Annotated in this window: 58 protein-coding genes and 1 pseudogene (1 of these 59 running past the window's edge); 33 read left to right on the top strand and 26 right to left on the bottom strand. The window is 51.7% G+C overall.

Annotated features, from left to right (window positions below; genetic code table 11):
- The 4 genes from uvrA to BGK46_RS07670 form a co-directional block, all read right to left on the bottom strand.
- On the bottom strand, positions 1-2,188 hold the 5' portion of the coding sequence (uvrA, locus tag BGK46_RS07685) for an excinuclease ABC subunit UvrA (RefSeq protein WP_069588194.1). It extends 638 nt beyond the left edge of the window; only the first 2,188 of its 2,826 coding nucleotides appear in the window; it begins with the start codon at positions 2,186-2,188; its stop codon lies off the left edge, out of view.
- Positions 2,189-2,340: 152 nt separating this feature from the next.
- The gene (gene galU / locus BGK46_RS07680) at positions 2,341-3,201 is read right to left on the bottom strand and encodes a UTP--glucose-1-phosphate uridylyltransferase GalU (protein WP_069588192.1); all 861 of its coding nucleotides are present in this window, start codon (positions 3,199-3,201) and stop codon (positions 2,341-2,343) included.
- Positions 3,202-3,463: 262 nt separating this feature from the next.
- The gene (locus tag BGK46_RS07675) at positions 3,464-4,417 is read right to left on the bottom strand and encodes an acetyltransferase (protein WP_069588189.1); all 954 of its coding nucleotides are present in this window, start codon (positions 4,415-4,417) and stop codon (positions 3,464-3,466) included.
- A gap of 65 nt (positions 4,418-4,482) precedes the next feature.
- Entirely contained in the window at positions 4,483-5,184 is a 702-nt protein-coding gene (locus tag BGK46_RS07670) for a LuxR C-terminal-related transcriptional regulator (RefSeq protein ID WP_069588187.1), read from the bottom strand.
- A 285-nt stretch (positions 5,185-5,469) separates the two neighbouring features.
- Here BGK46_RS07670 and BGK46_RS07665 point away from each other — a divergent pair, with 285 nt between their 5' ends.
- The gene (locus BGK46_RS07665) at positions 5,470-6,012 is read left to right on the top strand and encodes a single-stranded DNA-binding protein (protein WP_069588185.1); all 543 of its coding nucleotides are present in this window, start codon (positions 5,470-5,472) and stop codon (positions 6,010-6,012) included.
- Positions 6,013-6,075: 63 nt separating this feature from the next.
- Here the strand turns inward: BGK46_RS07665 and BGK46_RS07660 are convergent, their stop codons facing one another.
- Together BGK46_RS07660 and BGK46_RS07655 are read right to left on the bottom strand one after the other, a co-directional pair.
- Complete coding sequence (locus tag BGK46_RS07660) at positions 6,076-7,233, bottom strand: alpha-hydroxy acid oxidase (protein ID WP_069588183.1); 1,158 nt, start codon at positions 7,231-7,233, stop codon at positions 6,076-6,078.
- Positions 7,234-7,380: 147 nt separating this feature from the next.
- Positions 7,381-8,268 (bottom strand): LysR family transcriptional regulator, encoded by an 888-nt coding sequence (locus BGK46_RS07655; RefSeq protein ID WP_069588182.1) that lies wholly within the window; start codon positions 8,266-8,268, stop codon positions 7,381-7,383.
- Between the two features lie 121 nt (positions 8,269-8,389).
- Between BGK46_RS07655 and csrD the strand changes: the two genes are divergently transcribed.
- From csrD to tldD, 10 genes are all read left to right on the top strand, one after another.
- Positions 8,390-10,369, top strand: a complete 1,980-nt coding sequence (gene csrD / locus BGK46_RS07650) for an RNase E specificity factor CsrD (RefSeq protein WP_069588180.1) — start codon at positions 8,390-8,392, stop codon at positions 10,367-10,369.
- A 17-nt stretch (positions 10,370-10,386) separates the two neighbouring features.
- Positions 10,387-10,875, top strand: a complete 489-nt coding sequence (locus tag BGK46_RS07645; protein WP_136588387.1) for a hypothetical protein — start codon at positions 10,387-10,389, stop codon at positions 10,873-10,875.
- Between the two features lie 184 nt (positions 10,876-11,059).
- A complete protein-coding gene (locus BGK46_RS07640; protein ID WP_069588176.1) occupies positions 11,060-12,103 on the top strand; it encodes a rod shape-determining protein in 1,044 nt (347 codons plus the stop codon).
- 33 nt (positions 12,104-12,136) lie between these two features.
- The gene (gene mreC / locus BGK46_RS07635; RefSeq protein WP_069588174.1) at positions 12,137-13,045 is read left to right on the top strand and encodes a rod shape-determining protein MreC; all 909 of its coding nucleotides are present in this window, start codon (positions 12,137-12,139) and stop codon (positions 13,043-13,045) included.
- Positions 13,045-13,533 (top strand): rod shape-determining protein MreD, encoded by a 489-nt coding sequence (mreD, locus tag BGK46_RS07630; protein ID WP_069588172.1) that lies wholly within the window; start codon positions 13,045-13,047, stop codon positions 13,531-13,533. The genes mreC and mreD overlap by 1 nt, the downstream gene beginning before the upstream one ends.
- 9 nt (positions 13,534-13,542) lie before the next feature.
- Complete coding sequence (locus tag BGK46_RS07625) at positions 13,543-14,109, top strand: Maf family protein (RefSeq protein WP_069588170.1); 567 nt, start codon at positions 13,543-13,545, stop codon at positions 14,107-14,109.
- Between the two features lie 38 nt (positions 14,110-14,147).
- Positions 14,148-15,617 (top strand): ribonuclease G, encoded by a 1,470-nt coding sequence (gene rng, locus BGK46_RS07620; protein WP_069588168.1) that lies wholly within the window; start codon positions 14,148-14,150, stop codon positions 15,615-15,617.
- Positions 15,618-15,620: 3 nt separating this feature from the next.
- Complete coding sequence (locus BGK46_RS07615; RefSeq protein ID WP_069588166.1) at positions 15,621-19,478, top strand: YhdP family protein; 3,858 nt, start codon at positions 15,621-15,623, stop codon at positions 19,476-19,478.
- A gap of 2 nt (positions 19,479-19,480) precedes the next feature.
- The gene (locus tag BGK46_RS07610) at positions 19,481-20,299 is read left to right on the top strand and encodes a carbon-nitrogen hydrolase family protein (RefSeq protein ID WP_069588162.1); all 819 of its coding nucleotides are present in this window, start codon (positions 19,481-19,483) and stop codon (positions 20,297-20,299) included.
- A 66-nt stretch (positions 20,300-20,365) separates the two neighbouring features.
- Complete coding sequence (tldD, locus tag BGK46_RS07605) at positions 20,366-21,814, top strand: metalloprotease TldD (RefSeq protein ID WP_069588160.1); 1,449 nt, start codon at positions 20,366-20,368, stop codon at positions 21,812-21,814.
- A 35-nt stretch (positions 21,815-21,849) separates the two neighbouring features.
- On the opposite strand, the gene yjgA is transcribed toward tldD, so the two are convergent.
- Positions 21,850-22,377 carry a ribosome biogenesis factor YjgA gene (yjgA, locus tag BGK46_RS07600; protein ID WP_069588156.1) on the bottom strand — a complete coding sequence of 176 codons (528 nt, stop codon included), beginning with the start codon at positions 22,375-22,377 and terminating at the stop codon, positions 21,850-21,852.
- Between the two features lie 128 nt (positions 22,378-22,505).
- Between yjgA and pmbA the strand changes: the two genes are divergently transcribed.
- Both pmbA and BGK46_RS07590 read left to right on the top strand, forming a co-directional pair.
- On the top strand, positions 22,506-23,846 hold the full coding sequence (gene pmbA / locus BGK46_RS07595) for a metalloprotease PmbA (RefSeq protein WP_069588153.1): 1,341 nt from the start codon (positions 22,506-22,508) through the stop codon (positions 23,844-23,846).
- 94 nt (positions 23,847-23,940) lie between these two features.
- A complete protein-coding gene (locus BGK46_RS07590) occupies positions 23,941-24,774 on the top strand; it encodes a hypothetical protein (protein WP_069588152.1) in 834 nt (277 codons plus the stop codon).
- A gap of 6 nt (positions 24,775-24,780) precedes the next feature.
- Here the strand turns inward: BGK46_RS07590 and BGK46_RS07585 are convergent, their stop codons facing one another.
- The 3 genes from BGK46_RS07585 to folB are packed head-to-tail and all read right to left on the bottom strand — an operon-like array spanning position 24,781 to position 26,434.
- Positions 24,781-25,581, bottom strand: a complete 801-nt coding sequence (locus BGK46_RS07585) for an undecaprenyl-diphosphate phosphatase (RefSeq protein WP_069588150.1) — start codon at positions 25,579-25,581, stop codon at positions 24,781-24,783.
- 8 nt (positions 25,582-25,589) lie between these two features.
- The gene (folK, locus tag BGK46_RS07580) at positions 25,590-26,084 is read right to left on the bottom strand and encodes a 2-amino-4-hydroxy-6-hydroxymethyldihydropteridine diphosphokinase (protein ID WP_069588149.1); all 495 of its coding nucleotides are present in this window, start codon (positions 26,082-26,084) and stop codon (positions 25,590-25,592) included.
- A complete protein-coding gene (gene folB / locus BGK46_RS07575) occupies positions 26,081-26,434 on the bottom strand; it encodes a dihydroneopterin aldolase (RefSeq protein WP_069588147.1) in 354 nt (117 codons plus the stop codon). The genes folK and folB overlap by 4 nt, the downstream gene beginning before the upstream one ends.
- 170 nt (positions 26,435-26,604) lie before the next feature.
- On the opposite strand from folB, the gene plsY reads away from it, so the two are divergent.
- Positions 26,605-27,204 (top strand): glycerol-3-phosphate 1-O-acyltransferase PlsY, encoded by a 600-nt coding sequence (plsY, locus tag BGK46_RS07570; RefSeq protein ID WP_069588145.1) that lies wholly within the window; start codon positions 26,605-26,607, stop codon positions 27,202-27,204.
- 38 nt (positions 27,205-27,242) lie between these two features.
- Here plsY and tsaD read toward each other — a convergent pair whose 3' ends face one another.
- Complete coding sequence (gene tsaD / locus BGK46_RS07565; RefSeq protein ID WP_069588143.1) at positions 27,243-28,262, bottom strand: tRNA (adenosine(37)-N6)-threonylcarbamoyltransferase complex transferase subunit TsaD; 1,020 nt, start codon at positions 28,260-28,262, stop codon at positions 27,243-27,245.
- Positions 28,263-28,511: 249 nt separating this feature from the next.
- Here tsaD and rpsU point away from each other — a divergent pair, with 249 nt between their 5' ends.
- The 4 genes and pseudogenes from rpsU to rpoD all read left to right on the top strand — a co-directional run.
- Entirely contained in the window at positions 28,512-28,727 is a 216-nt protein-coding gene (rpsU, locus tag BGK46_RS07560; protein ID WP_069588141.1) for a 30S ribosomal protein S21, read from the top strand.
- 23 nt (positions 28,728-28,750) lie between these two features.
- Complete coding sequence (locus BGK46_RS07555; RefSeq protein WP_069588140.1) at positions 28,751-29,194, top strand: GatB/YqeY domain-containing protein; 444 nt, start codon at positions 28,751-28,753, stop codon at positions 29,192-29,194.
- A gap of 83 nt (positions 29,195-29,277) precedes the next feature.
- The gene (gene dnaG, locus BGK46_RS07550; RefSeq protein ID WP_069588138.1) at positions 29,278-31,029 is read left to right on the top strand and encodes a DNA primase; all 1,752 of its coding nucleotides are present in this window, start codon (positions 29,278-29,280) and stop codon (positions 31,027-31,029) included.
- Positions 31,030-31,110: 81 nt separating this feature from the next.
- Positions 31,111-32,970 (top strand): annotated as a pseudogene (gene rpoD, locus BGK46_RS07545) (RNA polymerase sigma factor RpoD); the annotation flags it as partial.
- A 69-nt stretch (positions 32,971-33,039) separates the two neighbouring features.
- On the opposite strand, the gene mgtE reads toward rpoD, so the two are convergent.
- The 12 genes from mgtE to BGK46_RS07485 form a co-directional block, all read right to left on the bottom strand.
- Entirely contained in the window at positions 33,040-34,407 is a 1,368-nt protein-coding gene (gene mgtE / locus BGK46_RS07540; RefSeq protein ID WP_069588135.1) for a magnesium transporter, read from the bottom strand.
- A gap of 121 nt (positions 34,408-34,528) precedes the next feature.
- Positions 34,529-34,804, bottom strand: a complete 276-nt coding sequence (locus tag BGK46_RS07535; protein ID WP_069588134.1) for an HPr family phosphocarrier protein — start codon at positions 34,802-34,804, stop codon at positions 34,529-34,531.
- Complete coding sequence (gene rapZ, locus BGK46_RS07530; RefSeq protein ID WP_069588131.1) at positions 34,801-35,652, bottom strand: RNase adapter RapZ; 852 nt, start codon at positions 35,650-35,652, stop codon at positions 34,801-34,803. Before rapZ ends, BGK46_RS07535 begins: the two co-directional genes overlap by 4 nt.
- 26 nt (positions 35,653-35,678) lie before the next feature.
- The gene (gene ptsN / locus BGK46_RS07525; RefSeq protein WP_069588129.1) at positions 35,679-36,122 is read right to left on the bottom strand and encodes a PTS IIA-like nitrogen regulatory protein PtsN; all 444 of its coding nucleotides are present in this window, start codon (positions 36,120-36,122) and stop codon (positions 35,679-35,681) included.
- Between the two features lie 3 nt (positions 36,123-36,125).
- Complete coding sequence (gene hpf, locus BGK46_RS07520) at positions 36,126-36,413, bottom strand: ribosome hibernation promoting factor (RefSeq protein ID WP_069588127.1); 288 nt, start codon at positions 36,411-36,413, stop codon at positions 36,126-36,128.
- A 25-nt stretch (positions 36,414-36,438) separates the two neighbouring features.
- On the bottom strand, positions 36,439-37,896 hold the full coding sequence (locus BGK46_RS07515; protein WP_069588125.1) for an RNA polymerase factor sigma-54: 1,458 nt from the start codon (positions 37,894-37,896) through the stop codon (positions 36,439-36,441).
- Between the two features lie 125 nt (positions 37,897-38,021).
- Positions 38,022-38,747: an LPS export ABC transporter ATP-binding protein gene (gene lptB / locus BGK46_RS07510; RefSeq protein ID WP_069588123.1), complete on the bottom strand. Its 726-nt coding sequence runs from the start codon at positions 38,745-38,747 to the stop codon at positions 38,022-38,024.
- Positions 38,748-38,755: 8 nt separating this feature from the next.
- Complete coding sequence (gene lptA / locus BGK46_RS07505; RefSeq protein ID WP_069588205.1) at positions 38,756-39,274, bottom strand: lipopolysaccharide transport periplasmic protein LptA; 519 nt, start codon at positions 39,272-39,274, stop codon at positions 38,756-38,758.
- Positions 39,255-39,818, bottom strand: a complete 564-nt coding sequence (gene lptC / locus BGK46_RS07500; protein WP_069588121.1) for an LPS export ABC transporter periplasmic protein LptC — start codon at positions 39,816-39,818, stop codon at positions 39,255-39,257. The genes lptA and lptC overlap by 20 nt, the downstream gene beginning before the upstream one ends.
- Positions 39,815-40,375, bottom strand: a complete 561-nt coding sequence (gene kdsC, locus BGK46_RS07495) for a 3-deoxy-manno-octulosonate-8-phosphatase KdsC (RefSeq protein ID WP_069588119.1) — start codon at positions 40,373-40,375, stop codon at positions 39,815-39,817. The genes lptC and kdsC overlap by 4 nt, the downstream gene beginning before the upstream one ends.
- The gene (locus BGK46_RS07490; RefSeq protein ID WP_069588204.1) at positions 40,375-41,343 is read right to left on the bottom strand and encodes a KpsF/GutQ family sugar-phosphate isomerase; all 969 of its coding nucleotides are present in this window, start codon (positions 41,341-41,343) and stop codon (positions 40,375-40,377) included. Before BGK46_RS07490 ends, kdsC begins: the two co-directional genes overlap by 1 nt.
- A gap of 11 nt (positions 41,344-41,354) precedes the next feature.
- Entirely contained in the window at positions 41,355-42,317 is a 963-nt protein-coding gene (locus BGK46_RS07485) for a calcium/sodium antiporter (protein WP_069588117.1), read from the bottom strand.
- 315 nt (positions 42,318-42,632) lie between these two features.
- On the opposite strand from BGK46_RS07485, the gene mlaF reads away from it, so the two are divergent.
- Genes mlaF through murA form a run of 7 tightly spaced genes read left to right on the top strand, consistent with a single transcriptional unit; the run spans position 42,633 to position 47,207 of the window.
- A complete protein-coding gene (gene mlaF, locus BGK46_RS07480) occupies positions 42,633-43,430 on the top strand; it encodes a phospholipid ABC transporter ATP-binding protein MlaF (protein ID WP_069588116.1) in 798 nt (265 codons plus the stop codon).
- Positions 43,430-44,209: a lipid asymmetry maintenance ABC transporter permease subunit MlaE gene (mlaE, locus tag BGK46_RS07475; RefSeq protein WP_175418646.1), complete on the top strand. Its 780-nt coding sequence runs from the start codon at positions 43,430-43,432 to the stop codon at positions 44,207-44,209. Before mlaF ends, mlaE begins: the two co-directional genes overlap by 1 nt.
- A 2-nt stretch (positions 44,210-44,211) precedes the next feature.
- Positions 44,212-44,691 (top strand): outer membrane lipid asymmetry maintenance protein MlaD, encoded by a 480-nt coding sequence (gene mlaD, locus BGK46_RS07470; RefSeq protein ID WP_069588113.1) that lies wholly within the window; start codon positions 44,212-44,214, stop codon positions 44,689-44,691.
- 4 nt (positions 44,692-44,695) lie between these two features.
- Positions 44,696-45,370 carry a phospholipid-binding protein MlaC gene (mlaC, locus tag BGK46_RS07465; protein ID WP_069588111.1) on the top strand — a complete coding sequence of 225 codons (675 nt, stop codon included), beginning with the start codon at positions 44,696-44,698 and terminating at the stop codon, positions 45,368-45,370.
- Positions 45,367-45,681, top strand: a complete 315-nt coding sequence (locus BGK46_RS07460; RefSeq protein ID WP_069588109.1) for an STAS domain-containing protein — start codon at positions 45,367-45,369, stop codon at positions 45,679-45,681. The genes mlaC and BGK46_RS07460 overlap by 4 nt, the downstream gene beginning before the upstream one ends.
- Before the next feature lie 2 nt (positions 45,682-45,683).
- On the top strand, positions 45,684-45,938 hold the full coding sequence (ibaG, locus tag BGK46_RS07455; protein ID WP_069588108.1) for a BolA family iron metabolism protein IbaG: 255 nt from the start codon (positions 45,684-45,686) through the stop codon (positions 45,936-45,938).
- Between the two features lie 9 nt (positions 45,939-45,947).
- Positions 45,948-47,207, top strand: coding sequence for a UDP-N-acetylglucosamine 1-carboxyvinyltransferase (gene murA, locus BGK46_RS07450; RefSeq protein ID WP_069588106.1), 1,260 nt, complete (start codon positions 45,948-45,950; stop codon positions 47,205-47,207).
- A 102-nt stretch (positions 47,208-47,309) separates the two neighbouring features.
- Here murA and degS read toward each other — a convergent pair whose 3' ends face one another.
- The 3 genes from degS to zapG form a co-directional block, all read right to left on the bottom strand.
- The gene (gene degS / locus BGK46_RS07445; protein ID WP_069588104.1) at positions 47,310-48,383 is read right to left on the bottom strand and encodes an outer membrane-stress sensor serine endopeptidase DegS; all 1,074 of its coding nucleotides are present in this window, start codon (positions 48,381-48,383) and stop codon (positions 47,310-47,312) included.
- A gap of 141 nt (positions 48,384-48,524) precedes the next feature.
- Positions 48,525-49,889, bottom strand: a complete 1,365-nt coding sequence (locus tag BGK46_RS07440; RefSeq protein ID WP_096630720.1) for a Do family serine endopeptidase — start codon at positions 49,887-49,889, stop codon at positions 48,525-48,527.
- Positions 49,890-49,957: 68 nt separating this feature from the next.
- The gene (zapG, locus tag BGK46_RS07435) at positions 49,958-50,365 is read right to left on the bottom strand and encodes a Z-ring associated protein ZapG (RefSeq protein WP_069588100.1); all 408 of its coding nucleotides are present in this window, start codon (positions 50,363-50,365) and stop codon (positions 49,958-49,960) included.
- Between the two features lie 200 nt (positions 50,366-50,565).
- Between zapG and zapE the strand changes: the two genes are divergently transcribed.
- From zapE to sspB, 8 genes are all read left to right on the top strand, one after another.
- Complete coding sequence (gene zapE, locus BGK46_RS07430; RefSeq protein WP_069588098.1) at positions 50,566-51,672, top strand: cell division protein ZapE; 1,107 nt, start codon at positions 50,566-50,568, stop codon at positions 51,670-51,672.
- 251 nt (positions 51,673-51,923) lie between these two features.
- Complete coding sequence (rplM, locus tag BGK46_RS07425) at positions 51,924-52,352, top strand: 50S ribosomal protein L13 (protein ID WP_069588096.1); 429 nt, start codon at positions 51,924-51,926, stop codon at positions 52,350-52,352.
- Between the two features lie 13 nt (positions 52,353-52,365).
- Positions 52,366-52,755, top strand: coding sequence for a 30S ribosomal protein S9 (gene rpsI / locus BGK46_RS07420; protein WP_069588094.1), 390 nt, complete (start codon positions 52,366-52,368; stop codon positions 52,753-52,755).
- 365 nt (positions 52,756-53,120) lie between these two features.
- The gene (gene petA, locus BGK46_RS07415) at positions 53,121-53,711 is read left to right on the top strand and encodes a ubiquinol-cytochrome c reductase iron-sulfur subunit (protein ID WP_069588092.1); all 591 of its coding nucleotides are present in this window, start codon (positions 53,121-53,123) and stop codon (positions 53,709-53,711) included.
- Positions 53,711-54,976 (top strand): cytochrome b, encoded by a 1,266-nt coding sequence (locus BGK46_RS07410; RefSeq protein ID WP_069588091.1) that lies wholly within the window; start codon positions 53,711-53,713, stop codon positions 54,974-54,976. The genes petA and BGK46_RS07410 overlap by 1 nt, the downstream gene beginning before the upstream one ends.
- Positions 54,973-55,710, top strand: a complete 738-nt coding sequence (locus BGK46_RS07405; protein WP_069588090.1) for a cytochrome c1 — start codon at positions 54,973-54,975, stop codon at positions 55,708-55,710. Before BGK46_RS07410 ends, BGK46_RS07405 begins: the two co-directional genes overlap by 4 nt.
- Positions 55,711-55,797: 87 nt before the next feature.
- The gene (sspA, locus tag BGK46_RS07400; RefSeq protein ID WP_069588088.1) at positions 55,798-56,436 is read left to right on the top strand and encodes a stringent starvation protein SspA; all 639 of its coding nucleotides are present in this window, start codon (positions 55,798-55,800) and stop codon (positions 56,434-56,436) included.
- Positions 56,436-56,957 carry a ClpXP protease specificity-enhancing factor gene (gene sspB, locus BGK46_RS07395; protein WP_069588087.1) on the top strand — a complete coding sequence of 174 codons (522 nt, stop codon included), beginning with the start codon at positions 56,436-56,438 and terminating at the stop codon, positions 56,955-56,957. Before sspA ends, sspB begins: the two co-directional genes overlap by 1 nt.
- Positions 56,958-57,170 lie beyond the last annotated feature (213 nt).

The raw sequence follows: 57,170 nt of genomic DNA, 5'->3' as shown, positions 1-57,170 counted from the left end.
AGCGACCCACTTTATACCCGCGTGCCCGAGCCTCTTGCGTGCCGGCGAAGAGCTCACGTATCGGCGTAAAGATCCCCGTATAAGTGGCTGGGTTTGAACGTGGAGTACGCCCAATGGGGCTTTGATCAATATCGATCACTTTGTCGAAATGTCCTAACCCGTCAATAGACTCGTAAGGCGCGGGTTCGGCGGTGGTGGCACCATTGAGTTGCTGGTGGGCCACTTTAAAGAAGGTATCGTTAATTAACGTCGACTTTCCTGACCCAGATACGCCGGTGACACAGGTGAATAAGCCTACGGGCAAGTGTAAATCGACATGTTTTAAGTTGTTCCCTGTTGCGCCTTTAAGCACCAACATTTTGTCGGGATCTCGAGGGCGACGGGTCTCTGGAACGGCAATCGCCTGCTTGCCGCTGAGGTATTGTCCGGTTAGCGAGTTGTCATTGTTGAGAATATCGTCGAGGCTGCCCTCGGCCACGATTTGTCCGCCGTGAGCACCAGCGCCTGGACCAATATCAATCACATAGTCGGCGGCGCGAATGGCGTCTTCATCATGCTCGACCACAAGCACGGTGTTTCCGAGATCGCGTAAATGCTCCAGCGTATCGAGTAAGCGTGCGTTATCTCGTTGATGCAAACCAATAGAGGGTTCATCAAGCACGTACATTACTCCGACCAGGCCAGCCCCGATTTGACTCGCCAAGCGGATACGCTGTGCTTCCCCGCCAGAAAGCGTATCGGCGCTTCGTGACAAGTTAAGATAATTAAGCCCGACATTGACCAAAAAGCGTAATCTGTCATGGATCTCCTTCATGACTTTTTCGGCAATTTTGGCACGTTGACCCGATAAGGTTAGTTGTTCAAAAAAGTCGAGGGCTTGTTGAATGCTCAGCTCGCAAATTTCAGGTAAGTTGCGGCCATCAATAAATACATGGCGTGCTTCCTGACGCAATCGTGACCCGCCACAGCTTGCACACGGTTTAGTCGCAATGTACTTAGCCAGCTCGTCACGTACCGCATTAGATTCGGTATCACGGTAGCGACGCTCCATATTGTTGAGGATCCCCTCAAAGGGATGTTTGCGCACACGAATATCGCCCCGATCGTTGACGTATTTAAACTCGATCTCTTTCGGGCCTGAACCGTAAAGCAGAATGTCTTGAATGGTGCCAGACAGATCTTGCCAGGGTAGCTCGAGATCAAAGTCGTAGTGATCAGCGAGTGAGCGTAGCATCTGAAAGTAGTAGAAATTGCGTCGATCCCAGCCTCGAATAGCCCCACCGGCGAGGCTGACCGCAGGGTTCTGAATAATCCGTTTAGGATCGAAGTACTGTTGTACGCCTAAGCCATCACAGGTGCCGCAAGCGCCAGCCGGATTATTAAAGGAAAACAGGCGTGGCTCTAACTCTTGCATGCTGTAACCGCAGTGCGGGCAGGCAAAATTGGCAGAGAAGATCAGCTCTTCGCCGTCGCCATCCATCCAGCTGATCACCGCGCTGCCGCCGGTGAGCTCGAGAGCAGTTTCAAATGATTCCGCTAAGCGTTGCTGTTGATCTTCACGGACTTTAAAGCGATCCACCACCACTTCAATGGTGTGTTTTTTATGTAGTTCGAGTGTCGGTGGATCGGACAGATCGCAGACTTCGCCATTAATACGTGCGCGAATAAAGCCCTGTGCGGCAAGGTTTTCGAGAGTTTTAACGTGCTCGCCTTTGCGGTTTTTGATAATCGGGGCGAGCAACATCAGTTTGCTGCCCTCTGGTAGGGCAAGCACTTTATCGACCATTTGGCTAATCGTCTGAGCGGCCAAGGTCACATCATGGGTCGGACAGCGAGGCTCGCCGACACGCGCATACAGCAAGCGTAAGTAATCGTACACTTCGGTGATGGTACCCACGGTTGAGCGCGGGTTATGCGAAGTTGATTTTTGCTCAATGGAGATAGCGGGGGACAAGCCTTCAATATGATCAACGTCGGGCTTTTCCATCAAAGAGAGGAACTGGCGCGCATAAGCCGACAAAGACTCAACATAGCGACGTTGTCCTTCTGCATACAAGGTATCAAAGGCTAAAGATGATTTTCCGGATCCAGAGAGCCCGGTGATGACAATCAACTTATCGCGGGGAATAGTTAGATTGATGTTTTTGAGGTTGTGCGTACGCGCGCCTCTGACGTCGATATTATCCATTGTTATCCTACTTCTCAGTCAGCTCACTTATTGGTCACCGGTGCCCAGTATCGCACAGACGGCGCTGTGACCAAACAAAAAAGGCTGTATATTTACACAGCCTTTTGCCAAGGTGGAAAGTCCTTACGTCGAGACGCAACGCAGAGCGGGGGTTACGGGTTTTTAACCGTGGCTTCGTCTTTGTTTTTGCCGCCTAAGTAGAGGTTTTGATAGCAGTGATTAGTGGCTTCGATAAAGCCTTCCACGCTACCACAGTCAAAGCGCTCCCCTTTAAATTTATAGGCCAACACACATCCGGCTTGCGCTTGCTTGAGCAAGGCGTCAGTGATTTGCACTTCACCGTTTTTGCCCGGTGGTGTGTTTTCGAGCAGTTCAAAAATATCAGGGGTTAAAATATAACGGCCGATAATGGCTAAATTGCTCGGCGCTGTACCCGGGTCAGGTTTTTCCACCATGTTGTCTACGCGGAAAAGGTCATCTTTGATCTCTTGCCCGGAAATAACCCCGTATTTATGGGTCTCGTCTTCGGGTACTTCTTCCACCGCGACGATAGAACAGCGAAATTGTTTGTATAGCGCCACCATTTGTTTAAGCACGCCATGCCCCGGGTTGATACACAGGTCATCCGCCAGCACGACCGCAAATGCTTCATCACCCACCAGTTCACGCCCGGTTAAAATGGCGTGTCCTAAGCCACGCATTTCATGTTGGCGAATATAGGTAAACGAGGCTTTTTCGATGGTGTTACGGATATCATCCAACAGCACTTCTTTGTTGGTGCCGCTGATCTGATGCTCCAGCTCATAGTTCTTATCGAAATGATCCATGATCGCATGCTTACCGCGACCCGTTACAATGCACATGCCGTGGATGTCCGCTTCAAGTGCTTCATCAACACCATACTCAATCAATGGTTTATTGACGACAGGCATCATCTCTTTGGGCATGGACTTGGTCGCGGGTAGAAAGCGCGTACCATAACCGGCGGCGGGGAACAGACATTTGTTAATCATCTTGGATCCTTTATTCGTCACTGATGTGGCCATACAGGCCGCAGCGTGATTTACGTGAATGGCAATCAAATACACCATCCACAGCAATAGGTTGGGCATTATTTTGCTGGGCGACGCGCAGGGAAGCAAGCCGCGATCGCTCCAGTATAGCGAAACGCACGCCCTCACTCATCGCTCACCCAGACTCTGACGACATGAATATGCGTTAGTTCACACTCTTCACCCATGCTCACGCGAGACAGAGATAAGAGGCTGAGCAAACTTACGGGTAGTGGCGACTGAAAGCCGATACAAAGTCGGATAGCTTTGTTTGTGGCAAGGCATTGATTCCAGCCGCGCCTTCTCGTCCTCCGCCAGTGGCAAATTGTTGTGCGAGAGCCACTGCGCCTAGGGGACGGTTTAAGGGGGCGCGAATGCTAACCATCCAGTCTCCATCCGGTGTTGGCGTTAATACCGCGTGAGCTTTATCGGGCGATTGGTTGGCAAGCTGATTGCCGAACATGCCGCTGATACGCCGCGCCCAAGGCGCATTGGGTAGTAGATAGACGGCACCACCGGCATAGTCATACTCGGCAGTCAGTTGTTCTGCATGAGCACGATCGGTTTGGTATCCCTCCGCGAGCGCCATCACGATATCTGGATAGGCTTGCATAAAGTCGTCAGGCGTTTCAAATCCGGCCATGTGGCGATAAAGCACCGCAGGCGGCATGAGTAGATCATCCAAACTGGCACCATAACTGTTGTAGTTTAGATACACCCCTAAACGCTGTAGGCGGTCGCGCGTGGCGGCATCGATCTCGCTTTGCTTCACTAGGGCGTCAGCACTGCGGTGCAGGTTGTCACCATAAGCGCCCACGAGCGCCCAATGACGATATTGGCCACCGAGTAGGGCGTCAATAATCAGTGCGGTACAGGTATTCGATGCAGTATGAATGTGCGCATCCAATAACGGCGAGGTCGGAAGCGGCCCACTGTCATGATGGTCTGCATAAAAAACGCTGGCTCCCGCCTGCAATAAGGCCTCTAAGGCAGGACGGTTTTTGGCCATCGAGATATCAAACACATTGACCTGTTCGCTCTCAACTGGGACGTGTTGCAACAACGCAATATCCCGCTTCACACCAGTGATAAGGGTGGTGTTTTGAGGATAAGCGAGGCGCCACTGTAACAGTGCGGTTAGCCCGTCGGCATCGCCATTAAAAACATCAAAGGCCATTTGCGACTTCCTTATTGCAAAAACGGCGCGAGTGCGCCGTTGGGATCGGGAGGATGTATTCGCGATTAATCATCGTAACTGTCAGGACCGAGTTCGAGCCCGACCGATCCGATTAACGATAAGTTGTTTTTCGCCCAAAAAACAGCTTGTACGCGATTTTTTACATTTATCTTTTTGAAAACATTATACAAATGCGATTTAACCGTGTGCTCGCTGACCGCAAGCGCATTGGCAATATCTTGATTCGATGCGCCAGTGACCAGATGCCGTAAGATTTCTTGCTCACGGTTGGTGAGCACGATGGCTTGTTCATCGATAGTTTGCTGATAATGCTGTTGATAGTAGTGAATCAGCGCCGCCATTTTGTGGCGGGGGAGCCAATATTCTCCCGAGAACATCTTCTCAACGCCGTAGCACAGATGGCTTAGTTCATCGTCTTTCTTAAATACCCCTTTAATAAAGGGCCAGCTTGCCAATTCCTTCGCGGTAAGATCATGGGCATTGAGGAGAGCAAACACATGCTGATCGGCATACGGTGTGAGTGCATGTTTAAGACGCTCGGTGGCGGTGTCGTCGAAGGCACTTAAATCAATCAGGACTAACCCAGAACGCTCGGTAAGCTTTTCGTGAATCGTATCTGGACTCACGAGTTCAACGGTGCCGCGGATTTCTTTTTCTAAACACGCGATCAATGCAGAGACAGACATGCTGGGCTGAGAGATGAGAAGCAGTGTGTAAGAATCGGACGTGGTTTCTGCCTTGCTCATAAAGTTCCTACTTATCTGACGTAAAGCGTGCTCACCGATGTGCGTATTATTGCATAATTCAGCGCAGAGAGGCGCTCACGCGGGGACTTTATTCAGTCTAAACTATTTTTGTTGTCTACGTATATGTAAGCGTATGACCATTCTTAGGTTCGTAGCGTGAATGCAGAATCTGGAACCAGATCGCGTGGAAAAGCATCGAACCTCTTGGGCGCTCGTGCTAGACTTCGTGTTTATTTATCCAGTAGGCGAAAATGTTTTCGCGTGTAACAAGAGTGGGAGTCACCTATGGCCAGCCGTGGCATAAACAAAGTCATCTTGATTGGTAATTTGGGCAATGATCCGGAAATCCGTTATCTCCCGAACGGTGGTGCAGTGGCGAACTTAAGCCTAGCGACCTCGGAGTCATGGCGCGACAAGAGCACTGGCGAGATGCGTGAAAAAACCGAATGGCACCGCGTGGTTCTGTTTGGTAAGACCGCAGAAGTGGCTGGCGAGTATTTGCGTAAGGGCTCGCAAGTTTATATTGAAGGGCAGCTGCAAACGCGCAAATGGCAAGATCAAAGTGGTCAAGACCGCTACTCAACAGAAGTCGTGGTGCAAGGCTTTAACGGCAGCATGCAAATGCTTGGTGGCCGTGCCGGACCAGGTCAAGGTCAGCCAATGCAGCAGTCGCAGCAACAAGGTGGGTGGGGCCAGCCTCAACAGCCACAAAACAACTTCAACCAGCAGCCGCCTCAGCAGCAAGCCGCGCCGCAATCTCAGCCACAATCGCAACCTCAGCAGCAGTACAACGATCTGCCTGACTTTGACGACGATATTCCGTTCTAAAAAACGGTTTACTCGAAAAGCGATAAGCCCCGTTGTGACGGGGCTTTTCTTTATCTGATGAACTTAAACGCCGGGGCCGGCTTTGAGGAAATGTGGCAGTTGTGTCGGTGTTGGACACTTTAGCTGCCCCATGACTTGCGTCATTTGTTGTTTGAGCATTTCAATCGCGTGCTCGCCTCCATGATGCCCCACGGCGCCGCACGCATAAACAAAGGTACGGCCCAGTAAGGTAAAGTCGGCTCCCATGGCCATGGCCTGCGCAACGTTGCCACCGCTTTGTACGCCGCTGTCTAGCAACAGCTTAATTTTATCCCCATAGGCCTTGTCGATAGCGCGAATGGTATCGAGCGGCGATTCGCCGATATCTAACTGACGACCTCCATGGTTGGATAGCACTACCCCATCAGCACCTAGGGCGACGGCCTGAGCGACGTCTTCAGGATTGACCAGTCCTTTGAGAATCAAGGGGCCATCCCAGTTGTCACGGATCACTTTCAGGCTTTCAAAATCCACTGCACCCATCACGGTATTGTTCATAAAGTTTGCCAACTCGCTGGTGGGCATGTTCTTCGGCATGTAGGGTTTGAGGGTTTGCATTTCCGGAACCCCCGCCAGCAAGGTATGCCAACACCAGCTTGGACATTGCATCATTTGTGCAATATTGCGTAAGTTCATTTTGGGTGGCATGGCTAAGCCGTTCTTGATGTCGCGAGGGCGATAACCAAAGGTTGGTACATCGACGGTGACAAGGAGAACCTTGTAGCCTGCACGCTTAATGCGGCCCATCAGATCTTCGCGGATCTTGGCATCGGTTGGGTTATAGAGCTGATACCATGCCGTGCCCTCAGAAATGTCGGCAATGGTTTCAAGACTTGCCGACGACACGGTACTAAGTACGTAGGGCACATTGGCTTCCAGTGCGGCTTTGGCAAGGATTTCAGGCGCTTTAGGCCACATCAAGCCTTGTAAGCCAACAGGCGCAATGCCAAAGGGCGCGGCATAGCGGTGGCCGAAGAGCTCAACGGATAAATCAATGTCAGGGGTGGGAGCCAAGAGATCAGACTGTAGCTTGACGTCTTTAAAGCGATCAAAATTATGAGCGAGACCGATTTCGTCGTGGCATCCACCACATAAATAATCAAAGGCAAAGGCGGGAATACGCTTTTTGGCCGCACGTTTGAGTGCCGGTGTGTCGGGATATTTAGGATTGTAGTAAGACATGGATCTCGCGTCCGTTTTGTGAGGTGAGTAAAGACCCTTACCTTAGCGCGGCAGTTGTTATCGATATATAGACAAAAAATAAAATACTTTTTCCAAAATCGCGCAAAGCCGCGCATGCGCTATCGCTTTTTAAGCCGTGACATTCCCTCAGATATACAAGTTCTTAACTTTTTGCTTGATAAAATCGATAAATAATTTGGTCTTGGTATGGTTGTAGTCCAACTTTGGATAGTAGGCATAGGCAGATGTGCGGGGCTGTTTCAGGGTTGGCAAAACGGGGACCAGTAACCCTTGATCGAGCTCTTTTTGGACGGTGCCCGCGCCGCCAAGAATGATCCCCATCCCGATCACAGCCGCACTCACCAGCGCTTCGGGATTGGGAGAGACAAAGTTGCCGGATAACTGCAAGCGCGTTCCGTCTTCAAAAACACGTTCTTGAGGTTGGTGTGAATTGCTATATAGCAGAACGTTGTGTTCGGTCAGTTGCGTGGGTGAGGTGATCGGCGCGTGACGTGCGAGGTAACTGGGAGCGGCGAAAAAGCCGGGCTGAAAATCAAACAGCTTGGCGGCGATGTAGCTGGCTGAGTTGAAGTAGTCGAGCTCACGGCTGATCACCACATCTAAATTCAGATCGGGCAATTGGCCGGGAGTTAGCGTGGTCAACTCGACTTTGATTTTCGGATAGATCTCAAGAAACTCAGCAATAAAGTTGACCAAGAAGCGGTTCCCTGTCACCAATGGCGCACCGATACGCAGGATGCCACTGACTTCGCCAAACGTGGATGCGGTCTCGCTGACCAGCTGTTGCCAATCATCCACCCACGCTTTGGCGCGTTGATAAAACAGATCGCCAGCATCGGTCATCGATAGGCTTCGGGTGGTGCGTTTTAACAGCTGCACGCCCAGCTGGCTCTCAAGCCAGCTTAACCGCTTTGACAGTGCAGAACTTGAGGTGTGTAACTTGGTGGCGGCTTGTGCCAAAGAGCCTTGTTCAACCACACAGATAAAGCTTTGCGTGCAGGTAATCCAGTCCATGAAACCTCTTAATAGTGAAAAAGGTGATAACCAATCGTCAGACAAGCATTCACATTATGATAACCAAGCCTGATAATACCGATTACTCGACCATCAAGGCGACCTGAATCAGCAGAGAATCATGGAAAGAACAGCCAACGCCCTCAAAGTTAGCGGCATGAAGCTTACCAATCGATTAGTGGCGTTTGTCACCCTGATTGTGGTGTGTGCCATTTTTGTCTTATTTATCGGTGGGGCAATTAGCTTTCGTCAATTAGGTATCGATTTTATCTCACACTATGTGGATGGCATGGTGGAAGTGATCGATCAGGAAATGGCCACCGAGCAACGGGACAACCAGTATTTTTCTCGTTGGCTGCCTAAAATGCTCAAGGCGAGTGATGTCACTTCGCTGACTATCTACTCCGATGCGGGCATCCTTTATCAGTACGAACAAATTCATTATCAAGCCCCGACCACGCAACAAGCGATTACCCGAGACATTCCGCTGGCCAACAATCCCGGCTTTGCTGTGAAGCTGACTTTTGTGCCCCCTTATGCAGAGTTTGCCTACTCCATTGGGCCACTGTCGTCACTTTCCGCGGCTATTTTGGTGATTGTGCTGGGCTTGGCGTGGGGGATCCAATGGTTACGCCGCCAGCTTTATGGCAGTGAGGTCTTGGAGCAGCGAGGGCGCTTAATCTTAGCTGGCAGGCTTGACGAAGCGCAGCATGGCGATGCTCACGAGTGGCCGATTCCTGCCAGTGCTGCATTGACGCAATTAATTGAGGAATTGAAAGAAGCCCGCCAAGAGCGAAGTCGCTTTGATACCTTTATTCGCACCAATACTTTCCTTGATCAGCTGACTGGGGCGGCGAACCGGGTCATGTTTGATAACCGGTTGCACACGTTAGCCAGCGATGATGCGAGCCAAGGCAGCTTGATTTTAGTGCGTGTCGCCGATTGGGAAGACTTGCTTGAACAGCAGGGTCAAGAAGGCGCTGATGCGCTGATTCAAGGCATGGGCAGTGTGTTATCGAATGCGATCCAACGTTTTCCTGATGCGGTACTGGCTCGCTACTTTGCCTCGGATTTTGCCATTCTGTTGGTTAACCAAGCTGGGGAAGAAGTCCATCCCTTTTTGTCTCAACTTACCAACGCACTTAACAAGCTTAGCCCGCCAGATACGCTGGATGCCGACAACTGGTTCCATATGGGAATGACCTCATTTGGGGCGGGAGAGCGTCGAGGTCGTTTGATGGATGAAGCCGAGCGTGCGCTGCGAGCGGCCCAACTGGAAGGGCATAGTGGCTGGTCGCAATTTGACAAAGACATTCGCCGCTTAGACAAACGCGGCAGTGTGCGCTGGCGTACGCTGTTGGAATCGGTGATGGCGGGGGAGGGACCGATGCTGTATCGCCAACCTGTCTATGCGCGGGATGGCAAAACCCGTCTTCACTATGAACTTTTAGGTCGGATAAAAGACGAAAATGGCAAGGTGTTAAAAGCCTCTCGATTCTGGCCTGGGGTCGAGTTGGTCGGTATGGATGTGGTGTTTGATAAAGCGACGGTGAGCCGTGCGCTGTGGTGGTTAAAAACCGCTGATCATATCGACAATTATGCTATAAATGTAAGTGTTCACTCACTTTGCCAACGCGAATTTGTGATTTGGTTGCGTGATGCGTTATTGCAAACACCCCGAAGTATCCTCAATCGTTTGTTGGTGGAAGTGTCTGAAGGTGCCTTAGTAGCGCAATTTGACGCGGCGCGCCCTTGTTTGAGAATGATAGCCGCGTTAGGGTGCCGACTCGTGGTCGACCAAGCTGGTCGAACAGTAGTGAGCACTCACTATGTAAAAGATATTCAGCCAGCGTATATCAAGTTACATCGTAGCTTAGTGCGTAATATTCATCAGCGCCCTGAAAACCAATTGTACTTACGCAGTATGCTGGGGGCGTGTGAAGCCACTACCACCGACGTCTTGGCAGTAGGTGTGGAAACGGATCTAGAGTGGCAGGTGGTCAAAGAGCTTGGCGTCGTGGGGGGACAAGGGCGCTTACTCGGTGCGGAAATGTCGCCTCATCCTGCGCAAAAGAAACGCCGCCGCTGGGGGAAACGATGACAACAGAGGAGAATCAAGTGAATCGTAAGCAACAGGCAGGGCGAACATGGCTCGAATTTATTCTTCTGTTGTGTACCTTAGGTTTGCTTGTGGTTGTTGCGGTGCCCAAATTCTATGATTATGAGGCGGACGCGAACGTAACGGCGTTAAAAGGGCTAAAAAGCGCCATTGATAATGTGATGGTACAGACCTATGAACAAGCGCAAGCCTCGAATATCGCGGATCAGCCTCGCGGAACGTTGACGGTCGAAGGCGTCACCATTGATGTGCAGTTTGGGTATCCTGTAGCCAATGACTTACCGCAATTGATTGGTGTGCTTAAAGAAGAAGAGCGCTGGCTGCCCAAGCCGCATGACAGCCAAGCCGGCGTCGATTACGTGTGGGTGTATCATGATAATCCCGCACCGTCTTGTTACCTCAGTTACTATGAAGCAACACCGACACAGCATGCGAAGACCGAATTAGTCATCCGTCCCTCTTGCCAAGAGGCACCGATGTCGCAATAGCAAAGTGGACAAAATAGGAAGCTGGCATGTTTTTCGATGAAAAAATCATCAAAATGACAGCGCAATGAAAAAAAACTCAGATCTCATTCAGGTTTACAGCGCCGTATCTTGCCGCTTACCGTGCGCGTTGATACATTTAGCTCAATTTGTCTGATTTCACAGCTTGCAGGATTAACCGACCATCATGTTTAAGAAACTTCGCGGGATGTTTTCCAACGATCTATCGATTGACTTGGGAACCGCCAATACGCTGATTTACGTAAAAGGCCAAGGCATTGTTCTTGATGAGCCTTCTGTTGTTGCCATTCGCCAAGACAGAGCGGGCTCGCCAAAAAGTGTGGCTGCTGTGGGTCACGACGCCAAACAAATGCTGGGTCGTACGCCTGGAAACATTGCGGCCATTCGCCCGATGAAAGATGGTGTGATTGCCGACTTTTACGTGACTGAGAAAATGCTGCAGCACTTTATCAAATCGGTACACGATCACAGCTATATGCGCCCAAGCCCGCGTGTGCTGGTCGCTGTTCCTTGTGGTTCGACCCAAGTTGAACGCCGTGCGATTCGTGAGTCAGCACTCGGTGCGGGTGCTCGTGAAGTGTATTTGATTGACGAGCCAATGGCGGCGGCGATCGGTGCAGGCCTGCCGGTCTCAGAAGCCACAGGTTCGATGGTGATCGATATCGGCGGTGGTACCACTGAAGTGGCTGTGATCTCGCTAAATGGTGTGGTGTACTCCTCATCGGTGCGTATCGGTGGTGACCGTTTTGACGAATCCATCATCAACTACGTGCGCCGTAACTACGGTAGCTTGATTGGTGAAGCGACGGCAGAGCGCATCAAGCACGAAATTGGCTCGGCGTATCCGGGCGATGAAGTGCGTGAGATTGAAGTGCGTGGTCGTAACCTCGCTGAAGGGGTGCCGCGTAGCTTTACCCTGAACTCGAATGAAATTCTTGAAGCGCTGCAAGAGCCGCTGACCGGAATTGTTTCAGCCGTGATGGTCGCGCTAGAACAATGTCCACCTGAGCTAGCGTCTGACATCTCTGAGCGCGGTATGGTGATCACAGGCGGTGGTGCGCTGCTGCGTGATTTGGACCGTTTGCTGACGGAAGAAACCGGCATCCCTGTGGTGGTGGCAGAAGATCCATTGACCTGCGTGGCACGCGGTGGCGGTAAAGCGCTTGAAATGATTGACATGCACGGCGGCGACCTCTTTAGCGAAGACTAAGGTGATCGTGCCAACAAACAGGTTGTTTTCATCATGAAACCTATGTTTGGCAGAGGCCCGTCTCTGCAACTACGCCTGTTTTTCGCTCTCTTACTATCAGTCAGCCTTATGCTGGCTGATAGTCGTCTTGACGCCTTTGCTGGCGTTCGCTATTTCCTCAATACACTGGTTGCACCGCTGCAATATGCGTCGAACGTTCCAAGGGACACGCTAGATGCGTTGGTGACGCAGTTTCAATCTCACCGGCGTCTAGTGGCCGAAAATGAGGCGCTGCGTACGCAAGTATTGCGCCTTGAAAGTGATCAGTTGTTGTTAGCGCAAACAGAGCGCGAAAACCAACGCTTACGGGAGTTACTCGGCTCGCCGTTTGTTCGCGATGAGCGAAAAATGGTCGCTGAGGTTATGGCGGTCGACTCCGACCCCTATAAACATCAAGTGATGCTGGATAAAGGGCGCACCAATGGTGTTTACGAAGGCCAACCGGTGATCAATGAGCACGGTGTGGTGGGGCAAATTGCCTATGTGGGCGCGCACAACAGTCGGGTGCTGTTATTAACCGATCCTACCCACGCAATTCCTGTTCAGGTAATGCGCAATGACATTCGAGTGATTGCCTCCGGACGGGGTTCGACAGCGTACATCGGCTTGGACAACATTCCGAGCAGTACCGATATTAAGGTCGGTGACAAGCTGGTCACGTCGGGGTTGGGCGGCGTTTTTCCGGAAGGTTATCCGGTGGGCACGGTGACGGAGTTTTCGTTTGATAACAAACGGCCATTTGCTCAGGTCAAGGCAACGCCGGCGGTGAAATTTGATCGCCTACGGTATTTGCTGTTGGTGTGGCCGACGCCTGAGCAAGCGGATCCCGAGCAAGACAGCGAACAAGCAGGCTCTCAACCCGAGGATGCCGTGGCATCTAACGAAAAAGGAGAGTCGCAATAGTGGCAAATTCAATATTTCGCGGTCATCTGGTGATTTGGCTGACTTTTATTGCTGCACTTATCTTACAAGCAGCGCCTTGGCCTGGCGAACTCGCGCCTTTTCGACCATCGTGGGTGTTGCTGGTGACCTTCTACTGGGTGTTGGCTTTGCCGCACCGGGTCAATGTTGGCACGGCACTCGTGCTGGGCTTGCTGTGGGACCTGATGTTAGGGTCAACATTAGGGGTGCGCGGTTTAATGATGGCGATCTTGGTCTATCTTGTCGCGCTCAACTTTCAACTTTTGCGCAACATGTCTTACTGGCAACAAGCGTTGCTACTGTCGCTGTTAACCCTCGCGGGAAAGTTGATCGAGTTCTGGGCGGAGTACCTCGTCTCTGACGTACAGTTTAATCCAGAGCAGCTCTGGGCAGGTGTGCTTAACTTTATACTGTGGCCTTGGCTTTTCTTACTGCTCCGCCGGGTGCGTCGTCGTTTTGCAATTCGTTAGAGGGATTTCATGAGCATTGATTTATATCTGGCGTCAGGCTCACCGCGACGCCAAGCGTTGTTGACCGATATGGGCATCAACTTTTCGCGGGTAGTGGTAGATGTTGAAGAACAGCAAAAAGCCGGTGAATCCCCTTATGCTTATGTGTCTCGTTTATCACAAGACAAAGCACGTGCGGGAGTCGCAAAGACCGGTGGTCATTTACCCGTATTAGGCGCCGATACGATCGTCGTCGATGGCGAGCAGGTACTGGAAAAACCGCGCGATGAAGCGGATGGGGCACGTATGCTCAAACAGCTATCTGGCCGTGAGCATCAAGTGATGACGGCGGTGACCGTTGCCAATGCGATGAAGCAAGTGACCACTGTGGTAACAACACGGGTGTGGTTTCGTGAGTTGACCGATGACGATATTCGCGCGTACTGGCAATCGAAAGAACCTATGGATAAAGCGGGCGGCTACGCCATTCAAGGCCTTGGCGGCAAGTTTGTTACCCGTATCGACGGCAGTTATCACGCGGTCGTTGGTTTGCCATTGTATGAAACCGAGCAGCTGCTCAAGCAATTTATGGCCTGAACAACCGTCAGGCCCATTTTTGAGATGTCGGGGAAACCATGAGTGCGGAACTGTTAATCAATGTCACACCTAGCGAAACGCGGGTGGCGATGATCGAAGGTGGCAACCTTCAAGAAATCCATATTGAGCGAGAAGCGAAGCGCGGCATCGTAGGCAATATCTACAAAGGGAAAGTGAGTCGTGTCTTGCCTGGGATGCAGGCAGCCTTTGTCGATATTGGCTTAGATAAAGCGGCTTTTTTGCACGCCTCGGATATCGTGCCGCACACTGAGTGTGTCTCTGAGAATGAGAAGCAGCAATTTCAAGTGCGCGATATTTCTGAATTGGTACGCCAAGGACAAGACATTGTGGTTCAGGTGGTCAAAGACCCCTTGGGCACCAAAGGCGCTCGTCTGACCACGGACATCACTCTGCCGTCGCGGTATCTGGTCTTTATGCCGGGCGCGTCGCATGTTGGCGTGTCACAGCGTATCGAAAGTGAAGAGGAGCGCAGTCGCTTAAAACGTATTGTCAGTGACTATTGCGATGAGCTGGGCGGCTTTATTATCCGCACCGCGGCTGAAGGCGCGACGGATAAAGAAATGGCGCAAGATGCAGCGTTTCTAAAACGGTTGTGGAAGAAGGTCTTAGAGCGGCGCGCACGGTATAAATCAAAATCCATGCTCTATGGCGAGTTGGCATTAGCGCAGCGCATTGTGCGTGACTTTGTTGGCACCGAGCTGGATTTGATTCGGGTCGATTCTCGCCAAGCATATGATACGTTGGAAGAATTCACCTCAGAGTTTGTCCCTGAACTTGCCGGCAAGCTTGCTTACTACGATGGTCAGCAACCGATTTTTGATATGTACGACACCGAAAACGAAATCCAGCGCTCGCTGGAACGTAAGGTGGAGTTGAAGTCGGGGGGCTATTTGATCATTGATCAAACCGAGGCCATGACCACCATTGATATCAATACCGGGGCCTTTGTTGGGCGCCGTAACCTTGATGAGACTATCTTTAATACTAATGTTGAAGCAACACGGGCTATTGCTCGTCAACTGCGTCTGCGTAATTTGGGCGGTATTATTATCATCGATTTTATCGATATGAGTACCGACGAACACCGCCGCCGCGTGTTGCACTCGCTGGAACAAGCGTTAAGTCATGATCGGGTAAAAACCAACATTAATGGCTTTACCCAGCTCGGCTTAGTGGAAATGACCCGCAAACGCACGCGCGAAAGTATTGAACATGTGCTGTGTGGCGAGTGTCCAACGTGTGAAGGCCGAGGCTCGGTGAAAACGGTAGAAACCGTCTGCTATGAAGTGCTAAGAGAAATCACTCGGGTGAACCGTGCCTATGATGCCGACAAATTTGTGGTATATGCCTCGCCTGCTGTGGTGGAAGCTTTGGTAGAAGAGGACTCCCACTTAGTCGCAGAGCTTGAAGTTTTTATTGGCAAGCAAGTAAAGGTGAAATCCGAGCCTTTGTATACCCAAGAGCAGTTTGACGTAGTAATGATGTAATCCATGACCTGGGCCGCGAAAATTGGACGCTGGTTGCTAGCTGGCGTCGTGAGTCTTATTCTGTTAACCGCCGTCTTTATTGGCGGTTTGCGCTTTTTATTGCCCAACGTGGATATGGTGCGTGAGCCGCTACGACAATGGGTTAGCGAGCAAACGGGCTTTAGCGCGCGTCTTGGGACCATTGCTGGCCAATGGCGCAACCTTACGCCGTCATTGCAACTCAATCATGTCGCCTTGACTACCAGTGATAACAGCCCGCCGTTACTGACCGCAAACCACATTGATCTACAACTGGATGTCTTTGCGAGCTTATCTCGCCGTCAACCGGTGTTTTCCCATGTTACTCTCGATGGGCTGACCTTTAACAGTGGTCAACTGCCCGATAAAAGAGATAGCACTGGGGTGCGTGAGCGCCTTGAAGATTTGTTTTTAGCTCGCCTTGGCCAGTTCTCTGTCACCAACGCCCGTCTTGTTCTTGTCACACCTTCATTGGCGGCGCAGACGCTTAATATCGATAATTTGTTGTGGCGTAATCAAAATGGTCAGCATCATGCGCAAGGCACCATTGGGATTGCGGGGACAGAGCTAGAAAAAATTCGCGTCAATGCGGCCTTTACCGAGACCGACGGGTTGGACTCGCTCAGTGGTGATTTTTATCTGGCTAGCGAAAACATGGATTTGGCACCGTGGCTGATGAAGCGCTTCACGCCGTCAGTGACGATTGACAATGCGCGCTTAGATGCCAATGCATGGCTGCGGGTTGAGAAAGGCCAAGTGGCGAATGCCTTGCTGGGTGTCGATACCTTGGCTTTGACGTGGCGCGATCAGCAAGGGGCCTCGCAGCAATGGGCGATCAAAGACAGCCGCGTGCAACTGCAGGCAAGAGAGGATCAGCAATGGCGTGTGGATAGCGATGGGGTTTGGGTTCAGCAAGGGGATACCACGCTGCCTGCGCTCAATCAGCTATCTTGGCAAGGAAACGTGTCCAACTGGCAGCTGAATGCCCGTCACATTGATATCGCGGCATTACGTCCGTTAGTTGGATTGTTGAGCCAATCTGACCGTCAGCATCAACTGATAGACGTCCTTTCACCGACCGGTATGGTGGACACGCTGGCAATGAGTCAGTCCCCTGATGCGCCGCTGCGCTATCAAGCCTCTTTCTCTGACATTCGCGCCAATCAATGGGGCTATTTCCCGGCCTTTGAGGGGTTAAATGTCACCGTGTCCGGTAAGGGACATCAAGGCAAGGCGACCTTAGCATTAGGGCAACAATCACTCCCCTATGGTGATTTTTTTCAAGCGCCGTTACCGCTTGAGCATGGGGAGGTGACGGTGCAATGGGCGGATCGTGGCGATACTTTGACGGTTTGGAGTGATGCGATTGCCCTCCAAGCGGCAGACTTGGCGGCGCGCGGCGCGTTTCGCTTAGACATTCCTGCACAAGGTTCACCGTTTCTGGCGCTCTATGCTAACGCCGATGTGCACGATGCAGGCCAAACGTGGCGCTATTTACCCATCCGTGCGATGCCAGATTCACTCACCGATTACCTCTCTCGTGCGATTCAAGGCGGGCAGGCGCAAGGCAGTGACATTTTATGGTTTGGCGCGTTAAATGCGTTTCCCTACCGTCAACATGACGGTGTCTTCCAAGCGCGAGTGCCGCTGCGTCAAGGCGCATTCAGTTTTAATACCGCATGGCCTACTCTGACCGAATTGGATGCTGAGCTCTTGTTTGAAAACGCACGGCTAACCATTCAGGGCGATCATGTACGTCTTGGCGATGCGATCAGCCGTCAGGTTCGCGCCGATATCGCGGATATGGAGGCGCCGGATAGCACATTAACCCTGGCGGCAGATTTATCCGCCACCGGGGATGCGGTCCGTCGTTATATGTTGGCGACCCCACTCGTCGACTCAGTGGGCGCGGCGTTGACGCATGTTCAAGTTAAGGGATTGGTAGATGCCAATTTAGCGCTCGATATCCCTCTCGACGGCAGTCAGCCGCACGCCACAGGTGAAGTGCGCTTTGCGGGGAACCAAGTGCTGATTCAGGCACCGTCCATGCAACTGGATAATGTCGTAGGTAGGCTGCGCTTTGACGATGATACTATCCGCACTCGGGCGCTGACGGCCCAATGGCTGGGCCAGCCCATCAAGGTCGATTTTGACGGACAAACCGATGCGGCAGGTTATCAGCTGGATCTTAATCTGGATGCGGACTGGGACGTCGCCCCTTTGCTGGCTCAACTGTCGTTACCGCTCGAGGATTATCTTGCTGGTGGTGCCCGTTGGCAGGCGACCTTGGGCCTGACGCTGCATGACATCGGTTTTGACTACCAACTGGGTGTTGATATCGACACCACGCCTTTGCAGTCAACATTGCCCGCGCCACTGGCTAAACCGCGTTGGTCAACCGGTAGCGCCTCGCTGGCGGCAACGGGCAACAGCGAAGGGCTACAAGGGCGAATTCAGTTACCGGCGGTTAGCTATCAAGCGCGTATTAATACCCAAGGCGATCGTCCCGTGATCACGGCAAGCCAATGGTATGTGGGCGAACAGCCCACCTCACTCTTGGCGACGCAAGGGCATCGGTTGGATATTGACTTGGCACAGCTAGATATAATGCCGTGGCGTGACCTATGGCGTGACGTGACGCCGCAATGGCCACAAGGGCAAAGTGATTTTCCGACCTTACCAGTGCCCACTAAAGTGAACGCACGCATCGCTCGCTTAGATGCCGACAAACTGAGGTTTAATCAAGTGTCTCTTGCTGTGCGCAAAAAGCCACAAGGATGGGACGCCTTACTCGGTAGCAATGAGCTTAGCGGCCGCGCCCAGTGGCCGACGGGAGGACGCTTAGCGATCGATGTCGATCATTGGCATATCAATATGATCGCCGATACCGCCGAAAACGATCCTAATGCGCCCCTGTTCGCACCGGTGGACAGCCGAGCCTCTGTCGCTGACAAGGCGCTATTGGCGGCGGTGCCATCCACCGATATATTGATCAAAGATTTATGGCTACAAGGCTATCGACTTGGGCGAGTTTCTGCATCACTCGACAAGCAAGAAGAAGGCATAGACTTAACCTCATTGACTATCGAGAGCGGTCAAAACCAAGCGGCGGTAAGCGGCAGTTGGTTAATCGATGAGGATCAGCGTAATCAAACGTCGCTCTCCATACAGTTAAATGGCGATAGCACGTCGGATTTAATGGGGCGCTTTGGGGTCAGCGGTGGGATCCAAGATGCGCGTTTTACCTCGCAAGCGGATATCTCTTATGGGGGACTGCCGTGGCAAGCGGATATCACGAGTTTAAATGGTGAAGTCCGTGCCGATATCCAAGATGGTTACATCAGTGGCGTCGGGGGAGCGGGCAAATTGCTGGGCTTATTTAGCTTGGATTCTATTCTACGCAAAATCCAACTCGACTTTTCTGGCGTATTCGAAGATGGACTGGCGTTTGATGACATTACGGGCCGTGCGGTGATCACAAATGGCGTGGTCGTGACCGATAATATCCGCATGGATGGATTAGCAGGTGATATGGTTATCAGAGGTATCGCTAACTTGGTCAGCAACCAAGTCAACGCGGATGTGCGCTTTACGCCAGATATTACCTCTGGGATCCCTGTGCTCAGCGCGTTTGCTGTTACGCCACAAACGGCGCTCTACGTATTGGCCGTCACCACGGCGATTTCGCCGGTTGTGGATGTCTTTACACAGGTTCGCTATCAAGTCACAGGGCCGATTGGTACGCCTGATATTCGGGAAATCTCCCGTAATCAAGAGGCGCTAACCTTGCCCGCCGATGCCACGGAAAGATTGCGCCAACAGGCAGAACAAGCCAAGGAGTGAGCATGATGAAAGTCGGCATCATCCAGATGAATTCGGGCGCCGATCCGGTGCAGAACATGGACGTACTGCAAACCAGTTTGCAGCGGTTGCATCAACAAGGCGTCAAACTGGCACTGACGCCAGAAAATGCCTTGGTATTTGGTGACAAACAAGATTACCAACGGCATGCCGAGCCGTTAGGACATGGCCCTATCCAGCGCCAACTGGCAGAAATGGCGCACCAGTTCGATATCTGGCTGGTGGTGGGGGCCTTTCCGATCCAAAACGACAATGGCCGTTTGAGTAGCGCAAGCTTGGTGTTCGACAATGCCGGACATTTGCGAGGTAGCTACGATAAGCTCCATATGTTTGATGTGGAAGTGGCGGATGCCCATGGACGTTATCGGGAGTCGGACTACTTTCAAGCTGGTGATCAACTTGCCACCGTGGACACGCCATTTGGTTGCTTGGGGTTAAGTATCTGTTATGACCTGCGTTTTGCGCCGCTCTATCATGCGTTGCGCGCGCAAGGCGCCGATATTTTAACTGTGCCGGCGGCGTTCACGCGCGTCACGGGACAGGCGCACTGGGAGGCATTGCTGCGCGCCCGCGCGATTGAAACCCAATGCTGGGTGATTGCTGCCGGGCAGTGTGGCGAGCACAGTAAAGGCCGTCAAACGTGGGGGCATTCGATGATTATCGACCCTTGGGGGCAAGTGGTCGCGTCACTAGGGGACGACCCCGGTGTGACGTGGGCGGAGCTTGATCTGAGCATCGGTGAATCCATTCGCCGTAAAATGCCGGTGCTCGACCACGCTCGGTTGCAAACCCAATTGAAATAGCGCACCCTCGGCGCATCATCTTTTTATCTTTGGCTAGCATAAATAGCCTCAACCAAGAGTAAGCGAATGAGTCTGGAACAGGTCGAAGAAACCTTATTGCGCCCTGCGGGGATCAGTGAGTCGCATCTCCAAGAGACACTGGCTCACCTGAGTGGTCGTCAAATTGACTACGGCGACGTTTTTTTCCAATCAACGTGGCACGAGTCGCTCGTCTTGGAAGATAGCATCATCAAAGACGGCTCGTTCAATATCGATCGAGGTGTAGGTGTACGCGCTATCACGGGTGAGAAAACCGGGTTTGCCTACTCGGACCAACTTAACGCTGATGCCTTGATGCAAAGTGCGACCGCCGCACGCGGGATTGCACCCAAAAGTGGGCAGGGTCAAGTCAGTGCCTTTCGCACGGTTCGAGGTGGTCAATACTATGGCCCGCTTGATCCGCTCGGTAGCCTAACCCGCGAGCAAAAAATCGCATTGCTGAAAGAAATCGACAGCTACATTCGTGCTAAAGAGCCGCGAGTGAAAGAAGTCAGTGCCAGTATTAATGGCTTGTACGAGCAAGTATTGATTGCCGCCACGGATGGAACCTATGCCGCGGATATTCGCCCTCTAGTCCGTTTATCTGTGTCTGTGCTCGTTGAGCAGGATGGACGCCGTGAGCGGGGAAGTGCCGGCGGCGGTGGCCGTTATGGTTACGAGGTGTTCTTGCAAGAGCAAGACGGAAAAAGCACGGCGCTACAGTTTGCTGATGAAGCGATTCGTTTAGCGCTGGTGAACTTGCGTGCAGAAGGCGCCCCTGCTGGCACCATGCCTGTGGTGTTAGGCGCGGGTTGGCCGGGCGTACTATTGCATGAAGCGGTCGGGCATGGCTTGGAGGGCGATTTCAACCGTAAAGAATCGTCTGTCTTCACCGGCAGCCTCGGTGAGCAAGTGACCTCACCGCTTTGCACCATTGTTGATGATGGCACGATGGCGGACCGTCGCGGCTCGCTCAATATCGATGATGAAGGCGTGCCGGGCCAATATAACGTCCTGATCGAAAATGGGGTGCTTAAAGGCTATATGCAAGATAAGCACAACGCGAGCTTGATGGGAGTGGCACCGACCGGAAACGGCCGTCGCGAATCTTACGCGCATTTACCCATGCCTCGTATGACCAATACCTACATGCTGGGTGGCGACAGTACGCCGAGTGATATTATTGCTAGTGTTGAGCACGGTTTGTATGCGCCGAACTTCGGTGGCGGACAAGTGGATATTACCTCGGGTAAATTTGTGTTCTCGACCTCTGAAGCCTATTTAATTGAGAACGGAAAAGTTACCACGCCTGTGAAAGGGGCCACTTTGATTGGCAGTGGTATTGAGGCGATGCAACAAGTGTCGATGGTGGGTAATGATCTCGCGATTGACCGAGGCGTCGGCGTCTGCGGTAAGGCAGGGCAAAGTGTGCCGGTTGGCGTGGGTCAGCCAACGCTGAAACTTGATGCCATGACAGTGGGTGGCACGGAGTCATAAACAAACACGCCAGTGGAGAACACTGGCGTGAGGTTTTACAGGCTTTGGTCGTAAAAGCCTTTAATGTATTGGAAGATCTCGCGATAGGCCTTGGGCGGCTTGTTTTGTTGTCGCTCTTTTTTAGCCTGACGGGCAAGCTGGCGTAAGCGTTGGCGGTCGGCCTCTGGATACTGCAACATCACATCGTTGATAGCGTCGTCGCCTTCATCGACAACACGGTCGCGCAGCTTTTCGAGCTTATGCAGCTCAGCACTCTGTTGCGCGTGCTTGTTTTGTAGCTTATCCAGCGCCGCTTGAATCGGCTCAGGGTCGCGAGAGCGCATGAGCTTGCCGACATATTGCAATTGGCGACGACGTGCTTCGTTTTTTAAGCGTTGTGCGTCAACAATGGCGGTGTATAAGTCGTCGTCGAGTGGAAACTTTTCCAACACGGCAGGCTTGAGCTTAACCAGCGCTTCGCCAAGCTCTTGCAGGGCGAGCATATCGCGCTTCATCTCGGATTTACTCACCCAGATGATTTCTTCCTCTTCCTCCCAAGGAGCAGGTTTATTTTTACGGCCCATGTTCAACCTCAATGAGAATGTGCAATGACACTTATGTTAACAAGAAACGCGCACAAACGCGGGCTTTTTTGTCACCGGCTCGCGTGGCCCCGTATTCCAAATTCGAATTTTAATCAGAAAGGTCAACTATGAGTGTAAAACAGCAGGTCGCGGAGCAAGAGCAACACCTACGCCAAGCCGTCAGCCGTGCGTTGGACATGGCCGCGCAACGCAGTGATGCCGCAGAGGTAGCGATCACCAAAAGCACAGGGATCAGCGTCACGTCACGCATGGGTGAAGTGGAGAACGTAGAGTTTAATCGCGATGGTGCCTTGGGAGTGACTGTCTACTGCGATCAGCGCAAAGGTAGCGCATCCACGACAGATCTGTCCGAGCGTGCGATTGCCAAAACGGTCGAAGCCGCGTTGGAAATTGCCAGCTATACCTCACCGGATCCCTTTGGTGGCCCAGCACCAAAACACTTAATGGCCTTTGAGTATCCCGATCTTGATCTGTTTTACCCTGACGAGCCAGAGCCCGATGCTGCAGCCGCATTAGCCATTGAGGCGGAACAAGCTGCGTTAGGTTATGACTCGCGGATCAAATTCAGTGATGGAGCCAGTTACGACAGCCATTACGGAGTCCGTGTGTATGGCAATAGCCACGGCATGCTAGGCAGTTATGCCTCCAGCCGTCAGGCGCTAAGCTGCTCGGTGATCGCGGAGAGTGCCAATGGCATGGAGCGCGATATGAGCTACACGGTTGCGCGCGATAAAGCCGATTTATGGACCCCAACCTCAGTCGGTATCGAAGCGGCAAAACACGCGGTAGCGCGCTTAGACCCACGTAGCCTGGCTACGTGTGAAGTCCCCGTGATGTTTGATGCCAGTGTGGCGACCGGCCTGTTTGGTCATCTGGTGATGGCGATCAGTGGCTCTGCGTTATATCGCAAATCATCCTTTTTACTGGATAAAAAGGATGAACAAATCTTCCCTAACTGGCTCACGATCAATGAGTTACCCCACGTACTTAAAGGGTCGGCCAGCTCGCCGTTTGATAGCGAAGGGGTCAAGACCCAAGACAGACGCATCGTGGAACAAGGGGTATTAAAAACCTATCTAGCGACCAGCTACGCGGCTCGCAAGCTCGATATGGAGCCCACTGGCCACGCTGGCGGTATCCATAACTGGTATGTCAGTCACACCGGCCAAGATGCTGATGCCATGCTGAAAACCTTGGGCACCGGTCTGTTGGTGACTGAGTTAATGGGGCAGGGGGTGAATCCGGTCACTGGCGATTATTCGCGCGGCGCTGCGGGTTTTTGGGTGGAAAACGGTGAAATCCAATATCCAGTCAGCGGCATTACCATCGCGGGGAATTTAAACCAGATGTTCGCCAATATTGTTGCTATCGGCACAGATATTGAGACGCGCAGCCAAATTCAAACCGGCTCAATCATTATTGATGCAATGAAAGTGGCTGGCGAATAATACCCATCACTTCTTCCCTTAGGGCGCCGATTGGCGCCCTTTTTAGTTTACTGCCATGCTAATAGCTGTTAGTCGAGCAGCGAGGGAGCGAGGCATGAACACAAGGCCGTTGCGTGATCTGATTGGAGCGCGTGTATTGGGCGTGCTAGGCACGTATTCCACCCCAGAGAAGATGGGCAGTATGGCGGTGTCGATTTGCGGCGTGGAGCCGCTCAGTGATACCCGGTTGCGCACGATCTTTCCCAAAGGGCATCAATTGAAAGACGGTCAATGGGTCACGTTACATCTCGATAACCGCACCGGGGTGAGTGATTATGACGCCGACCTTAAGGTGTATCGTTTGTCGTTTAAGGGTAAGGTGATTGCCACATCCGCCTTTGAGGTCATGATTGATGCGCTCGAATATCAGGTGGCCTATGGGATGGGCGTGGTGAAGTCTTATCAAGCCTCTGATTATGCTTATCCGTTAGATACGCGTCGGACCGTGGCGTTACCCACCACACCTTTATCGCAAGTCCCGGCGATGGATGACAGTGAGTATGATAATAAAATCGGTGTGCTTTTGACTTATGCGCCGAGTCAGCCACATACGACGGTGATGGCGTTTTTATCGTCGGTCGAGGATGACATTTTCTTTATCACCTTTCCCAGTACTTTCAAATCGTTACTGCTAAAACGCGACAACCGCTGTTACTTTGCGATTGATAGCCGTGCAACTTTTACCTTTGAACAGGCGATTGAATGGAACTACAGCATTATTCGCGGCGAGGTTTATACCGTACCTAAACCGTCGATGATGTTTGATGAGATACGAGAGCGTTTTGTGGCGAAAAATCCGTGGGAAGTGGGCTTTTTTAGCCATCCTGAGGTGGAGATGTACCACCTGAAGGCAGCCAATGTGGTCTGCCCTCGGATGGCATTGGATTAGCGAGTTTTATTGGCTCATCAATAGCGCAATGAGACCCACACCTAAAATCAGGCGGTAAATCACGAACGGTAACATGCCTACACGGGTGACCAGCTTTAAAAACGCATGAATACACGCATAGGCGCTGACAAACGAGACCAAAACGCCAACCCCAATGGGGGCAAACTCAACCGGCACTGGGCTGGTGGCCAGCTGTAAGCCCAGATATGATCCGGCGAGGGTGATGATCGGAATCGACATCAAAAACGAGAATCGTGCGGCAGCTTCTCGAGTGTAGCCTAGCATCAACGCAGCGGTAATGGTGGCGCCCGAACGTGAGGTGCCTGGGATCAAAGCAAGTGCTTGAGCGATCCCGATAAACAGCGCACGCGATCGGGTGGTTTGGTACTCATCGCATTGTTGACGCGCATGGCGGTCAGCCCACCAAAGCAGTGCGCCAAATAGTAAGGTGGTAGCGGCAATCACCCACGCTGAACGCAGGTAAAGCTCAATTAAATCTTTAAGAAACAGGCCAGCCACGCAGGCGGGAATGGTCGCCAATACGATCATCCAAGCCAATTGACTATCCCGGCTGTGTTTACCTGTGAACGACGCGAAAAAGGCACTTAACAGTGACACAACTTCACGGCGGAAATAGCCAATCACCGCGGCAAGTGTGCCGACATGAACGGCCACATCGAAGGCTAAGCCTTGGTCGGCCCAGCCAAAAATCTGCGATGGCAAAATGAGGTGGGCGGAGCTGGAAATGGGCAAAAACTCAGTTAAGCCTTGAATAAGGGCAAGGAAAAAGGCTTCAAACATGCTCATGGTAATGATTATTCCTTCAAATACGCAGGGGTCTCGATAGGCCATAGTGGCTGGGCTTGGTCAAATTGCTGCCAAAGCTGCGCAAATGTTCGTCCATCCCCGGGGATTGCTTGATCGGGACACAGTTCAGCGAGCGGCCAAAGGGTGAATGCAAATTTATAAATATCGTTGCGCGGTAAGGCCGGTCCGCTGGACTGACACTGATCGCCAAAGGTCAATAAATCGATGTCCAAGGTACGATCGCGATACTTAACGTCGTCGCGCTGTCGCCCATATCGACTTTCGATATCGCGTATGGTTTGCCAAAAGGTTTGCAGATCGAGTGCCGTGTCGAGCTCAGCGATAAGGTTATAGAAATTCGGCCCTTCAAAGCCGACGGGTTCGGCCTCAAAAATGCGCGAAAAACGGCAGTGTGGGTCTAAGGCTCGTAACGCCTTAACCGCGGCTTGAATATGCAGGTCGCGATCGATGTTTGAGCCAATACTGACTAATGCTTTTGTCACCGTGTGCCTCGCTCTATCACTACGCCAACATTACGCGCTTGGGCGACGGCGCCAGGTTTGGCCACACGCACTTTTACCCAGCTGACGCCAAATTGTGACTGGATTAGCGCGGCGACCTCTTCGGCGACCCGCTCGATGAGTGCACAGCGGCTGGCTTGAACATGTGCAATCACAGCCTCACTGACACTGGCATAATCCAGCGCTAAACTGACATCATCACTTTGGGCGGCGGGACGATTGTCGTGCGCCATTTCGATATCAAGTACCAACTTTTGTTGGATGGTTTGTTCCCAATCGTAGACACCGATGGTGGTCACAACGTCGAGTTGTTCTATAAAGACGGAATCCATGTTTTTTCACACTCCGTGACAGGTCGGATACCACTGTGGTAAGAAAGCCCGTATTATCGAGCTTATCGATTGACACTTGGATGCGCGATGCGTTCCGATCCATGTTGCGTCTAATCAAGATCGTGGGCGCACTATAGCAACGAATGCAGCACAAACTCTAGGAATTTCACATGACTGCACTGGCCATTGCCATCATCATCGCTGCCTATTTGCTCGGCTCTGTTTCCAGTGCGGTGCTGGTGTGCCGGGCCTATGGTCTGCCGGATCCTCGTGAACAAGGGTCTGGAAATCCGGGCGCGACCAATGTGTATCGCCTTGGCGGCCGTACGGCCGCGGCATTGGTCTTAGTGTGCGACATGCTCAAAGGGACGATCCCCGTTTGGCTCAGTTATCTTATCGGGATTAATCCGTTTTTGCTTGGCTTGATTGGCATCGCCGCCTGTCTTGGGCACATCTATCCGGTGTTCTTTCATTTTCGAGGCGGCAAAGGTGTAGCGACGGCGCTGGGCGCCATGGCCCCGATAGGACTCAGTCTCACCGGCTTGTTAGTGCTGACTTGGGGAGTGGTATTAGTGATCACTGGCTATTCGTCATTAAGTGCTATCGTCACCGCCATTTTGGCACCGCTTTTCACTTGGTGGATTAAACCGCAATTTACGATGCCAGTGGCGATGCTTTCTTGCCTGATTTTATTTCGTCACTATGAAAATATTCGTCGCCTACTCGATGGCGAGGAAAAGCCCATTGTACTCAGGCGCTGGCGACGTTAACGGACGTAAAAAAAGCAGCCCAAGGCTGCTTTTTTGCATCATTTAGTCAAGGGTGGCAAGGTATCAATCGGCCAGCGAGGCTGTGCCTTCACCCCCAGTCCCATATGCTCCCCGTTTTTGAGTCGCTGCATCCCCGCATAGGCAATCATGGCGCCGTTATCGGTACAGAACTCGGGACGTGGATAGAAAACATCACCGCCCAGTTTGCGCGTGAGGGTGTCGAGTTTGTCGCGTAAATGACGATTCGCGCTAACGCCGCCAGCAACCACTAATCGATTCATGCCACATTGCTCTAACGCTCGCTTACACTTGATTGCCAGCGTATCCACCACTGCGTCTTGGAAGGCATACGCGATATCCGCACGGGTTTGCGGATCATTGTCATTGGCAGCAATGGTATTCGCGGCAAATGTCTTCAAGCCGGAAAAGCTGAAATCGAGACCGGGGCGATCGGTCATCGGACGCGGGAAGGTGAAGCGACCATGGGTGCCGTTTTCTGCCAGTTTTGACAGTAAGGGGCCACCGGGATAATCAAGATTCATCAACTTCGCGGTTTTATCAAACGCTTCACCGGCTGCGTCATCAATCGACTCACCAAGAATGCGGTATTCGCCAATGCCTTTTACTTCGACTAACAGCGTGTGTCCGCCGGAGACGAGCAACGCCACAAAAGGAAAGGGAGGAGGTGTGTCTTCTAACATAGGTGCAAGTAAGTGGCCTTCCATATGATGCACTGCCACCGCTGGCACTTGCCATGCGTACGCCAGGCTGCGACCGATGGTGGCACCGACCAGCAAGGCACCGACTAATCCGGGACCGGCGGTATAGGCCACGCCATCGATATCCGCGGGTGTCAGCTGTGCCTCTGCCATCGCTGCTTTGACTAACGGCAAGGTCTTTTTAACATGATCGCGAGAGGCTAACTCAGGGACAACCCCGCCATAATCGGCATGAAGCTTTACCTGACTGTAAAGTTTATGTGACAAAAGCCCGCGTTGATCGTCGTAGATCGCCACGCCAGTTTCGTCACACGATGTCTCTATGCCTAAAATTCGCATCATAACCTCAGGAAAACAGCCGATAGATTGAACGCTTAGGATAAATGAGCACGCTGAGCGTGAAGACCGAAGCGAGAAGACGTTGCCAGCACAGGCTGGCGGTGCGCGCAATCTTACATGGCTTGGAAGTAATTCGCCAGATGTGCTTTACAATGCCCCCCTATTCGGATTAGAATTTCGCACCATTTTTAATCAAGGCTGGCCAATAATTCGCCAGCGATAACTGATAACCCCTGAGGTGAAAGGCACATGCCAGTAGTTAAAGTACGTGAAAACGAACCATTTGACGTAGCATTGCGTCGCTTTAAGCGCTCTTGTGAAAAAGCAGGTATTCTTTCTGAAGTTCGCCGTCGTGAGCACTTCGAAAAGCCAACTACCGTTCGCAAACGCGCTAAAGCCGCTGCTCAAAAACGTCACCTGAAGAAGTTGGCACGCGAAAACCAACGTCGCGTACGTCTGTACTAATTTAGTCAGATTAGGTAGGTGCTATGGAATTGCTTGAACGTCTAAAAGATGCCCAAAAAGCGGCGATGAAAGCGAAAGACAAGACGCGTCTTGGTACGATTCGCCTTCTGATGTCAGCCATTAAACAGCAAGAAGTGGATACCCGTCAGTCATTGAGTGACGAGGACATTCTTGCGGTGCTGACAAAAAGCGTAAAGCAGCGCCGTGATTCCGTAGCCCAATACCAGTCAGCCGGTCGTGATGACCTTGCCGATGCAGAACTCGCAGAAATTGCAGTGATTGAAGAATTTCTTCCTCAACCACTGAGCGAAGCAGAGGTCGATGCATTGGTAAAAGCTGCCGTTGAAAAAACCGGCGCCGCCTCCATGCAAGACATGGGCAAGGTGATGGGGGTACTAAAACCTCAAATCCAAGGCCGAGCTGATATGGGAAAAGTTAGCCAACTCGTGAAAGCGAATTTAAGCTAAGTTTTTCCAGACCTTACAACAAGCCGTGCTTTCCGTAATGGACGGCGCGGCTTGTTTGCTTCTCTCCCTATAAATTTCAGGTTATGGCAGGCAGAATCCCGCGCGCATTCATTGACGACTTGCTCTCACGTCTCGACATTGTTGAGATCATAGACGCACGGGTCAAGCTCAAGAAAAAGGGCAAGAATTACAGCGCCTGTTGTCCGTTCCATAACGAAAAAACGCCTTCATTTAGCGTTAGCCAAGAAAAGCAGTTTTACCACTGCTTCGGATGTGGTGTGCACGGTAATGCCATCGATTTTGTGATGGAATTTGATCGATTGGAGTTTCCCGATGCGATCGAAGAGTTAGCGAACACACTGGGTTTAGACGTGCCCCGTGAACAAGCGAATGGCGGGACAGCACGCCCCAGCATTCCCACGGACGATAAACGTCAGATTTATGAAACCATGGAAGCCATTGCACGGACCTACAGCAGCGAGCTGCGAACGGAAGCCGGACAGGTGGCGGTGGATTATCTCAAACAACGTGGTTTATCCGGTGAAGTGGTAAAACAGTTTGGTATTGGGTATGTCCCTGATCATTGGGATACCATTAAGCGACGTTTTGGTCGTAGCCAAGCGGAGCAACGCCAGCTGGTCACCGCCGGCATGTTGATTGAAAACGACAATGGTCGCAGTTATGACCGTTTTCGTGGTCGCGTGATGTTTCCTATCCGCGATCGCCGAGGCCGTGTGATTGGCTTTGGTGGACGGGTGTTAGGGGATGGCACCCCGAAATACCTGAACTCGCCAGAAACGCCGATCTTTCATAAAGGTCGGGAGTTGTATGGCTTGTATGAAGTGATGCAACGTTATCGCCACCCTGAGCGTATCCTCGTGGTTGAAGGCTATATGGATGTGGTGGCACTGGCACAGTTTGGCGTCGATTACGCTGTGGCCTCGCTGGGGACATCGACTACAGGGGAGCATATGCAAACCCTGTTTCGGCAAAGTAGTACTATACTTTGCTGCTACGATGGCGATCGAGCCGGCCGAGAAGCAGCATGGCGGGCGATGGAGCAAGCACTGCCTTACATGACTGATGGCAGACAGCTCAAGTTTATGTTTTTGCCCGACGGTGAAGATCCGGATTCGATGATCCGCCAAGAGGGCAAAGAAGGGTTTGAACAGCGGTTGAATGAGGCACAAACCCTCTCCACCTTTATGTTCACCACTTTGCTTAAGCAAGTCGACACCAGCAGCCAAGAAGGCAAAGCCAAGCTGGCGAACTTGGCGGTGCCTTTGATTGAAAAAGTGCCCGGAGATACGTTACGCCTTTACCTGCGTAATACACTGGGGCAGAAATTGGGCATCATGGATGACCATCAGCTAGAGACCTTGATCCGTCGCCAAGGACAGCCCGTTAAAGTACATGGGCAATCAGAGATTAAGCGTACGCCGATGCGTGAGGTGATTGCGTTACTGGTCCAGTACCCGTACTTGGGCCAAGAAGTACCGCCGTTGCCGTCAGCGGAGTCGATTGATTTGCCCGGTTTGGCGTTACTCAATCCGATCCTTGAGATCTGTCGAGCGCGCCCCAATATCACTACCGGTCAGTTGCTAGAGCACTGGCGGGGGACAAAACAAGAAGCCTTGCTGGCGCGGTTAGCCGGCTGGGATCTTCATATTGACGATGATAATGCGTCAGAACTTTTTTGCGATTCACTGGATAAAATACTCGCCCAGTGTGTCGAACAACAAATAGCCAAGTTGCAAGCGAAGTCAAATACCGTCGGCTTATCAGTCGAAGAGAAGCGGGAACTGATGCTACTGATACAGAGCCAGTCCGTTTAGAAAGTAGCCAGCAAAGGCGACATTTGTTAAAATTGGCGGTTTGCGTTTCCGCATACTAAATTCTTCACTCAGACCCGAAGTTGGATATCGTCTATGGATCAAAATCCGCAGTCACAGCTAAAGTTGCTTGTCGCAAAAGGCAAGGAACAAGGCTATCTGACCTATGCCGAAGTTAACGACCACCTCCCGGAAGACATTGTCGATTCCGACCAGATAGAAGACATCATTCAGATGATCAATGACATGGGCATTCAAGTGGTAGAAGCCGCGCCCGATGCTGATGAATTGATGATGTCTGAGACCGTGGCCGACGAAGACGCGGTAGAAGCCGCAGCGGCAGCGCTGTCCAGTGTGGAAAGTGAAATTGGCCGTACCACCGATCCTGTGCGCATGTATATGCGTGAAATGGGAACGGTAGAGCTTCTAACCCGTGAGGGTGAGATCGATATCGCCAAGCGTATCGAAGACGGCATTAACCAAGTACAGTGCTCGGTGGCGGAATACCCGGCCTCGATTGCCTCACTGCTTGACCAGTTCGATAAGGTGGAAGCGGAAGAGCTACGCCTGACTGACATCATCTCTGGGTTTATTGATCCAACCCAAGATGACATGGCCCCGACCGCCACCCACATCGGCTCTGAGCTGAGTGAGAAAGAGCTCGCAGAAGAAGATGACGACGACGCTGATGACGACGACGATGATGGTGATAGTGATAGCGAAGAAGATGTCGGTATCGATCCTGAGCTTGCACGCGAGAAGTTTAGCGAGCTCCGTCGTACGTATTCCAATATGGAAGCGGCAATCAACCAGTATGGTCGTTACGATGACCGCACTAAAGCGTCTATCGAAGAGCTGTCGGAAACCTTCAAGCAGTTCCGCTTGGTGCCTAAGCAGTTTGATCGTCTGGTTAACGAAATGCGCCAGACCATGGACAAAGTGCGTACCCAAGAACGCTTGGTAATGCGTCTGTGTGTCGATCAGGCCAAAATGCCGAAGAAAACCTTTGTGCAATTGTTTGCCGGTAACGAATCATCCGATGCATGGATTGATGAAGCGCTATCATCCGGTAAGCCGTATGCAGAGCGTGTGGCGCGTTACGAAGAAGATCTGCGTCGTTGTGTGCAGAAATTAAAAATCATCGAAGAAGAGACGGGCCTGTCTGTTGAGCGTATCAAAGACATTAGCCGTCGCATGTCTATCGGTGAAGCGAAAGCACGCCGCGCGAAGAAAGAGATGGTGGAAGCCAACTTACGTCTGGTTATTTCGATTGCTAAGAAATACACCAACCGTGGCTTACAATTCTTGGATTTGATTCAAGAAGGTAACATTGGCTTGATGAAAGCGGTGGATAAATTTGAATATCGCCGTGGTTATAAGTTCTCAACCTATGCGACTTGGTGGATCCGTCAGGCGATTACTCGCTCGATTGCAGACCAAGCCCGGACGATTCGTATTCCGGTGCACATGATTGAGACCATCAACAAGCTTAACCGCATCTCGCGTCAAATGCTTCAGGAAATGGGCCGTGAGCCACTGCCTGAAGAGTTGGCGGAGCGCATGATGATGCCGGAAGATAAAATCCGCAAAGTCCTCAAGATTGCGAAAGAGCCAATCTCAATGGAAACCCCTATCGGTGATGATGAAGATTCACATCTGGGCGATTTCATTGAAGATACCACCCTTGAGCTACCGATGGACTCAGCGACGTCTAACAACCTGAAAATGGCGACCAATGACGTATTGGCCGGTCTGACACCGCGTGAGGCAAAAGTGCTACGTATGCGCTTTGGTATCGATATGAATACCGACCACACGTTGGAAGAAGTCGGTAAGCAGTTTGATGTTACGCGTGAGCGTATTCGTCAGATTGAAGCGAAAGCACTGCGTAAGCTGCGTCACCCAAGCCGTTCAGAGACATTACGTAGCTTCTTGGACGAGTAAGCGGTAAGCGTTTTGCACTGCCCAATAAAAAGGCGAGCCAATGGCTCGCCTTTTTTAATCGCGGTCAGATTAGGTAATAAACAGGGTGGCAAGGCCAAGAAAGGCAAGGAGTCCAACCACATCAGTAACGGTAGTTAATGCCATGCCACCGGCCAGTGCCGGATCAATATTGTATTTTTTTAACAGAGTCGGGATAGCGACCCCAGCAATCCCAGCGATAAATAAATTCATCATCATCGCACCGGCAATGATCAGCCCAAGCTCAAGATTCCCTTTCCATAGCACTACGACGCCGCCAATAATCATCGACCATACCAAGCCATTGATCAGTCCGACGGTGGCTTCTTTGGCGAGCAGCCAGCGTGTGTTGGAGTCACCAATGTGACCCACGGCTAACCCGCGAATGACCAAGGCAACGGTTTGATTCCCAGCTACACCGCCCATCGAAGGGACGATGGTCATCAACACCGCAATCGCTGCCATCTTATCAAGCGTGCCTTCAAACATGTTCGACACGGAGGCTGCGGTCAGTGCCGCGAGCACATTGATCCCCAGCCAGATGCTGCGACGACGCGCACTTTTAAAGGCGGGCGCAAAGGTGTCTTCCTCATCGTCCAGACCGGCCAAGCCCATCATCGAGTGCTCGGCATCTTCACGAATAATATCTACCACATCATCGATGGTAATACGGCCGACAAGGTGATTTTGTTGGTCGACGACTGGGGCTGAAACCCAGTTACGACGCTCAAAGAGGCTTGCCACATCACCATCGTCCATGGTCACGCTAATGGCTTCATCCGGATCGTCCATAATGTCGACCACCTCGGTATCCGGTTGGTTAACTAACAAGGCGGCAATGGGTAGATTGCCAATCAGTCGGCCATTCGGATCAATCACATAAAGCGCATCTGTGGTATCGGGTAACTCGCCTCGCATGCGCAGATAACGCAGCACGACATCCACAGTGACGTCGCCCCGAATCGTGACCACGTCGGTATTCATCATCCCGCCCGCAGAGTCTTCCGGGTAGGAGAGCGCTTGCTGGATGCGCGCACGGTCTTGTGCGTCCATCTCCGCCAGCACATCTTGTGAGACGTCTTGAGGCAAACTACGCAGTAGATAAGCGACGTCGTCGGTTTCCATCCCCTCGGTGGCGGCGGCAAGTTGCTCAGGCGCCATACGCACCATGATGCCGTCTTTCACATCCTCAGACAGCTCATCGAGGATTTCACCTTGGTCTTCGGGATCCGTCAGTTGCCAGAGAACTAAACGACCTTTGGGCGGCGAGGCCTCAAGAAGGTGGGCGATGTCTTCCGGCTCCATGTCTTCCAACATGCGGCGCACGCGGACAAACATGCCTTGTTCCAGCAGTTGGCTAACTTCTTGTAGCCGTTGGTGGGTTTGATTGCTTTGTTCTTGTTCTGTCGTTTCTGCCATAGGCAACATCCCCCATTGCAATGTCTGAAATTCTAACGCAATCAGGGGAGTCTGTCGCATGACAAATGGGTTGCGTGTCAGTATAAGAAAGGAATTGCGTGCTGGTCAGCGCAGTGGGCGGTTAACTTTCTTCGTCAAATCCGGCATCGAACAGCGCTTTTACCGCGTTTAAAGCCGGTTCGGCCTGTGGACCCGTCGCGGTGAGGGTAATAGTTTGTCCTTGAGCCGATTCCAGCATCAGCATTGCCATCACACTATCGGCCGTGGCGCGCTTATCGCCACTTTGCAGCTCAATGGTGGCGTCGTAGGCTTGGATCAGCTCAACCAGCTTCATCGCGGCTCGCGCATGTAAGCCCAGTCGGTTACGCACACACACATCCGTGTGCAGGGTGGTCATGACGATTGCTCCAAGGTGCGATGGCGAATTTGCACTTTTTCGCCGAGCTCCGTGAAATAGTCAGCCAGATATTGCGCTATATACACAGAGCGGTGTTTACCGCCCGTGCATCCAATAGCAACGGTAACATAACTACGATTATTGTTTTTCAATGCTGGCAGCCAAGATTCAAGAAAGCCTTTGATTTGTGCAATCACCATTGCGACATCGGGTTGCGCGGCGAGGAACATGCGTACAGGCTTTTCTAAGCCGGTATGAGGGCGCAGGGTCGGCTCCCAATGCGGGTTGGGCAAAAAGCGAACATCAAACACATAGTCGGCATCGGCGGGTAAGCCATGCTTAAAACCGAACGATTCAAACACCATCACCAAATCGCCACTGGCGCGGCCCAATACCAGTGAGCGCACCGACTCACTTAAGTCGTGAATCGACAGCCCCGTGGTATTAATCACGCGGTCGGCATGTTCTTTGATGGGCGCCATTTGTTGCTTTTCGGCTTGAATGGCTTGCTCAAGAGACAGGTTTTGGCGCGACAGGGGATGCAAGCGGCGTGTTTCACTAAAACGTTTAATCAGATCCTTGTCATCTGCATCCAGGTAATACAAGGTGACATCGCACACTTCCCGCAACGCGGCCAGGGTGTCAGCAATAGGCTCATTCGCGTTAGGCAGGTTGCGAATGTCCAAGCTAACCGCAATTTTGGCTTCGGCATCTTCTTGCGACGTGACGAAGTCGCGCAACAGATTCACAGGGAGATTATCAACGCAGTAATACCCGAGATCTTCGAGCACCCGCAACGCCACAGATTTGCCTGACCCCGAACGGCCACTGACAATTTTCAGCATCATAATAGACTCCCGTCAGCCCTTACTCGTTATTGAGTCATGATATTGTACAGCTCTTGGTCCGAGTCTGCATTGCGAAGCTGTCGGCATAGCTGTTTATCATTGAGCTTTTCGGCGATGGCCGAGAGGGTTTGGAGGTGGTATTTACACTGTTCGTCCGGAACGAGTAGCGCGAAGAGCAAATCAACGGGGCGCTTGTCGATAGCGTCGAACTCAATCGGCTCTGCACATTGCAACAGCACGCCAATGGCATGATCACTGTCCGTAATACGGCCGTGTGGAATGGCAATCCCTGAGCCGATACCAGTGGTGCCCAGCTTTTCACGACTTAGCATGCATTCAAACAATTGTTGCGCGTTGATCCCCAACTTATCCGCAGCCACTTGGCTAATGATTTCAAGGGCGCGTTTCTTGCTGGAACAGTGGACGGCACTGCGCGTGCAGTCCACTGTGAGTACGTCTTTAAGTTCCATAGCTTAATGCTGTTTGAGCTTCTCTTTATGTTTACTCAATTGCTTGACCAACTTGTCGGTCAACCCATCAATGGCCGCATACATATCTTGCGACTGCGCTTTAGCATGAATCTCTCCATTGTTGACATGGAGCGTCGCTTCAGCAATTTGGTCGAGCTTTTGGACCGTCAACACAACGTGGACATTATTAATGTGCTCGAAAAAGCGCTCGAGTTTAGCAAACTTTGTATCCACATACTCGCGTATTGGTGGCGTGATTTCGACATGATGTCCGGTCAGGTTGATTTGCATACACATCTTCCTTCTGTTGAGGCGCCTAAAGCAGGCGCTTGCGCTGGTTTGACGGCGCAATACCGAGCGACTCCCGATACTTAGCGATGGTCCGTCGTGCAACTTTGATGCCTTGCTCAGCTAACAAGGCGGCAATTTTGCTATCACTGAGGGGCTTGTTGGCAGGCTCCGCTGCCACCAACTTTTTGATCAGGGCACGAATGGCTGTCGAAGAGCATTCGCCGCCATTGTCCGTGCTCACGTGGCTTGAGAAGAAGTACTTCAGCTCAAAAATACCGCGTGGCGTATGCATAAATTTTTGGGTGGTGACACGAGAGATGGTCGACTCGTGCATGTCGACGTCCATGGCGATGTCGTTAAGTACCATGGGTTTCATGGCTTCTTCGCCATACTCAAAGAAATCTTGTTGATGTTCGACAATACAGCGGGCCACCTTCAATAAGGTCTCATTGCGGCTTTCGAGGCTTTTAATCAGCCACTTAGCTTCTTGCAAATGGGAGCGAATAAACTGGCTGTCTGACGGGCTACAGCCGTTACGGCCATAAGCGGCATATTGCTCATTGACCTTAAGCTTAGGAACGCTATCTGGGTTGATTTGAACCACCCATTTGCCGTGGTGCTTAAACACGGAGACATCCGGCACCACGTACTCCGCTTCGTTGGTCACGATCAGATTACCCGGACGTGGCTCAAGACTATGGATCAGTTGCATCACGGCTTTCAGATCCGGCTCTTTTAGACGGGTATTTCGCATCAGTTGACGATAATCGCGGTTGGCGAGCAAATCCATATGTTGGGTGAGCACGGTACGTGCCTCATCCAGCCAGGGCGTTTCTGGATTGTATGTCGCTAATTGGAGCAATAAGCACTCTTGTAGCGAGCGAGAGGCTACACCCAATGGGTCAAAGTGTTGAACACGTTTTAATACGGCTTCCACTTCGTCAAGCTCAATCTCATCACTGCCCAAGCTTTCTAAGATCTCATCAGTGGTGACTGACAGGTAGCCTTGATCGTCCACCGCATCGATGATCGCCAAGGCAATGGCTTGATCCGTCTCCGAGAAGGGGGTGAGGTCGAGCTGCCATTTTAGGTAGTCGTAAAGGCTTTCGGTGGTTTCACCTTGATACACGGGGAGCTCGTCGCCGCCCGAGGCAATGCCAGTACTGCCGGTTCCTGCGCTATAGACGTCATCCCAAGTGGTATCCACCGGCAACTCGTCAGGCATTTCGTTTTTCTCGAAGGCGTCTGAGGTTTCTAACGTGTCGGCGCTGGCGGTGGCGGTTTCCGTGGTGTCGTTATCGTTACGCTCCGCGGCTTCTTGTTCTTGACCCTCGTCTTGTTCCAGCAGCGGGTTGGTTTCCAACGCTTCTTGGATCTCTTGCTGCAAATCTAGCGTCGACAACTGCAGCAGGCGAATAGCCTGCTGTAGCTGCGGTGTCATTGCGAGTTGTTGTCCAAGCTTGAGCTGAAGCGTGGGTTTCATAGGGGCGTTACACCTTTCCTTTTACAACGACCAATGAGGTTAAAAACGCTTGCTCTGAGATGCAGGGCAAGCGCTCTATTGATAACTATAGCCGTGATTGGCAGATTTTAGCGTGAGCGAGTCCACTATAGCTTGAACTGATCACCGAGATAGACACGTTTGACGTGCTCGTCATTCAGCACTTCATCAGGGGTGCCGTGCGCAATCAAGTGTCCTTGGCTGACAATGTAAGCATGCTCACAGACACTCAAGGTTTCACGAACATTGTGGTCGGTGATCAGCACGCCCAAGCCACGATCGCGTAGGTGTTCGATGATCTTTTTAATGTCGATCACGGAGATCGGATCGACGCCTGCAAACGGCTCATCAAGCAAAATAAATTTCGGGTTAGCGGCGAGGGCGCGTGCAATTTCGACACGGCGACGTTCGCCCCCTGACAGCGCCATGCCAAGGCTATCGCGGATATGCTGAATATTAAATTCATCCAACAAATCTTCGGCTTTATCTTGACGTTCCTCTTTGGTGAGGGATTTTCGCGTTTGCAGTACCGCCATCAAATTGTCGTAGACGGTGAGCTTGCGAAAAATCGAGGCCTCTTGCGGCAAATAACCGATGCCAAGACGTGAACGGTTATGCATCGGCTGAATGCTAATGTCTTGATCGTCGATAAAAATTGCCCCTTCGTCGCGAGCGACAAGACCGACGATCATGTAAAACGATGTGGTTTTACCTGCACCATTTGGGCCGAGTAGCCCGACGATCTCGCCGGATTTTACTTCCAGACTGACATCGGCGACGACTTTTCGTCCTTTATAACTTTTCGCCAAATTGGCCGCTTTTAACGTTGCCATAGGGCCTCTTATTGCGATTCTGACTCAGATGGGCTTTTGGTTGTCGGCTGCAAGATGGTTGTGACTCGCTTATTGCTGTCACTTTCTGCGACCAATTGCTGCTTATCAATTTGATAGGTGATCACATTGCCCTCGACTTGATTACCCGCCTGTTCCAGCATGGCATTGGTCGACATTTTCAAAAACTCGTTGCCCACTTCATAGCGCAACTTATAGGCTTCACCGTGCAGCTTTTTACCATCATCCATGGTCTGTTCGAAGGTCGCGGGTTTACCGAACGCTTCAATGGTTTCATCGCCTTCCTGGCCTTGAGGACGGATCACGACCAGCTTGTCGGCCAGAATTTTAATGCTACCTTGGGTCAGCACAACATCTTGGGTAAAGGTCACCGTGTTGGTGGCCATGTCCAAATGCTGGCTCTCAGATTCAATATAAATCGGTTGCTCTGTGTCACTACTCAATGCCAATGAGTAGTGCGAAAACAGCAACATGGCACCTGCCAGTGCTTTAACGAGGGGTCGTTTCATATCGGCCTTTAACATCGTTTAACAATTCCATCTGGTGGTTACCGAAGTTCCCTTTCACGCGTTGCCCTTCGGTTTGAAAGCCAACGCCAGTGATGGTGGTGGGACGGTCGGACCAAAAGTCTCGCGTAGTCAGGTCCAACGTCACGGTTTCGGTGGCTACCGAATGAATTTGCGCGTTCGGTAACAAGTTAAAAATTCGCACTTTGCCTGTCATCGTCAATATGTGCTTATCAGACAGCACCGCATAGTTTGCACTGATGCGCCACTCTTCGTCTTTACCATTGTTATAGGTCCACAAGACAGGCTCGTTAAAGTGGGTTTCATCAATATTGGCGTAGTGCTCTAAGTGCTCAGCGTCAACGGTATAGCTGCGTATCCCATCGGCGTTGTATTGCACGGTTTTAATTTTTTCACCGGTAAACAGAGGCTTTTCTGCGTCCGGCTCCACTTGTACTGTACGCTCCCAGACATGTTGAGAAAGCAGATAATAGCCGGTTAGGGCACACAGTACTATCAGCACCAGCATGCTGAGCCGCTGCATCATACGCTTAAGCCCTTATGCTGATCGAGCTCGCCTCGTGCTTCGAGGATCAGATCGCAGACTTCACGGACCGCGCCGAACCCACCACGGATTTGGGTCACTAGATCGGCACGTTGTTGTAATAGCGGGTGGCCGTCTGCCACACAGACCGCGAGGCCGACTTTTGCCATAACGGGCCAATCAATCAAATCATCACCGATATACGCGGTGTGCTCAGAGCTGACGTTACATTGCTGACAAAGATCGTCGTACGCGGCTAGCTTGTCACTTTGTCCTTGATAGACATGGCGGACCCCTAGAGCGTTCATTCTATTTTCGACAATCTTAGACTGTCGACCTGTGATCACTGCGACCTCAATGCCAGCGTTCATCAAGGCTTTGATGCCGTAGCCATCACGGGTGTGAAAGGCTTTCAGCTCCTCGCCTTGATTGCCCATATACACGCGACCATCGGAGAAAACGCCATCGACATCGCAAATCAGTAGCTGGATCGTCGCCGCGCGTTCGAACAGGGTGGTGGCAACAGGGCCATATAAGGTGTCAGTCACAGGTGCGGACATTACATTACTCCGGCTTTCAAAAGGTCATGCATGTTGAGGGCGCCAAGAAGCTGGCCATTTTTCGCTACCAGCAGCCCGTTAATTTTACGCTCCTCCATGAGTTTGAGTCCTTCTGCCGCCAGCAGTTCCGGTTCAATGGTGATCGGGTTGGCGGACATCACCTCGCCAATGGCGGTGGTGTGTAAATCAATGCGTTGATCGAGTAAGCGGCGTAGATCGCCATCGGTAAAGACACCGGCCAACTGTTGCTCTGCATCGACCACGGCGGTCATTCCGAGGCCTTTTTCGGACACTTCCAGTAACGCATCGCGTACGGTGGCATTGTCTGGCACCACGGGTAAACGCTCGCCTTGATGCATCAGATCGCTAATACGTAATAGTAGTTTGCGTCCTAATGCGCCGCCCGGATGAGACAGGGCAAAGTCATCGGCGGTAAAACCTTTTGCTTGCATCAATGCCATGGCGAGCGCGTCGCCCATCACCAAGGTGGCCGTGGTACTCGATGTAGGCGCAAGCTTAAGGGGGCACGCCTCTTTCGGTACGTGAATATTGAGATGGACCTTGGCGAGTTGCCCCATACTCGAGTCGGGGTTGCCCGTCATACAGACTAATGGGATCCCGAGACGTTTAATCACCGGCAGTAAGGTAAGAATTTCACCGGCTTCGCCCGAGTTGGAAATGGCTAACACCACGTCGCCTTGATTGATCATCCCGAGGTCACCGTGACTTGCCTCTCCCGGGTGGACGAAAAACGCAGGCGTTCCTGTGCTTGCAAGGGTAGCTGCAATCTTACGGCCGATATGGCCCGATTTGCCCATTCCCATCACCACCACTTTGCCGGTGGCGTTCAAGATTAATCGACAGGCGGCATCAAAATGCTCGTCAATCGCCGTTTTGAGTTGTGCAATCGCATCTTGCTCAATGGTAAGCACATCAAGCCCTGCGCGACGAAAATCAAATTCACTCATCACCATGTCCATTATGCGGCAGCGTTAACAAAGAGATAGCCTTGATAGGCGATATAACACATCAAAAAGATCGACCCTTCAATGCGATTGATACTGCGTGATTTGCCTAATGCGAAGATAAGTAGCATCACAGAGAGAACGAGCATGATGTAGTAATCCCGCCCCATTGCAAATTCACTGATCGGTGATGGGTTGAGCAAGCCCGGGATCCCCATCACCGCCAAGATATTAAACACGTTCGAGCCGATAATATTGCCGACAGCGAGATCATCTTCCCCTTTCATCACGCCGGCAATCGAGGCGGCGAGTTCGGGCAGGCTGGTGCCGATAGCAATGATGGTTAAGCCTATCACCAAGTCGCTCATGCCAAAGTATTGGGCAATGGTGACTGCCGAGTCGACCACTTGATCGGACGAAAGCAATAGCAAAGGCAGACCGATTAAAATCCACATGACTGCTTTTAGATTACTGACATCTTGCGGAATGTCCGATTCCTGATCCGCCAGCATAGGATCGGTCCCGCCTGAGTCTTTGCCAATTTTGATCATGGCAAGGATAAACACCACGAATAAGACCAACAGGCCCACGCCTTCGAAAAAGCCGAGGTGGTTGTTCCACAAAAGAGCGCCGGCGAGCAAGGTGACCGCTAACATTAATGGTAGTTCGCGGCGCAAAATGATAGAGCTAATCGACAAAGGCTTAATCAGGGCGGTAAAGCCAAGAATGAGGGCAATGTTGGCAATGTTTGACCCTAAAACATTCCCCACTGCGGTGTCGGTTTTATCCGCGAGCGCGGCATTGGCCGATACCATCATTTCAGGCGCGGAAGAGCCCATGGCCAGAATCGTCATACCGATCACAAGAGGAGAGACGCCGTAATTTTTCGCGATCGCGGCAGCACCGAACACGAGTCGGTCAGCACTCCAAACCAGTAACACTAATCCCACAATAAGTATGGCAACCGCTTCTACCATGACACCTGTCCTTTGCGTTTTTTAATTGGCGTAAATGAGGTGCAATTCTGACGGCTAACGTGGCAAATGTGAAGCGAAAAGCCCCCACCATCGCCGTGAATGCGTCGCTTTTCATTCATGAACGGGAACTCGTTGGCACTTTTTCGGTCCATATAGGCCATTCTTCCTCGCTGAGCGGGTGAGTGGCTATACTGCCATTATCAGGGCTATATCACGTCCTATCAGGCAGGGAGCGGGCGTTGCTTGTGTTAGCATAGGGGACGCCTTATTATCAGCCACTTAATTTTTATCCTATCTAACCATGAGAATGCGGCAATGGCAGCACAGAGCCTGATAGATATTAACGGGATGACATTCTCACGGGGCAGCCGGTGCATTTTCGATCATATTGATTTGCAGGTGCCGCGTGGTCAGGTGACCGCCATCATGGGACCATCTGGCATTGGTAAAACAACCCTATTACGTTTGATTGCTGGCCAGCTAAAGCCTGATGCCGGCGACATTGTTTTTGATGGCCACAATATTCCCACCTTAGGGCGTCGTCGTTTATTCGATGTGCGCCAACGGATGAGCATGTTGTTTCAATCTGGCGCCTTGTTCACCGATATGTCGGTGTTTGACAATGTGGCCTTTCCCTTGCGTGAGCACACTCAGTTGGATGAATCCCTCATTCATACCATTGTGATGTTGAAGCTCGAGGCGGTAGGACTTCGCGGGGCGGCCGCGTTAATGCCCAGTGATCTCTCTGGGGGGATGGCCCGCCGTGCCGCACTGGCGCGTGCCATTTCCCTCGACCCAGAACTGATTTTGTTTGATGAGCCGTTTGTGGGGCAGGACCCTATTACCATGGGAGTCTTGGTCACCTTGATTCGCCAGCTTAACCAAGCCTTGGGCCTGACCTGCGTGGTGGTGTCCCACGATGTGCCTGAAGTGATGAGCATCGCGGACAAGGTCTATCTGTTGGCAGACAGCCGGATCATCGCCAGTGGCACACCGCAATCGCTGCGTGATAATCAAGATCCTTGGGTCAAACAATTCCTCGAAGGGCACGCAGATGGCCCTGTACCATTCCGCTATCCTGCGGGTCAGCTAGAGCAGGAGATTTACCGGTGATAAAAACGCAGATTGCGGATGTGGGTCGCCGCGCGATGGGCGTGGCCGAGTCGATGGGACGCGCCACCTTTGTGATGACCGGCGCGCTGGTGGGCAAACCACAGCCGAGCAAGACCTTTCCGCTCTTGATTAAACAGCTTTACTCGGTAGGCGTTCGCTCACTGGCGATCATTATCGTATCAGGCCTATTCATTGGTATGGTGTTGAGTTTACAAGGCTATTTAGTGTTGTCCGACTTTGGTGCGGAAACCAGCCTTGGACAAATGGTCGCCTTGTCGCTGTTACGCGAACTAGGTCCGGTAGTAACGGCACTGCTGTTTGCCGGACGGGCTGGCTCAGCGCTGACCGCGGAAATTGGTCTGATGAAAGCCACCGAGCAGCTATCCAGCTTAGAGATGATGGCGGTTGACCCGCTTCGCCGCGTGATCGCACCGCGCTTCTGGGCCGGTGTGATTGCGATGCCGTTGTTGGCGGTGATCTTTATGCTGGTGGGTATCTGGGGCGGTGAGCTTGTCGGGGTAGACTGGAAAGGCATCGATCACGGTAGTTTCTGGTCTGTGATGCAAGCATCGGTCGATTTGGGTTATGACGTTGGCAACGCACTGATCAAAAGTGTGGTATTTGCTATCGCAGTGACTTGGATTGCCCTGTTTAACGGTTACGATGCCACGCCGACCTCGGAAGGTATCAGCCGCGCCACCACACGCACTGTGGTGCACTCTTCATTGGCCGTACTTGGCCTTGACTTTGTCCTTACTGCACTCATGTTTGGGAATTAATCATGCAACAGAGTCGAAAAACAGAATTTTGGGTAGGCTGCTTTGTCATCGCAGGGATTGCAGCATTATTGGTGTTGGCGTTCCAGGTAGCGGATGTTCAACGTTGGGGACGAGCGGATACCTACACCTTAACCGCAGAGTTTGACAATATTGGTGGCCTGAAAGTGCGCTCACCGGTCAAAGTCGGGGGCGTGACCGTGGGGCAGGTGACGGCTATCTCGCTGGATGCAGAAACCTATGTGCCAAAAGTCACCCTACAGATTAACAGCAGTGCGGGATATTTCCCTGAGTCGAGTTCAGCGTCGATTTACACCGCAGGCTTACTCGGTGAGCAGTACATTGGTATTACGCCTGGGTTTGTCGATGAAGCATTAGGCATTGGCTACCTTGAAGACGGCGGTAAGTTAGAAGACACCAAATCTGCGTTGGTACTTGAGGACTTGATTGGCCAGTTCTTGTATAGCGTGGGCGATAAGGAGTAATCAGATGAAAAAGGTTTTGATCACACTGTCATCAGCGCTGATCGTGTTTGTCGCCAGTGTCAGTTCGTTTGTGCATGCCAGTGAGCCGGTGGACCAAACCAACCCCTACCGGTTGATTGAGCAAGTGGCTGACAACACCTTTACTCGCCTGCGTAAAGATCGCACCTTGTTCCGCGCCGATCCGGATTTGCTGCGTGACGTGGTCAAAGACGAACTACTGCCCTATATCCACACCCGCTATGCGGCGTCGTTGGTGCTAGGTGCGCAGCATTATCGCCAAGCCACCCCTGAACAGCGTGATGCATTCACCGAGGCATTCACCGAATACATGATTGCCTCCTACGCACAAATCCTGCTCGAGTACGACAACCAAGATGTCAACGTGCAACGTGACCAAGCCATTGGCGATGACGACAAGATTGTAAAAGTGCGCGTGGATATCACCGATTCCTCGCGTCCGCCGATTCGTCTTGATTTCAGCCTGCGTAAAAATACTCGGACAGGAAATTGGCAAGCTTATGACGTAACGGCGGAAGGGGTGAGTATGATCCAATCTAAACAATCAGAGTGGAAAGCGCCGCTGCGTCGTGATGGTATTGATGCTGTGATTGAACAGCTCAAAGAGCTGGCGGCAAAACCGATTCGTCGCGAGGATAAACAGAAACAGGGCGAGTCATGAGTGTCGAGTTAATTACAAGCGGCGGGCAGCATTACCACTTGTCAGGACGGTTAGATCGTGACACAGTGCCCGCTTTTTGGCGCCAGCGTAGCCAGTGGCTACCTAATGATTCGGCGCTAAGCCTGGATTTAAGCGGGCTATCTCGCGTCGACTCTGCCGGCATGGCCATGTTGTTGCACTTGGATAAAGCCTTGAAAGAGAAAGGTCAGACCGTGCGCTACAGTGGCATGCCAGAGCAGCTCAAACTGTTGTTGACGCTAAGCAACATCGAGGCATTTTTTGACGATGCTGAGCATCAAGAAGGGGTTTAAAGGTGGAAGCGAGCGAAGTTAAAGCCATTTTAGACGCGGCTCTGTCACTAGACGAGCTGCACGTGAAAGGCGACGGAAGCAACTTTGAAGTGGTTGCCGTGGCAGAGATGTTCGACGGGATGTCGCGTGTGAAAAAACAGCAAACCATCTACGGTCCGCTGATGGAGCACATTGCGCGTAACGATATTCATGCTGTGAGCATTAAAGCGATGACCCCCGCAGAGTGGGCGCGCGATAAAAAGCTGATGCAGTTGTAAGAGGGTCAGATGCAAAAGTTTCGAGTGACGGGCAATGGCCCGCTTAAAGGTGACGTGGCCATTTCCGGCGCGAAAAATGCAGCTCTCCCTATTTTATTTGCTTCACTGTTGGCTGAAGAGCCTGTTGAAGTGGCCAATGTGCCTAAACTGCGCGATATCGATACCACTATGGCGCTATTATCGCGCCTTGGGGCAAAAGTCAGCCGCAATGGCTCTGTCCATGTCGATGCTAGCGATATCACGGAACTGTGTGCCCCCTATGACTTGGTTAAAACCATGCGTGCGTCGATTTGGGCGCTCGGCCCTTTGGTCGCACGTTTCGGAAAAGGGGAAGTGTCTTTACCCGGCGGGTGTGCGATTGGTGCCCGTCCGGTAGATTTGCACATTAACGGCTTAGAGCAACTTGGCGCCACCATCACACTCGATGAAGGCTATGTACGTGCCACCGTCGATGGTCGTCTAAAAGGCGCCCACATTGTGATGGATAAAGTCAGCGTGGGTGCTACCGTCACTGTGATGTGTGCTGCCACCTTGGCAGAAGGCACGACCGTGATTGAAAACGCCGCCCGCGAGCCGGAAATCGTGGATACGGCGAAATTCCTCAATACCCTTGGGGCGAAAGTCAAAGGCGCAGGCACCGACCGGATTGAAATTGAAGGGGTTGAGCGTCTTGGCGGCGGCGTACATGCGGTGGTTGCAGATCGGATTGAAACCGGTACCTTCTTGGTGGCCGCGGCGGTTTCAGGCGGCCATATTGTCTGTCGCAATACCTCACCGGATTTACTCGAAGCCGTGCTTCATAAATTAGAAGAAGCTGGCGCTAAGGTCACCACAGGCGATGACTTTATCGAGTTGGATATGACCGATCGCGAACTGAAAGCGGTGAATGTACGTACCGCGCCGCATCCGGGCTTCCCAACCGACATGCAAGCACAGTTTACCTTGCTGAACTTGGTGGCGAAAGGGACCGGGATTATTACCGAAACCATCTTCGAGAATCGCTTTATGCATGTGCCTGAACTGCAACGTATGGGCGCACACGCAGAAATAGAAGGCAACACTGTGGTGTGTGGTGATTGCGATAGCCTCAGTGGCGCGCAAGTGATGGCCACCGATCTGCGTGCCTCGGCAAGCTTAGTGATTGCTGGATGCATTGCCAAAGGCGAAACCGTGGTGGATCGCATTTATCATATCGATCGCGGTTATGAGCGTATCGAAGATAAACTGCAAGCGCTGGGCGCGAAAATCGAGCGCATTGACGGCGAGTAAGCGCGTCGTACGATGAGTTAACGAAAAAACGCCAGCCTTGATGGGGCTGGCGTTTTTGTCTTTGTGAGGCGCCAGCGTGTGCTAACGATGCGTTGCCGTCGACTATTCGCCGCTGTCTGGCTCGTTCCCGACCGTTACCGGCAGGGTTAAACTCTCCCCATCGCGAATAAGGGTAATCGAAAGCGTTGTGCCAGGACGCGCATCGGTGACGATATCCATTGCCCCACGGGCACCTTTAACCGGTTTGTCATTAATTTTAATGATCAAATCTTGCGGCTGAATTCCCGCCTTTTCTGCCGGTCCGCCTTTATCCATGTCCGCCACCATTACGCCGCGCTGTTGCTCGGCATCAAGCAAGCGCGCCATCACTGGATTGACGTCACGACCATCGATACCAATGTAGCCTCGGATCACGCGCCCATCAGCAATCAGTTTGTTCATGATTTTTTCGGTTAAGCGATAGGGAATGGCAAAGGAAATTCCGTAGGTTTCCAGATCGGTTGCCTGCTGAAACGAAGCGGTGTTGATCCCCACCAGCTCACCGCGGCTGTTCACCAACGCGCCGCCGGAATTTCCTCGGTTAATCGCGGCATCGGTTTGCAGAAAGTCTTGGCGGCCATAAAAGCTCATCCCAGTGCGGCCCGTGGCGGAGATAATGCCGTACGTGGTGGTTTGTCCGAGGTTATACGGGTTACCAATCGCAAGAACGGTATCGCCAACGGCAGGTTGATAGTCTTGGTTGACCGGGATCACGGGTAAGTTTTCAGCTGGAACTTTCAGCACCGCCAGATCCGTGCGTTGATCTTTACCGACCATTTGCGCGGTAAAAATACGGCCGTCTTGCAGGGCAACAATCACCTGATCCGCTTTGGCGACGACATGGTAATTGGTGACCACATAGCCTTTGGCGCTCATGATCACGCCTGAGCCAAGTCCTTGGGTATTGAGCTGCAAACGGTCGCCGCGAACGTAATTGCGGGTATAAATATTCACCACCGCGGGAGAGGCGCGCTTGACCGCATAACTGAATGAAACCAGTTCAGGCTGTTGGACCTCATCAAAATCGGGCAAGGATGAAACACTAAAAAGGCCTGAGCGTAGATCAGGCACCGCAACCAAAATTAGGGCGGCAGTGAATAAGCCAATAAGCGTGGAGCGAACCAATAGTGCAAGCATAAATAATGCTATCCTCAACGAAGCCAACTGCGAGGCTAGAGGATAGCATTGCAACAATCGTTTGTGGAAATGCTAAGCGGTGAGCTTTGTACAAAAAATGCCTGCCAAGTGGCAGGCATTGTGCGTGATGCAAAGGCGGGATTAACGGATCACTAAATACAAGGAGCCGTTGTCTCGGGCGATATTCAGAGCCAGCACATTCGGCTTGTCTTCCAAAATCTTACGTAAGTCACCGAGGTTTTCGACCTTATGTCGGTTCACCCCGACAATCACATCCCCTTCGCGCAGCCCGTAGCGCGCCGCCAAAGACCCTTCCGCGACCGCAGCGACTTCTACACCGGCAGGATCGCCATCATGGTTTTTCAGCTCAGCGCCTTTCAATGCCTTATGCAGGTCATCGGCTTTGGCTTGCGTCTGGCTCGCTTCTTTCAGCGTGGTTTTGGCCGTGATGGTTTCGCCATCTCGGATCACACCCAGCTCAACGTCTTTGCCTGCGCCCAAGGTCGCGATTTTTGCGCGTAGCTCGCCAAAGGTACGGATACTCTTACCGTTGACCGAGACAATAATGTCGCCGGCTTTTAAGCCAGCCTCTTCGGCGGCAGAGTCCGGCATCACTTGGCTTACAAACGCACCATGTTTGGTGGCAAGGCCAAATGCATCTGCCAACTCAGAGGTCAGCTCACGGCCGGTCACGCCCAGCATGCCGCGGCGTACCGAGCCATATTCGAGAATTTGGTCGACCAAGCTTTTCGCCATGTTGGCTGGGATGGCAAAACCAATCCCGACGTTACCGCCATTGGGGCCTAAAATCGCGGTATTGATACCAATCAGCTCACCATTTAGGTTGACCAACGCGCCGCCAGAGTTACCGCTGTTAATCGCCGCATCGGTTTGAATAAAGTTTTCAAAGTTTTCTAAATTCAAACCACTGCGTCCGAGCGCAGAGATAATCCCTGAGGTGACGGTTTGACCCAGTCCAAAAGGGTTACCAATCGCGACGGCAAAATCACCGACGCGCAGTGCGTCTGAGTTAGCCAGTTTGATTGCGGTGAGGTTTTTCGCAGCGTCATCCAGTTGCAGCAGGGCAATGTCTGACATCTCATCGCTGCCAATTAGACGAGCGTCATATTCGCGGCCGTCTTGCAGCTGGACGCGAATTTGGTCGGCGTCGTCAATCACATGATGGTTGGTAACAATGTAGCCTTTGTCCGCATCGATAATGACGCCAGAGCCTAACCCGCGGAATGGGCGCTCTTGAACTTGCTCAGAAGGCATGTTGGGGCCAAAGAAAAAACGAAACGCTTCAGGAACACGTTGTTTCGAAACTTTATTACCCTCGACAGCGATACTGACCACGGCAGGAGAAACTTTCTCAAGCATTGGCGCCAAGCTAGGCATGGTTTGACCGCTCACCGCTTGAGGAAGTGCCGCATGGCTAGGAAGAGGAGAAAATGCCGCGCCAAGGGTCAACGCGGCAACACTAATCGCTAGTAAAGACTTTTTCATCATAGACTCACTCCGATTGTCCGAGTATGGATAAGAGTGGGGCCTATCTTAAAAAGTTCAATCCTTGATCAACTCACGCGCGACTTTTCTTCCCCTTTCAATAGCCCAGAGCCAGTGTCAGAGTAATCGCGTGGCGGTTGGTCGCTGTCAGTGGTTTCTTTAATCTCGGTGATCTTGCCCAAGCGCTTCGCAAAAGGATTATCTTGCTCGGGTAAATTAGGCATCAGATCGGAAGACGTTTTTGCCATATGCTGATACAGCTTGCTGTAATCCTTCGAGATGGTATCGAGCAGGTCAGCACTTTGGGCGAAATGATCGACCAATTCTTGGCGATATTGCTCCAGCTCGTAACGTGACTTTTCCAGCTCCCTTTTTAAATCTTTTTGTTGTTTGAGGTCACGCGTAGTTATGCGGGCTATTAAAAAGCCAACCGCTACGCCGATGATGAGAAAGATCAGGCTATTAATCCAGGCCATAACTGCTCCTTGTAGTCACAAGTTGACCAACCACAGATACCATTTTCCCGCCTAAAAAGACAAGCGAAACGCGTCTGCTTGCTTCAACTTTAGCGCACTGTATTGAGAAAGGTGAAGGTTGGTGATTGCTGCTCACTATACATGGCAATCGTCTGACGTGGTACTATCAAGGCAGGCGAATAACACGAGGCTTTCAAGGAATGACGCCGCTCGAACATTATAATAACGATCTGACCCAAAACGATTTTATCGAAGACCCCGCACAGCGCATGGCCGTTGAGAAACTCGATGCGCTCTACCATCGCTTACTGCACACACCTGTGGTTGCGCCTAAGCCAGACAAGCGTGCTTGGCTACCATGGCGTAAATCGACTCCTCAGCCGGTTACACCGGTCAAAGGGCTCTATTTTTGGGGCGGCGTCGGACGCGGTAAAACCTATCTGATGGATACTTTTTTCCATGCGCTGCCCTTTGAAAACAAAATGCGCATGCACTTTCATCGGTTTATGCATCGGGTACACCAAGAGTTAAAAGCGCTGGATGGCGAGGCCGATCCGCTTTGGCAAATCGCGGATAAATTTGCCCAAGAGACGCGCGTTTTGTGTTTCGATGAATTTTTTGTCTCTGATATCACCGATGCGATGATCCTAGGCACCTTAATGGAAGCCCTGTTTGCACGCGGTATTACGCTGGTGGCCACGTCAAACATTGTGCCAGACGAGTTATATCGCAACGGGCTTCAGCGACAGCGGTTTTTACCTGCGATCGATTTAATCAATCAGCATTGCGAGGTGGTGAACGTTGACTCGGGGGTGGATTATCGTCTTCGCACCCTCACGCAAGCAGACATTTTTCATCATCCCTTGGGAGACAGTGCCCGTGCCAAAATGGACGACTACTTTCGTAAGCTCAATGGCGAGGGTGGGGTGCGCGATGATGTGATTGACGTGAACCACCGCGCGCTGCAAACCATCGAAAATGGCGATGGTGTCGCGCATTTTAGTTTTGCTGAGCTGTGTCAGTCCGCACGTAGTCAAACCGATTACATGGAATTGGCGCGTTTGTATCACACGGTATTGCTGGCCGATATGCCACAACTTCAAGCTAATCAAGAAGATGCTGCCCGCCGTTTTATTGCCCTAGTGGATGAATTTTACGAGCGTAACGTTAAGCTGATCATTTCTGCAGCGGTGCCGATGGACAGCCTCTATGCAGGCGAGCGATTGCGGTTTGAGTTTGAACGTTGTCAGTCGCGCCTTATCGAGATGCAAAGCCACGAATACCTTGCATTGGCGCACTTACCATAGGCTGTTGCGCACCTGTTGGCGCTTTGCGCATCAAGCGATTGCTAAACAATAACCAGTTGCGCATTTTGGTGGGATTTTTTTTGAAAAAGAGGTGATTTTTTCTCCACTCTTCCCTATAATCCCGCAACCCACCGTTACTGTTGAAAGGCTTAGGCCGAGGGTACCACCACTCGAAGGGGTGTTGTATGGACTCTTAACAGTGGGAGCTTCGGCTCCTTAAGTGAAACTTATTAAATCGGGTAATCATTAGCATGAAAACTTTCGTTGCTAAACCAGAAACTGTAAAACGCGACTGGTACGTTGTAGACGCTGAAGGCAAAACTCTGGGCCGTCTGGCTACTGAAATTGCATCTCGTCTGCGTGGTAAGCACAAACCAGAATACACCCCTCACGTTGACACCGGTGACTACATCGTTGTTATCAACGCTGAGAAAGTTACTGTAACTGGCCGCAAAGCGTCTGACAAAATATACTACAGCCACACTGGCTACGTAGGTGGCATTAAGTCAATCAGCTTCGAGAAGCTGATCGCGCAAAAACCTGAGCTGGTTATTGAGAAAGCCGTTAAAGGCATGCTGCCTCGCGGTCCTCTAGGTCGTGCGATGTACCGTAAACTGAAAGTTTACGCGGGTTCTGAGCACAAGCACGCGGCACAACAACCGCAAGTACTAGACATCTAAGAGGAATATAGCAATGGCAGAACAATACTACGGCACTGGTCGTCGCAAAAGCTCCGCAGCTCGTGTATTCATCAAGCCGGGCAGCGGTAACATCGAGATCAACAAGCGTTCTCTGGACACTTACTTTGGTCGCGAAACTGCTCGCATGGTTGTTCGTCAGCCACTAGAGTTGGTTGAGATGATCGACAAGCTAGACCTGTACATCACCGTTTCTGGTGGTGGTATCTCTGGTCAAGCGGGCGCTATCCGTCACGGCATCACTCGTGCACTGATGGAATATGATGAGTCTCTACGTCCTGCACTACGTGCAGCTGGCTTCGTGACTCGTGACGCGCGTAAAGTTGAGCGTAAAAAAGTGGGTCTGCGCAAAGCACGTCGTCGCCCACAATTCTCGAAGCGTTAATTTACGCCCGAGCAATATTTGCCTCAAAAAGCCTGGTGGTTACACCGGGCTTTTTTTATCTTTGCACCAAACGGCTTACAAATATATTTCCTTTCAAAACAGCGTATAAGCACGCATTTTCCAACATTTCTATTACCCTTTCCTTAATTCTGTGCACACCGCTCACATTTGTTACAAAAAGGTAGCTTTATCTTGTCAAAAAGTAGGGTTTTCTCTATCATCTAGCCGACGTAATAGCAGCTAAGATTTAATCGAACTGATCCCGGTCAGCCGTTATTACATATTCGTTTTTGAGTTAGCCGTACGCTCCATGGACGCAAAGGACACAATAAAAATCCAAGCGGGAGCACATGGGAGAATGTTGGATGAGCAATGCGCCAGTGAATACCGGCCGACGCCGTTTCCTGACTGCGACGACGTCAGTTGTTGGCGGTTTAGGGGCCGTAGCAGTTGCCGTGCCTTTTATTAAGTCCTGGAACCCAAGCGCCAAAGCAAAGGCCGCGGGTGCGCCAGTTGAAGTCGATATCAGTAAACTGCAAGACGGCCAGATGATCCGCGTCGAATGGCGAGGAAAGCCTGTATGGGTGGTCCGTCGCAGCCAAGCAATACTCGAAGAGTTGTCTACGTTTGAAGACAGACTTCGTGACCCCGCGTCTGAGCAACCTCAGCAGCCAGGGTATGCAACCAATCAAACCCGTTCTATCAAGCCAGAAATCTTTGTTGCGGTTGGTATTTGTACCCACCTTGGTTGTTCACCAACCTATTTGCCAGACAGCTTTAGCGAGCAGGTGAGTGGGGTGAAAGCCGGGTTCTTCTGCCCGTGCCACGGTTCCAAGTTTGATATGGCCGGACGCGTATTCCAAAGTGTTCCAGCGCCGCTTAACTTGGTGGTGCCGCCTTATATGTTCTTGGACGACAAGCGCATACTCGTGGGACAAGATGAGGGGAATGCGTAATGGAAAATTTCCTGAACTGGGTTGAAAAACGTATTCCAGCGATGAATGCGTACCGTAAACACATGACCGAATACCCTATGCCGAAGAACTTTAACTTCTGGTATATGTTCGGTGTGTTGGCCATGATTGTTTTGGTTAACCAAATTCTTACAGGGATTTGGCTAACCATGAACTATGTGCCGTCAGCAGAAGGCGCGTTCGCGTCGGTTGAATACATCATGCGTGATGTGGAATACGGCTGGCTGCTCCGCTATATGCACTCCACCGGGGCCTCGGCCTTTTTCGTGGTGGTGTATCTGCACATGTTCCGCGGGTTAATTTACGGCTCGTACCAAAAGCCTCGTGAACTGCTGTGGCTGTTCGGTATGTTGATTTTCTTGGTGCTAATGGCTGAAGCTTTTATGGGCTATCTGCTGCCATGGGGTCAGATGTCATACTGGGGCGCGCAGGTTATCATTTCTCTGTTTGGTGCCATTCCGGTTATCGGTGACGACCTCACTCTGTGGATCCGTGGTGACTACGTCGTCTCTGGCGCAACATTGAACCGCTTCTTTGCGCTGCACGTCATTGCGTTGCCGATTGTGCTGCTGTTGCTTGTTGTGCTTCACGTACTGGCACTGCACGAAGTGGGCTCAAACAACCCAGACGGTATTGATACCAAACTGCCAAAAGGCAAGATGGGCGACGATTACCAGTCACAGTTTAAGTTCCACCCTGACTACACCAAGAAATATGACATCATCGATTCGATTCCTTTCCATCCTTATGGGACGGTGAAAGATCTGATTGGTATCGGTGTGTTCGGCATCTTGTTTGCCTACGTCATTTTCTTTAACCCTGAAATGGGCGGCTATTTCCTTGAGCCACCTAACTTTGAAGCGGCGAACCCGCTGAAGACACCTGAGCACATTGCCCCGGTTTGGTACTTCACGCCTTTCTATGCGATTTTGCGTGCGATTCCAGACAAACTGATTGGGGTTATCGCCATGGGTGCATCGATTGTGGTGCTGTTCTTGTTGCCATGGCTTGACCGCTGTCGCGTGCGCTCATACCGCTATCGCAGCAAGTTGCACTTGGCGAACATTGTGCAATTCGTGATTGCCTTTATCGCTCTGGGCATTCTCGGTGCGTTGCCTGCGACGCCAACCTATACCTTGCTGGCGCAGATCTTCAGCTTCTGTTACTTCATGTTCTTCGTGCTGTTGTTCTTCTACAGCAAAAATGAAGCAACAAAACCGCTACCAGAGAGGGTGACATTCAAATGAAAAAATGGATTGTAATGTTATGCGCGCTGTTGCCCTCTTTGGCGATGGCCGCCGGTGGTAATGTTCATTTGGACGATGCCAACAACGACTTAACGGACAAAGCCTCATTGCAACGTGGTGCCAAGCTGTTTATGAACTACTGCTTTGGTTGTCACGCCACGCAATATCAGCGCTATCAGCGTGTGGCTGAAGATCTCAACATCCCGAAAGACTTGATGGAAGATAACCTCATCTTCGACAAAAACGCCAAGTACGGGGATTTGATGAAAAACGCCATGTCGCAAGAATCGGGTGCCAAATATTTTGGTGCCCCGGCGCCGGACCTCACCTTGGTGGCGCGCGTGCGTGGTGTCGATTGGCTATACACCTATTTGCGTTCGTTTTACGTTGACCCTTCTCGTCCATTTGGCGTGAACAACGTGGTCTTCCCTAACGTCGGTATGCCACACGTGCTCGAAGAGCTACAAGGGACACCGCGTAAGGTTTACGAGCAACGTATGGTTGACGGTAAAATGGTTGAAGAGTTCGTTGGCCTAGAATCTGATGGCAACGGCGAGCTCAGCTCCGGCGAGTACGACAATGCCGTGCGTGATCTGGTTAACTTCCTTGAGTATGCCGGCGAGCCTGTGAAGTTAGAGCGCCAGCAACTAGGTTGGTGGGTGATTGGCTTCTTCGTGATATTCCTTATCTTGGGTTACCTACTCAAGAAAGAATATTGGCGCGATGTGCACTGATCGGTTAATCTAGTGTGTTGCTAATCCGCAATGGGGACGCTTTGTCCCCATTGCTTTCTATTGATATTGAACATCCTGGAGGGGTTGATGGCTGTTGCTGCCAATAAACGCTCGGTGATGACGTTATTCTCTGACGCATCTGATCTCTATAGTCATCAGGTACGCATCGTCCTCGCAGAGAAAGGTGTCAGTGTAGAAATTGAGTTGGTAGATCCGAACAATCTGCCAGAGGACTTGGTTGATCTGAATCCTTATAACTCTGTTCCGACCTTGGTGGACCGTGAACTTGCGTTGTATAACGCAGACATCATCATGGAATACTTGGATGAGCGTTTCCCTCACCCGCCATTGATGCCAGTTTACCCGGTTGCGCGTGCGCAAAGCCGTTTGATGATGTATCGCATCAAACGTAACTGGTATACCTTGGTTGAAAAGATCAGCCACGGTAGTGCTGATGAGGCCGACAAGGCACGTAAACAACTGCGCGAAGAGCTACTGGCACTGGCGCCTGTGTTTGCGGAAAGCCCGTACTTCTTGAGTGAAGAGTTTAGCCTTGTTGATTGCTATCTTGCACCACTGCTGTGGCGTTTGCCTGTTCTGGGCATTGAGCTGGCAGGCCCAGGCTCTAAAGAAGTCAAAGACTACATGACGCGTCTGTTTGAGCGTGATTCATTTCTCGCCTCACTGACAGAAGCTGAACGTGAAATGCGACTAACGGGTCAATAATGTCTACATCAGAATTCTCGATGACACCACGCCGCCCTTATTTGGTGCGTGCTTTTTATGATTGGTTACTCGATAACGAGCTCACTCCGCACATGGTTGTTGATGCAACCTTGCCGGGTGTGCAGGTGCCGTTTGATTATGTCAAAGACGGTCAAATCGTTCTCAATATCGCACCACGCGCGGTTGGTAACCTTGAGCTGGGTAACGAGTTCGTCAGTTTCAATGCCCGCTTTGGCGGACGTCCACAACAGGTCAATGTACCGATGGCGGCCGTGATGGCATTGTATGCTCGCGAAAACGGCGCCGGCACCATGTTTGAAATGGAGCCTGCGTATGCCTCGCCAGAAGATGAAGAGATGGCATCGGGAGCCTTTGATGAACTGAACATCGATGATGACGAACCATCGTTGGTGTCGGTTGATAGCGTCGACGATCCGGAAGCGTTGCCACAAGCCGAAGAGGATGAGATCCCAACCGCCCCGGCGAAAAAAGGGAAACCGACCCTGACTGTGGTGAAATAACCGATCTCATCGCTGTTTATTGAAACAGCCTGATCGCTCGATTAGAAAAGCCAGCATTACGCTTAATGCATGTGAATTAAGCTGAGTTACGTCTTTTAGAAGGCCTAGTCGCATAGCGATTGGGCCTTTTCTTTACTGCTCTTGGGTATGTCCTTCTCGCCTCTCTGGAAGTCACACAGCTCTCTGCCATGTGGATGTATTCACAATAAAAAA

It is taken from the genome of Salinivibrio sp. SS2 (assembly GCF_001722075.1).
Classification (GTDB): domain Bacteria; phylum Pseudomonadota; class Gammaproteobacteria; order Enterobacterales; family Vibrionaceae; genus Salinivibrio; species Salinivibrio proteolyticus.
This window is presented reverse-complemented; position numbering and strand designations above follow the sequence as displayed.

Coding starts and splice junctions, on each gene's coding strand:
- BGK46_RS07670 (WP_069588187.1), bottom strand. CDS start 5,184: ATGAGCAAGGCAGAAACCACGTCCGATTCTTACACACTGCTTCTCATC.
- degS (WP_069588104.1), bottom strand. CDS start 48,383: ATGCTTGCACTATTGGTTCGCTCCACGCTTATTGGCTTATTCACTGCC.
- lptA (WP_069588205.1), bottom strand. CDS start 39,274: ATGAAACGACCCCTCGTTAAAGCACTGGCAGGTGCCATGTTGCTGTTT.
- BGK46_RS07405 (WP_069588090.1), top strand. CDS start 54,973: ATGAAAAAATGGATTGTAATGTTATGCGCGCTGTTGCCCTCTTTGGCG.
- zapG (WP_069588100.1), bottom strand. CDS start 50,365: ATGGCCTGGATTAATAGCCTGATCTTTCTCATCATCGGCGTAGCGGTT.
- plsY (WP_069588145.1), top strand. CDS start 26,605: ATGACTGCACTGGCCATTGCCATCATCATCGCTGCCTATTTGCTCGGC.
- galU (WP_069588192.1), bottom strand. CDS start 3,201: ATGATTAACAAATGTCTGTTCCCCGCCGCCGGTTATGGTACGCGCTTT.
- BGK46_RS07440 (WP_096630720.1), bottom strand. CDS start 49,889: ATGAAAAAGTCTTTACTAGCGATTAGTGTTGCCGCGTTGACCCTTGGC.
- rapZ (WP_069588131.1), bottom strand. CDS start 35,652: ATGATGCTGAAAATTGTCAGTGGCCGTTCGGGGTCAGGCAAATCTGTG.
- kdsC (WP_069588119.1), bottom strand. CDS start 40,375: ATGTCCGCACCTGTGACTGACACCTTATATGGCCCTGTTGCCACCACC.
- BGK46_RS07655 (WP_069588182.1), bottom strand. CDS start 8,268: ATGGACTGGATTACCTGCACGCAAAGCTTTATCTGTGTGGTTGAACAA.
- BGK46_RS07485 (WP_069588117.1), bottom strand. CDS start 42,317: ATGGTAGAAGCGGTTGCCATACTTATTGTGGGATTAGTGTTACTGGTT.
- rpsI (WP_069588094.1), top strand. CDS start 52,366: ATGGCAGAACAATACTACGGCACTGGTCGTCGCAAAAGCTCCGCAGCT.
- mlaF (WP_069588116.1), top strand. CDS start 42,633: ATGGCAGCACAGAGCCTGATAGATATTAACGGGATGACATTCTCACGG.
- zapE (WP_069588098.1), top strand. CDS start 50,566: ATGACGCCGCTCGAACATTATAATAACGATCTGACCCAAAACGATTTT.
- hpf (WP_069588127.1), bottom strand. CDS start 36,413: ATGCAAATCAACCTGACCGGACATCATGTCGAAATCACGCCACCAATA.
- BGK46_RS07625 (WP_069588170.1), top strand. CDS start 13,543: ATGAGCATTGATTTATATCTGGCGTCAGGCTCACCGCGACGCCAAGCG.
- rplM (WP_069588096.1), top strand. CDS start 51,924: ATGAAAACTTTCGTTGCTAAACCAGAAACTGTAAAACGCGACTGGTAC.
- BGK46_RS07460 (WP_069588109.1), top strand. CDS start 45,367: ATGAGTGTCGAGTTAATTACAAGCGGCGGGCAGCATTACCACTTGTCA.
- BGK46_RS07615 (WP_069588166.1), top strand. CDS start 15,621: ATGACCTGGGCCGCGAAAATTGGACGCTGGTTGCTAGCTGGCGTCGTG.
- BGK46_RS07410 (WP_069588091.1), top strand. CDS start 53,711: ATGGAAAATTTCCTGAACTGGGTTGAAAAACGTATTCCAGCGATGAAT.
- mlaC (WP_069588111.1), top strand. CDS start 44,696: ATGAAAAAGGTTTTGATCACACTGTCATCAGCGCTGATCGTGTTTGTC.
- ptsN (WP_069588129.1), bottom strand. CDS start 36,122: ATGGAACTTAAAGACGTACTCACAGTGGACTGCACGCGCAGTGCCGTC.
- mlaD (WP_069588113.1), top strand. CDS start 44,212: ATGCAACAGAGTCGAAAAACAGAATTTTGGGTAGGCTGCTTTGTCATC.
- BGK46_RS07675 (WP_069588189.1), bottom strand. CDS start 4,417: ATGGCCTTTGATGTTTTTAATGGCGATGCCGACGGGCTAACCGCACTG.
- csrD (WP_069588180.1), top strand. CDS start 8,390: ATGGAAAGAACAGCCAACGCCCTCAAAGTTAGCGGCATGAAGCTTACC.
- folB (WP_069588147.1), bottom strand. CDS start 26,434: ATGGATTCCGTCTTTATAGAACAACTCGACGTTGTGACCACCATCGGT.
- tsaD (WP_069588143.1), bottom strand. CDS start 28,262: ATGCGAATTTTAGGCATAGAGACATCGTGTGACGAAACTGGCGTGGCG.
- petA (WP_069588092.1), top strand. CDS start 53,121: ATGAGCAATGCGCCAGTGAATACCGGCCGACGCCGTTTCCTGACTGCG.
- pmbA (WP_069588153.1), top strand. CDS start 22,506: ATGAGTGTAAAACAGCAGGTCGCGGAGCAAGAGCAACACCTACGCCAA.
- sspB (WP_069588087.1), top strand. CDS start 56,436: ATGTCTACATCAGAATTCTCGATGACACCACGCCGCCCTTATTTGGTG.
- BGK46_RS07535 (WP_069588134.1), bottom strand. CDS start 34,804: ATGACCACCCTGCACACGGATGTGTGTGTGCGTAACCGACTGGGCTTA.
- lptB (WP_069588123.1), bottom strand. CDS start 38,747: ATGGCAACGTTAAAAGCGGCCAATTTGGCGAAAAGTTATAAAGGACGA.
- murA (WP_069588106.1), top strand. CDS start 45,948: ATGCAAAAGTTTCGAGTGACGGGCAATGGCCCGCTTAAAGGTGACGTG.
- BGK46_RS07585 (WP_069588150.1), bottom strand. CDS start 25,581: ATGAGCATGTTTGAAGCCTTTTTCCTTGCCCTTATTCAAGGCTTAACT.
- rng (WP_069588168.1), top strand. CDS start 14,148: ATGAGTGCGGAACTGTTAATCAATGTCACACCTAGCGAAACGCGGGTG.
- BGK46_RS07640 (WP_069588176.1), top strand. CDS start 11,060: ATGTTTAAGAAACTTCGCGGGATGTTTTCCAACGATCTATCGATTGAC.
- rpsU (WP_069588141.1), top strand. CDS start 28,512: ATGCCAGTAGTTAAAGTACGTGAAAACGAACCATTTGACGTAGCATTG.
- BGK46_RS07665 (WP_069588185.1), top strand. CDS start 5,470: ATGGCCAGCCGTGGCATAAACAAAGTCATCTTGATTGGTAATTTGGGC.
- yjgA (WP_069588156.1), bottom strand. CDS start 22,377: ATGGGCCGTAAAAATAAACCTGCTCCTTGGGAGGAAGAGGAAGAAATC.
- BGK46_RS07660 (WP_069588183.1), bottom strand. CDS start 7,233: ATGTCTTACTACAATCCTAAATATCCCGACACACCGGCACTCAAACGT.
- BGK46_RS07590 (WP_069588152.1), top strand. CDS start 23,941: ATGAACACAAGGCCGTTGCGTGATCTGATTGGAGCGCGTGTATTGGGC.
- mreC (WP_069588174.1), top strand. CDS start 12,137: ATGAAACCTATGTTTGGCAGAGGCCCGTCTCTGCAACTACGCCTGTTT.
- lptC (WP_069588121.1), bottom strand. CDS start 39,818: ATGATGCAGCGGCTCAGCATGCTGGTGCTGATAGTACTGTGTGCCCTA.
- sspA (WP_069588088.1), top strand. CDS start 55,798: ATGGCTGTTGCTGCCAATAAACGCTCGGTGATGACGTTATTCTCTGAC.
- dnaG (WP_069588138.1), top strand. CDS start 29,278: ATGGCAGGCAGAATCCCGCGCGCATTCATTGACGACTTGCTCTCACGT.
- tldD (WP_069588160.1), top strand. CDS start 20,366: ATGAGTCTGGAACAGGTCGAAGAAACCTTATTGCGCCCTGCGGGGATC.
- mgtE (WP_069588135.1), bottom strand. CDS start 34,407: ATGGCAGAAACGACAGAACAAGAACAAAGCAATCAAACCCACCAACGG.
- BGK46_RS07515 (WP_069588125.1), bottom strand. CDS start 37,896: ATGAAACCCACGCTTCAGCTCAAGCTTGGACAACAACTCGCAATGACA.
- BGK46_RS07490 (WP_069588204.1), bottom strand. CDS start 41,343: ATGAGTGAATTTGATTTTCGTCGCGCAGGGCTTGATGTGCTTACCATT.
- BGK46_RS07555 (WP_069588140.1), top strand. CDS start 28,751: ATGGAATTGCTTGAACGTCTAAAAGATGCCCAAAAAGCGGCGATGAAA.
- BGK46_RS07610 (WP_069588162.1), top strand. CDS start 19,481: ATGATGAAAGTCGGCATCATCCAGATGAATTCGGGCGCCGATCCGGTG.